Below are 56143 nucleotides of genomic sequence, written 5' to 3' on the forward strand. Positions count from 1 at the left end.
CGCAGAACAGATTGGCAGTTCCATCCGTCCCTTCCGCGTGGAGTTCGCGGAGGAGGCGCTCACCGACCTGCGCCGCCGGCTCGCCGCGACGCGCTGGCCCTCCCGGGAGCTGGTCGACGACCGGTCGCAGGGCGTGCAGCTGGCGACGGCGCAGGAGCTCTGCCGCTACTGGGCGAACGACTACGACCTGCGCCGGGTCGAGGCGCGGCTGAACGCGCTGCCGCAGTTCACGACCGTGATCGACGGGGTGGACGTCCACTTCGTCCACGTGCGGTCGCCGCACCCGGACGCGCTGCCGCTGATCATGACGCACGGCTGGCCGGGCTCGGTGATCGAGCTGCTCGACTCCATCGGCCCGCTCACCGACCCGACCGCGCACGGCGGCCGCGCCGAGGACGCCTTCGACCTCGTGCTGCCGTCCCTGCCCGGCTACGGCTTCTCCGGCGAGCCGACCGAGGTCGGCTGGGACGTCGCCCGCGTCGGGCGCGCGTGGGCGGAGCTGATGGACCGCCTCGGCTACACGCGCTACGTCGCCCAGGGCGGCGACGTGGGCGCCGGCGTCACCGACGCGATGGGGCGCCAGGCTCCCGAGGGGCTGCTCGGCATCCACACCAACCTGCTCGTGACGGTGCTGGGCGCGCCCCCGTCGGCGGACAGCGAGCAGGAGCGCGCGGCTCTCGCCGCGATCGCCACCTTCCAGGCGGAGGGCTTCGCCTACTTCCTGGAGCAGGCCACCCGCCCGCAGACAATCGGCTACGCCCTGCTGGACTCACCGGCCGCCTTGGCGGCCTGGCTCCTCGACCACGACACAGACTCCTACCACAAGATCTTCCGCGCCTTCGTCGACGGGGAGCCCGCGGGGAACCTCACCCGGGACAACCTCCTCGACAACATCACGCTGTACTGGCTGACCGGCACCGGGGCCTCGGCGGCCCGGTCGTACTGGGACAGCTACGGAGTCGCCGCTCAGGCCGGTGCAGCAGGCCGGACTCCTCCGGAGGTCACGGTCCCGGTCGGCTTCACCACGTTCCCCGGTGAGATCTGGCGCAGCCCGCGGAGTTGGGTCGAGCGGTCCTACCCCACCCTCACCTACTTCAACGAGGTCGACCGGGGCGGCCACTTCGCCGCCTGGGAGGAGCCCGAGCTGTTCGCCTCCGAGATCCGGAAGGCGTTCGGGCCGCTGCGCGCGGCGCAGATCCCCGAGCAGCGTCGCTGACCTGGTCCGCCGGGGCTCAGCCGGCGGCGAGCGCGGCGCCCATCCGCTCGACGACTTGCACCAGCACCGGCCGCGGCGTCGCGACGTTGAGCCGGACGTACTGCTCACCCGCCAGCCCGCACAGCAGCCCGTCGGTCAGCGCCACCCCGGCCCGGTCGAGGAAGAACGCGCCCGGCTCGGACAGCCCCAGCTCGCGGCAGTCCAGCCACGCCAGGTAGGTGCCCTCCGGCGGGGTGTACCGGACGCCGGGCAGGTGCTCGGCGACCAGCTCGGCCAGCAGCCGGCGGTTGCCGTCCAGGTACGCCAGGACGTCGGCCAGCCAGCCGGCGCCGTCGGTGTAGGCGGCGGTGTTCGCCACGACGCCGAGGGTCGAGGCGCCGTGCTCGGCGTGCAGCCCCACCCGCGCCCAGGTCTCGGCGTCCGCGTCGTTGGACAGCACCAGCTGGGCGCACTTCAGGCCCGGCAGGTTCCACGCCTTGGACGCCGAGGTGGCGCTGACCGCGTGCGCCGCCGGGACCTCGCCGAGCGACGCGTAGGGCACGTGCCGGTGCCCCGGGTACACCAGCGGCGCGTGGATCTCGTCGGAGAACACCCGCCCGCCGTGCCGGTCCACCACCTCCGCGACCGCGGTCATCTCCGCCGGTTCGAGCACCCGGCCGATCGGGTTGTGCGGGTCGCACAGCACCAGGAGGTGCCCGCCGGCGCGGAACGCCGCGTCGAGCGCGTCGAGGTCGTAGACGTACCGGTCGCCGTCCCGAACCATCGGCACCTCGATGACCTCGCGGCCCAGCGCAGGCGGCACCGTGAGGAAGGGCATGTAGGCCGGGGTCGGCAGGACCACCGGGCTCCCCGGCCGGGAGAAGTGCTCGATCGCGGCGGCCAGGCCGGCCAGGACGTCGGCCACCGGCCGCACCCGCTCGGGCGGCACCGCCCAGCCGTACCGGTCGGCCGACCACGCCGCGTACGCCTCCGACATGCCCCGCAGCAGCGCCGGGGGCAGATAGCCGAGCGCCGCGGCGTCCACCGCCGCGTGCAGCGCCTCGGTCACCGCCGGCGCGGTGCCGAAGTCCATCTCCGCGACGAAGGACCCGATCGCCTGCGGGTACAGCGACCACTTGAGGCCGCCGCGGCGCCGCAGCTCCTCGACGGTCAGGTCGTCGAACCCGGCGACGTCAGGCACGGGGCGCCCGGGCCAGCAGCTGCGCCAGGTGCACGCCCTCACGGCCGGCGAGCTGGTCGAGCTGGGTGCGGCAGGAGAACCCGTCGGCCAGCACGACGGCGTCCGGCCCGGCGGCGCGGACGGCGGGCAGCAGCTGGTGCTCGGCGATCGCCACCGACACGTCGTGGTGGCCGCGCTCGACGCCCCAGTTGCCGGCCAGCCCGCAGCAGCCGCCGACCCGGGTCACCGTGGCGCCGGCCTCGCGCAGCAGCCGCTCGTCGGTCGCCCACCCGAGGACGGCGTGGTGGTGGCAGTGCGGCTGGGCGACGACCTCCACCCCGGCGAGGGACGGCGGTGTCCAGCCCGGCGTCTCGCGCAACAGCTCGGCCAGCGTGCGGGTGCCCGCGGCGACCCGTTCCGCGGCCGGCCCGCCCACAAGCTCCAGGGCCTCGTGCCGCAGCACCGCGGTGCACGACGGCTCCAGGCCCACCACCGGGATGCCGTCGTCCACCAGCGGGGCGAGCAGCTCGACGGTGCGGCCCAGCGTGCGGCGGGCGGCATCGAGCTGACCGGTGGTGATCCAGGTCAGCCCGCAGCACGCCTCGGCCGGGGGCACCTGCACCCGGTAGCCGGCGTCCTCGAGCACGGCGGCCGTGGCGAGCGCGACCTCGGGGTCGAAGTGGTCGGTGAACGAGTCCACCCACAGCGCGACCGGCCGGCCCCCACCCTCCGCCACCGGGCGCTCCGCCCACGTCTCGCGGAACGTCCGGTCGGCGAACGCCGGCAGCGAGCGGCGCTGGTCGACGCCGGCGCCCCACTTGGCCAGCCGGCCGCCCAGCCGCGATCCCGTGACCGCGTTGGCCAGCCGGGGCGCGCGGGCGGCGACGTCGGCCCAGCGCGGCAGCCAGCCCAGCGTGTAGTGGGAGCGCGGGCGCAGCCGCCGGCGGTAGGACTGGTGCAGCACCTCGGCCTTGTAGGAGGCCATGTCCACGCCGGTCGGGCAGTCCCGCGAGCAGCCCTTGCACGACAGGCAGAGGTCCAGCGCGTCGTGCACCTCGGGCGAGCGCCAGTCCCGCACCGGCCCGCCCGGCGCGAGCACCTCCTGCAGCACCCGGGCCCGGCCGCGCGTGGTGTCCTTCTCCTCCCGCGTCGCCGGCCACGACGGGCACATCACCCCGCCGCCGGCCTGCAGGTCGGCCCGGCACTTGCCGACCCCGGTGCAGCGGTGCACCGCGGCGGAGAAGTCGCCGCCGTCGTGGCGGTAGGCCAGCGCCAGGCCGTGCGTGTGCCGGGGGGCGGCGGCCATGCGGATGTCGTCCTCGACCCGCGCCGGGCGGACCAGGACGCCGGGGTTGAGCACGTCGGCCGGGTCGAACAGGGCCTTGACCCGCTCGAAGAGGCCGAGCACGTGCGGGGAGTACATCGACGACAGCAGCTCGCTGCGCGCCCGGCCGTCGCCGTGCTCGCCGGACGCCGACCCGCCGTAGCGGGCGACCAGCACGGCGGCGTCGGTGACGAAGGCCCGGTAGGCCTCGCGGCCCCGGTCCTCGCCACGACCGAGCGGGAAGTCGATGCGCACGTGCACGCAGCCGTCGCCGAAGTGGCCGTACGGGACGCCCTGCAGCCCGTGCTGCCCGAGCAGCGCCTCGAAGTCGCGCAGGTAGGCGCCCAGCTGCTCGACCGGGACGGCGGCGTCCTCCCAGCCGGCGTGTGCGGGGCGCCCGTCGGAGGTGCGGGCGGCCAGGCCCGCGCCGTCCTCGCGGATCCGCCAGATCGCCGCCGCCTCGGCGACGTCGGTGACCACCATCGAGTCCAGCGCACCGGCGGCGCCCAGTACGCCCTTCGCCTTCGCCTCGACCTCGGCGACCGTGTCGCCGGTCAGCTCGACGATCAGCCAGCCGTCGCCGCGGGGCAGGTCGGGCACGACGGCCGCGGGGACGTCGCGCAGCCGCTGCACGATGCGCTGGTCGAGGCCCTCGACGGCGGTCGGCTCGTGCGGCAGCAGCCCCGGCGTGGCGTCGGCGGCGTGGGCCATCGACGGGTAGCCGAGCACGACCAGGCCGCGGAACGGGGCGTCGGTGACCAGCCGCACGGTCGCGCCGAGCACCACCGCGAGCGTGCCCTCGCTGCCGACCAGCGCGCGGGCGACGTCGAAGCCGCGCTCGGGCAGCAGGTGCTCCAGCGAGTAGCCCGACACCTGACGGCCGAAGCGGCCGAGCTCGGTGCGGATCGCCGCCAGCTCGCCGTCCACCAGGGTGCGCAGCTCGTCGAGCACCCCGCCGCCCGCCGCGCCGTCCGTCCCGAGCCGCAGCCGCTCGCCGGCGCCGGTGACGACGTCGAGGCCGACCACGTTGTCCGACGTCCGGCCGTAACCCAGGGCGCGCGAGCCGCAGGCGTTGTTGCCGATCATCCCGCCGATCGTGCAGCGGTTGTGCGTGCTCGGGTCGGGGCCGAAGCGCAGCCCGTGCGGCCGGGCCGCGGCCTGCAGCGCCGCCTGCACCACGCCGGGGTCGACGGTCGCCGTCCGGGCCTCGGGGTCGACGCCGTGCACCCGGGACAGGTACCGGCTGGTGTCGAGGACGACGCCGGGGCCGACCGCGTTGCCGGCGATCGAGGTGCCCGCGCCGCGCGCGGTGAACGGCACGCCGAGCCCCCGGCAGACGGCGAGGGTGGCCTCGATCTCGTCGGGGTGCCGCGGCCGCACCACCGCGCGGGGCAGCACCCGGTACAGCGAGCCGTCGGAGGAGTACAGCGCCCGGGCCAGGCCGGAGTCGTCGACGTCGCCGACCCCCGCCCGGCGCAGCGCCCCCGCCAGGTCGGTCGCCACGTCCGGTGCCAGCGTCATCCGTGCTCCCTCGTCGTCCTCGGTACCCGCGCGACCGGTCCCGGACGGCGCAGAGTCTCCCTTCTACACCTGGCCGGCCCCCGACCGGCGCGTCGGCCGTCGGCGGGACGTCGGGCCCTGTCCGGACCGGAGCGCGGTCGCCAGCCTGGGTGGGTGGCCTTCGACGTCGAGCGGCTGATGCGGCTGTGGTCGGAACCCCTGCCGGTGGACGACGGCGCCGCCGCCGCGGCCTTCCAGGAGGTGTACGCCGACCCGGTGACGGTCAACGGCACGCCGATGTCGCCGGCGGACCTCGTCGACCGGGCGCGGGCCGTGCAGCACGTCTTCGCGCCGGTGCGCCGCGAGGTCCTGTCGGTCGTCGAGCAGGGGGACCGGGTCGCCGTCGCGTTCCGGATGGGCGGCCGTCAGGTCGGCACCTGGACGACGTCCGCCGGCCCCGTGCCGGCCACCGGGCGGGAGCTGTGGCTGCGGGTGATCGACGTCCTCACCGTCGTCGACGGCCGGATCACCGAGATCGTCATGGTCGCCGACGAGCTGGGCGCCCTGGTCGGCCTGGACGCCGTCCGGCTGCGGACCCCGGCCGACGCGGTGACCGCCGACTGACACCCGCTGGCCGCGCTGGGTGACCTCCCCGGTCGGGAGCGTGATGCCCGGCCGCGCGTCCGCGCCGCGGCCGCCGACACGCGCGCCCGTGTCCGACCAGGGCCTTCGCACGTCCCCGATCCTCGATCGCCATGACGGGCAGGCGTGGACTCCTCGGGACCGACATCCCGGTCGTGACGGCGGTGACCCGGCTGGACTTCCTGAGCCGGCGGGACAGCGCGGCCGCGGCGGCTCCGCCACCCGCCGTCCGGCCCTCGCACACGTGGACCGACCACCTGCGCGGGCAGGTCGAGCCGCTGGACCTCGACGAGTCCCTCGAGTTGCTGGACCTCGGCGTCGGTGTCGCCCGCCAGGCCTACGACGCGCAACACCGGGGCATCCGCGCCGCCCTGCGCGCCGGGGCCTCGTGGGAGCGCATCGGCGCCGTGCTGGGCACCACCGCGCTGACCGCGTGGAACGGCCACCAGCGGTGGATCGAGGAGCAGGTCGAGCTTTTCGAGCTCACCGGCCGCGACGGGCTGGACGACGTCGGCGCGGTCGAGGCGCTGCGCCTGGCCGGTGAGCGCCCCGCGGGTCTCGGCTACGTCACGCGGGCCGCGGCGCCCGAAGGTGCGTCCGACTAGATGTAGCCGGCCATCAAGTTGGTGCCAGGCGGCTGATCGGTGGCCGACCGCCGAGCGGCCCACCGGGGGACGACCGCCTCCGGACGGACGGTGTCGTCCTGCCGTGGCGCGGCGGTACAGCCGAGGAGACGCCGGAGCGAGGGAGCGACCGCGGGATCCCGGTCCCGTGGGCGGGCGCATGCCGGAGAGGCGTGGCCACCGGGACGCGGTCCCGGCAGTCTGGCCGCCCGGACTCCACCCAGGAAGCGGGGCTGATCATGGTCGAGGACGCTGCACCGCTGGTCGGTGGGACGGACGGGGAGCTGCTCGCCGGGGGCCGGACCTCGCCCGGCGTGGTCCGCATCGGGAACGCGGTGCACCGCCCGGTCCGCCGGTGGACGACGACGGTGCACGCGGTGCTGCGGCACCTGGAACGGGCGGGGTTCACCGGGGCGCCCCGGGTGCTCGGGTTCGACGACGCGGGGCGGGAGGTGCTCACCTATCTGGAGGGGGAGACGGCCGGTGAGGCGCCCTGGCCGGCGTGGGTGTCCGCCGACGACGCCCTGACGCAGGTCGGCTCCTGGCTGCGTCGGCTGCACGACGCGACGGTCGGCTTCGTGCCACCGCCGGAGGCGGTGTGGTTCGCCGGCCGGCCCTGGCGACCGGGTCTGGTCATCGGCCACCACGACGCGGCGCCGTACAACGCGGTCTGGCGGCGGGGACGGCTGGTCGGCTTCGTGGACTGGGACGTCGCGGGGCCGTCGTCGCGGGAGTTCGACCTGGCGTACTCGGCTCTGATGTGGGTGCCGCTGCTCGCCCCGGGATCCGCGTGGCCGGTCGCGTCCCGCCCAGTGGCGGAGCGGTACCGGCGCCTGCACCTGTTGCTGGACGCCTACGGGTACGACGAGGACCGCTCCGCGCTGCGGCAGGCCGTGCCCGCGCGTGCCCGGAGGAATGCCGAGGTGACCCGTCGGCTCGCCGACAGCGGCGACCCGGTGTTCCGGGCGCTCCGTGGCCAGGCCGCCGACCTGGACCGGTCCGCGCAGCAGGTCGACGAGCTCCCGGAGTCCTTCTGGCGGCGACCCGCAGCCGACCCCGGACCTCGACCGCAGGAGTCACCTGGGGGCGAAGCCGGGGGCGGGGTGGGTAGCCTCTCGGCTCCGGATTTGATCGCGACCGCCTCCGAGACCCCGTCCCGGAACGGCCTGCTACGGGTTGGTGCCGTGCTCGCCCGGCGACCGGCTCGCCTCCTCGACAGCGAGGGCGAACTGCGTGGTGACGCCGCCCTGCCAGCCGACCAGGCCGGGTGTCCCGGAACGCCCACCACGGGACACCGCCTCAGTCGGCCGTCATGAGCGGCAGGATCACCCCCTCGAGCCGGTGCGATCACCGCTCAGGTCTCCGACAGCTGTAGGCGCCCGTCGACGTGGGTGACGAGGTACCGGTGCTCACTGGCGGACCAGGCACTGCCTCGGGACGAGCTGGCAGCCGCCCACCGACAGCCCCGTTCCAGGACGGTCTCCGCCGACTGCCGGCCGATCTCGATCCGGTGCTCGACCGGGACGGCGGTCCATCTCATGAGGCGGCTGCGGCGTGGCTCGATCGGCCCCCGTAGCCGGCCTGTGCATCGCCTGGCCACAGGACGTCGAACACCGGCTCACGGTGCGAACGGGGCGGCAGGTCGGGGCGCCCCAGGGGGAGCGGAGGACGGTGGCCGGTGCTCGGCTCGGCGTCGTCAGACTGGGCCGATGACGGGGACGACCTCGCGGGTCCAGACGCTGGGTGGGCCGGCGCTGTTCGTCCTGCTGTGGAGCACCGGCTTCGTCGGCGCCAAGTACGGGCTGCCCTACGCCGAGCCGTTCACCTTCCTGAGCCTGCGGCTGGGTGTCGCCGCCGTCCTGCTCGCCGTCCTGGCCGTCGCGCTGGGCTCGGCGGGCATGGCCTCCCGCCGGCAGTACGGCCACGCCTCGGTGGCCGGGCTGCTGCTGCACGGCGGCTACCTGGGCGGCGTCTTCTACGGCATCTCGCTGGGGGTGCCCGCGGGGGTGTCGGCGGTGGTCGTCAGCCTGCAGCCGGTGCTCACCGCCGTCCTCGCCGCGCGGGTGCTCGGCGAGCGGCCCACGGCGCCCCAGTGGCTCGGGCTCTCGCTCGGCGTCGGAGGCGTCGCACTGGTCGTCGGCCCGGGCATCGCCGACGCCGGCTCGACGGGGCCGCTGCCGGTGGCCGGTGTCGTCGCGTGCCTGGTGGCACTCGCCTCGGGGACGCTCGGCACCGTCTACCAGAAGCGGCACGGCGACCGCATCCCGCTGGTCTGGGGGACGGCGGTGCAGTACGCGGCGGCCGCGGCCGTGCTGCTGGGGGTCGCGGGAGCGAGCGAGGACCTAGCGATCCGGTGGACCGCCGAGTTCACCGCCGCCTTCGTCTGGCTGGTGCTGGTCCTGTCCATCGGCGCCGTCCTGCTGCTGCTCCTGCTTCTGCGCCGGGGCACGGCCGCGGGCGTCTCCAGCCTCTACTACCTCGTGCCGGTGGCCACCGCCGTGGAGGCGTACCTGCTCTTCGGCGAGCGGGTCAGCGGACTGTCGCTCGTGGGGATCGGGGTGACCGCTCTCGGCGTCGCGCTGGTGGTGGCGCCACCGCGGGAGCGGTGACGCGCGACCACCAGGTCGGTCCGCAGGACGGGTCCTCAGTCCTCCAGCACCCACACCGCGCTGTTCGGCGGCAGCGCCACCGTGCCGCCGGAACGCCGCACCGCCGCGGTGGAGGCGAGCAGCACCTGGCCCGGACAGCCGGCGAGCACCGTCTCGCCGCCCATGTTGACGACGCAGCGCACCACCTCACCGTCGCCGACCGAGCGGATGGTCAGCACGTCGCCGCGGGTGGTGACCGTCGCCGAGCCCGAGGCGAACGCCGGGTGCGCCCTGCGCAGCGCCAGCGCCCGGCGGTGCAGGGTCAGCGTGGACCCGCCCTGGCCGGTCTGCACCGAGACCGCGTAGCGGCTCCAGTCGGCGGGGATGGGCAGCCACGGCTCGGCCGATCCGTCGGGGGAGAAGCCGACGCCCTCGCTGGGGTTCCACGGCATCGGCACGCGGCAGCCGTCGCGGCCGGCGCGGGCGCCGCCGCTGCGGTGGAAGATCGGGTCCTGCTTGGCCTCGTCGGGTACGTGCGCCTGCGGCAGGCCCAGCTCGTCACCCGCGTAGAGGTAGGCCGAGCCCGGCAGCGCCAGCGTCAGCAGCGCCGCGGCGCGCGCCCGGGCGGCGCCGACCTCGCCGCCGCCGAAGCGGGTGACCTGCCGCTCCTTGTCGTGGTTGCCCAGCACCCACGACACCGGCGCGCCGACCTGCCCGTAGGCGTCCAGCGCGCTGGAGATGGCCTCGGCGAACGGCGCGACCGCCCACGGTGACTTCAGCAGCCGGAACGACAGCGACTGGTGCAGCTCGTCGGGCCGGGAGTAGAGCGCGACCTGCTCGAGGTCGGCCAGGCAGACCTCGCCGACCAGCATGGTGTCGGGGTACTCGTCGCAGATCGACCGCCAGCGCCGCCACACGTCGTGCACCTCGGGCTGGTTCCAGGTCATCGCCTGCTCGGGGCCGTGGCCGAACAGCGTGGGGGAGTAGGCGCCCGGGTTGTCCCGCAGGCCGGCGTCCTTGTACAGGCCGTAGGCCACGTCGACGCGGAACCCGCTCACCCCGCGGTCGAGCCAGAAGCGCAGCGTCCGCTCGAAGTCCTCGGCCACGACCGGGTCGCGCCAGTTGAGGTCGGGCTGCTCCGGGGCGAACAGGTGCAGGTACCAGCGCCCGTCCGGGGTGCGCGACCAGGCCGGCCCGCCGAACAGCGACTGCCAGTTGTTCGGCGGCTCCTCCGACGGCGGCGCGAAGTGGTAGCGGGCGGCCTCGGGGGAGTCCGGGTCGGCCAGCGCCGCCTGGAACCACGGGTGCTGGTCCGAGGTGTGGTTGGGGACGACGTCCAGCACGACCTTCAGGCCGAGCCGGCGGGCGTCGTCCACCAGCGCCTCGAGGTCGGACACGTCGCCGTAGTCGGGGTCCACCGCCCGGTAGTCGACGACGTCGTAGCCGCCGTCCGCGCCGCCCGAGGGGTAGTGCGGGTTGATCCACACCGCGTCCACGCCGAGCCAGGAGAGGTAGGGCAGCCGCTGCCGCAGGCCGCGCAGGTCGCCGATGCCGTCGCCGTCGCTGTCGGCGAACGAGCGCAGGTACACCTGGTAGACGACCGCGTCGCGCCACCAGGGGGCGGGCGCGGCCGCGGGGGCGACCCGGCGCTGGATCTGGGTCCTCGCGAGGGAGAGGCGGCGTGCCATGCCGCCACCATCGGCGGAACCGGGGCCGAGGTTGTGCAGCGGATCCCACGAAGTGGTGAGGGGGTGCTGGCAGATCCCGCCAACCACCCAGCTCGCCTGTGACGCCCGGGACGGGGGTGGCCGGTGGTCTGCGACCGCGATGGCCCGGGTACCACGGGACGGCGCAGGACACGCACGTCGATGGGAGACCGACGATGGACACCGACCCTCGCCCCGGTGAGGACGACGTCGACCGCGACGACGCCCAGGCCCTGAGTCGGGCGACCGGAGGCGGCGACAGCGACGAGCCCGACGCGTCCAGCACCACGGGCACCGGCGAGTCCGACACGTTCGTCGGGCGGGTGGCCGGCCAGGACGTCGGCTACGCGGGGGAGACCGGGGCCGAGCGCCGGGCCGCCGCCCAGCAGGACGAGTAGCCCCCGGGCCGGGCCCCGTCCCGGGTCCCGCCCGGAGCCTGGTGACGTACTGGAACGGCCCCCTCCAGGGCACCGCCCCGAGCGTGCGAGGGGTGGGGAGGAGGGGGTCCTCTTTCAGTCCCGGGGGCGCCGCCGGATCCTCGACCCGAGCCAGGTGAGCGGGTCGAACCGGCGGTCCACGACCCGCTCCTTGAGCGGGATGATCCCGTTGTCGGTGAGGTGGATGCCCTCGGGGCACACCTCGGAGCAGCACTTCGTGATGTTGCAGTAGCCGAGGCCGAACTCGTCCTGGGCGGCGTCCCGCCGGTCGACGACGTCGAGCGGGTGCATGTCGAGCTCGGCCAGCCGGATGAGGAACCGCGGCCCGGCGAAGGCGCGCTTGTTGTCCTCGTGGTCGCGGATCACGTGGCAGGTGTCCTGGCACAGCCAGCACTCGATGCACTTGCGGAACTCCTGCGGCCGCTCCACGTCGACCTGCTGCATCCGGTGGTTGCCGTCGGGGTCCCGGGGCCTGGGGGTGAACGCCGGGACCTGCGCGGCCTTCTCGTAGTTGTACGAGACGTCGGTGACCAGGTCGCGGATGACCGGGAAGGTCCGCAGCGGGGTGACCGTCACGGTCTCGTCCTCGGCGAAGGTGCTCATCCGGGTCAGGCACATCAGCCGCGGCCGCCCGTTGACCTCCGCGCTGCAGGACCCGCACTTGCCGGCCTTGCAGTTCCACCGGACGGCGAGGTCGCCGGCCTGGGTGGCCTGGAGGCGGTGGATCACGTCGAGGACGACCTCGCCCTCGTTCACCCGGACGGTGAAGGTCTGCAGCTCCCCGCCGGAGGCATCGCCGCGCCAGACGCGGAACGCGGCGTCGTAGCCGCTCCCGCCCCCGCCACCGGCTCCACCGCCGCGGCCCTCGTCGGTGCCGCCGATGCTCGGTTCCCCCGGCTCGGTCACGGCTGCTCCTCGAAGACCTCGGCCAGCTCCGGCGGCATCTGCGGGAGCGGCTGGCGGGTCAGCGTCACCGTGCCGTCCGGTCCCCGGGTGCAGACGAGGTTGGTGCGCCCCCAGTCCGGGTCGGTGGCGGGGAAGTCGTCGCGGGTGTGCCCGCCACGGCTCTCCTCACGGGCGAGCGCAGCCCGGGCGATGCACTCGCTGACCGCCAGCAGGTGCGGCAGGTCCAGCGCCAGGTGCCAGCCGGGGTTGTACTGCCGGTGGCCCTCCACCGACAGCGCCGCCACCCGCTCCCGGAGGACGGCGATCCGCTCCAGCGCGCGCTCCATCTCCGGTGCGGTGCGGATGATGCCCACCAGGTCGTGCATCGTCTGCTGCAACTCGGACTGCACCGCGTACGGGTTCTCCCCGCCCTCCCGCTCGAAGGGAGCCAGGGCCGCCCGCGCCGCCTCGGCGAGCATCTCCTCGCGCAGCGCGACCACGCCGGTCCGCTTGCTGGCGTGCTCGGCGGCGGCCGCACCCGCGCGCCGGCCGAAGACCAGCAGGTCCGACAGCGAGTTGCCGCCCAGCCGGTTGGACCCGTGCATGCCGCCGGCGACCTCGCCGGCCGCGAAGAGCCCGGGGACCGACGCCGCGGCGGTGTCCGGGTCGACCTCGACGCCGCCCATCACGTAGTGGCAGGTGGGGCCGACCTCCATCGCCTCGGCGGTGATGTCGACGTCGGCCAGCTCCTTGAACTGGTGGTACATCGACGGCAGCCGCCGGCGGACGTACTCGGCGGGGCGCCGGCTGGCGATGTCGAGGAAGACCCCGCCGTGCGGCGAGCCGCGGCCGGCCTTGACCTCGCTGTTGATGGCGCGGGCGACCTCGTCGCGGGGCAGCAGCTCGGGCGGGCGTCGATTGTTCTTCTTGTCGTCGTACCAGCGGTCGGCCTCGTCCTCGGTCTCCGCCGTCTCCTTGCGGAAGAAGTCCGGGATGTAGTCGAACATGAACCGGTTGCCGCTGGAGTTCTTCAGCACGCCGCCGTCGCCCCGGACGCTCTCGGTGACCAGGATTCCGCGGACCGACGGCGGCCACACCATCCCGGTGGGGTGGAACTGGACGAACTCCATGTTCACCAGCCCGGCGCCGGCCGCCAGCGCCAGGGAGTGCCCGTCGCCGGTGTACTCCCACGAGTTCGAGGTGACCTTGTAGGCCTTGCCGATCCCGCCGGTGGCCAGCACGACCGACGGGGCCTCCCAGGCGACGAATCGGCCCGACTCGCGCCAGTAGCCGAACGCCCCGGTGATGCCGTCGGCGTCGGTGAGCAGGCGGGTGACCGTGCACTCCATGTAGACGTCCACGCCGAGCGCGACGGTGCGTTGCTGCAGGGTGCGGATCAGCTCCAGGCCGGTGCGGTCGCCGACGTGCGCGAGGCGGGCGTAGCGGTGGCCGCCGAAGTCGCGTTGGCTGATCAGCCCGTCGGGGGTGCGGTCGAACAGCGCGCCCCAGTCCTCCAGCTCGCGCACCCGGTCGGGCGCCTCCTGCGCGTGCAGCTGGGCCATCCGCCAGTGGTTGAGCATCTTCCCGCCGCGCATGGTGTCCCGGAAGTGCACCCGCCAGTCGTCCTCGGGGTAGGCGTTGCCCATCGCCGCGGCGATCCCGCCCTCGGCCATGACGGTGTGCGCCTTGCCGAGCAGGGACTTGCAGACGACGGCCGTGCGGGCGCCTGCCTCGTGCGCGGCGATCGCGGCCCGCAGGCCGGCGCCGCCGGCTCCCACGACCACGACGTCGTACGCGTGCTTCTCGAACTCCATCAGAAGAACCTCAAGTCGGAGATCGTGCCGGTGGCCAGCAGGAACACGTAGAGGTCGGCGAGCGCCACGCTGGCCAGCGAGGCCCACGCGTACTGCATGTGGCGGGCGTTGAGCCGGGAGACGACGGTCCAGAAGCGGTAGCGCACCGGGTGCCGGGAGAAGGAGTTGAGCCGGCCGCCGACGATGTGCCGGCACGAGTGGCACGACAGCGAGTAGAGGAACAGCAGGACCGCGTTGACCAGCAGGATCGCCGTGCCCAGCCCCATGTGCCCCCACTCGCCGGTCTCGTCGCGGAACGCGAGGACGGCGTCGTAGAAGAGGATCGCGTTGATGACCAGCGCCGCGTAGAGGAAGTAGCGGTGCACGTTCTGCCCGATGAGGGGGAAGCGCGTCTCACCGGTGTAGCGCCGGTGCGGCTCCGCGACCGCGCAGGCCGGCGGGGAGAGCCAGAAGGACCGATAGTAGGCCTTCCGGTAGTAGTAGCAGGTCAGCCGGATGCCCAGCGGGAAGACCAGGATGTAGATCGCCGGGGAGATCCAGTCCGGGCCGGTGAACAGCTTCGGGAAGGTGTCGCCCTCGCAGGCCGTGGTGAGGCACGGTGAGTAGAACGGCGAGATGTAGGGCTCGGAGAAGTAGTACGCGTTCTGGAACGCCCGGAAGCTCGAATAGACGACGAAGGCCACCAGCGCCAGCACGGTCAGCAGCGGCTGCAGCCACCACCGGTCCGTGCGCAGGGTCCGCGCCGCGATGGCCGCCCGGCCCGGGGTCGGCCCTCCGCCGCCGTGGCCCGGGGAGGTCGCCCCCGTCCCGCGCGAGGCGGTCGTCACCGGACGGCGCGGCGGTGCTCGCCGGGTCCCGGGTCGTAGCCGTCGTCCCACACGACGGCCGACGAGCCGGGGACGTCGGGGGCCATGCGTGCCCCGCCGCACAGGAGGGCGAGGTCGTCGCGCAGCCGCGAGACGTCGACCCTGAGCCGGCGAGCGTCCACGGTGTCCCCGAAGTGCCGGGTGAGCGGGGTGCACGCCGCCTCGAGCTCGTCGACGGCACGGCGGGCCGCCGCCACGTCCTGCTCCAGGGACATCGCTGCCTCCAGGTGCTGGTCACACCGCCGCCGGGGACGGTGCAGCGAAGTCGACCACGGACGCACGGTCGGGCGGAAGGAGTTCGGCAGCGGGCGTTCCGCGCGGCCTAGCATCGGCGCTCGTGCGGCCCTTCCTCCTGCTGGCCTCGCGGCCCGAGGACGAGGCCGCCGACGACGAGTACGCCGCGTTCCTCCGCGCCACCGGGCTGGACGAGCGCCGGCTGCGGCGGATCCGGCTGGAGGCCGCGCCGCTGCCGGAGCTGGACCTCGACGACTACGCCGGGGTCCTCCTCGGCGGCGGGCCGTTCAACTCCAGCGACCCGGCCGAGGACAAGTCCGCCGTCCAGCACCGGATCGAGGCGGAGCTCTCGCACCTGCTCGACGAGGTCGTCGCCCGGGACCTGCCGTTCCTCGGCGCCTGCTACGGCATCGGCACGCTCGGTGTCCACCAGGGCGGGGTGGTCGACCGCACCCACGGCGAGCCGGTCTCCTGCGTGCCCGTGACGCTGACCGACGCCGGCCGGGCCGACCCGCTGCTCGCCGGCGTGCCCGACGTGTTCGACGCGCTGGTCGGGCACAAGGAGGCCTGCCGGGTGCTGCCGCGCTCGGCGGTGCTGCTGGCCACGTCGGCCGACTGCCCGGTGCAGATGTTCCGGGTCGGCCGCAACGTCTACGCCACCCAGTTCCACCCTGAGCTCGACGTCGCCGGCGTCGTGACCCGGGTGCGCGTCTACCAGCACGCCGGCTACTTCCCGCCCGCGGAGATGGAGGAGCTCATCGCCCGCGTCAGCCAGGCCGTGGTCACCGAGCCCAGCCGGCTGCTGGCCACCTTCGTCGCGCGGTACGGCTGAGCCGGTGGCGGGGGGACCGGTCGTGCCGGACGGCGGCCTGCGGATGGGCACCCCGCAGGGCCGCTGGGTGCTGCTGGCCACCGTGCTCGGGTCGAGCCTGGCGATGCTGGACGCCACCGTCGTGAACGTGGCGCTGGAGCGGATCGGCGCCGAGCTCGACGCCGACTTCACCGGCCTGCAGTGGACCGTGAACGCCTACACCCTCACCCTCGCCTCGCTCATCCTCATGGGCGGCTCGCTGGGCGACCGGTTCGGCCGGCGGCGGGTGTTCGTCGTCGGCACCGTCTGGTTCGCCGCGGCGTCGCTGCTGTGCGGCCTGGCGCCGGACGTGAACACGCTGGTCGCCGCGCGGGCGCTGCAGGGCGTCGGGGGCGCGCTCCTGACCCCGGGCAGCCTGGCGCTGATCTCGGCGTCCTTCGCCGGCACCGACCGGGCCGCGGCCGTCGGCGCGTGGTCCGGCCTGGGCGGGGTGGCCGGCGCGATCGGGCCGTTCCTCGGCGGCTGGCTGGTCGGCGTCGAGTGGCGGCTGGTCTTCCTGCTCAACCTGCCGCTGGCCGCGGTGATCGTCGCCGTGGCGGTGCGGCACGTGCCGGAGTCGCGCGACCCGGAGGCGGCGCACCACCTCGACTGGCCGGGGACGGCGCTCGTCGTCGCCGGCCTTGGTGCCCTGACGTACGGCCTCACCGCGGCCGGCGCGCCCGACAGTGGCCCCGGCGTCTGGGGCTGGGTCGCCGCGGGGCTGGTCGCGCTGGCCGCCTTCGTCGCCGTCCAGCGCCGCTCGCCCGCACCGCTGGTGCCCCCGGGGCTGTTCGCCTCCCGCCAGTTCACCGCCGCCAACGCGGTCACCCTCCTCGTCTACGCCCCCCTGGGCGTGGTCTTCGTGCTGCTGGTGATCCAGCTGCAGGTGGTCGCCGGGTACGACCCGCTGCCGGCCGGCACCGCGCTGCTGCCGGTGACCGCGCTGATGCTGGTGTTCTCCGCGCGCGTCGGCGCGCTGGCCCAGCGGGTCGGCCCGCGGCCGCTGCTCACCGCCGGACCGCTCGTGGCCGCCGCGGGGGTGCTGCTGGTGGCGCGGATCGGCCCGGACGCCGGCTACCTGACCGACGTGCTGCCCGCGACGGCGGTGTTCGGTGCCGGGCTGACGCTGCTCGTCGCGCCGCTGACCGCGACGGTGCTGGACTCTGCGCCCGACCGGCTGGCCGGCGTCGCCTCCGGGGTCAACAACGCGGTGGCGCGTGCCGCCGGGCTGCTCGCCGTCGCCGTCGTCCCCGCCGTCGCCGGGCTGGGGGGCACCGGTGTCGGCGACCCGGCCGGCTTCGCCACCGGGTTCCGCACCGCCATGCTGGTGTGCGCCGGGCTGCTGGTCTGCGCCGCGTCGGTGGCCGCCGTGCTGGTCCGCCGGACACCCGCGGCGGCGCCGTCGGAGCAGCGGCAGCGGCTGCGGGTGGAGGAGTCTCCGCACTGCGGCATCACGGGGCCGCCGGTGCACCCGGCCACGAGCGGAGAGGGGATGCGGTGAGCACGAGCGTCGCCCAGCAGTCGACGTCCGGCGGAGCGGGCCTGCTGGCGCGGGTCGCCCCGCTGCGGCAGCGGCTGCGCACCGAGGCCGGGAGCGCCGGGCTGCTGCTCGCCGCCACCGTGGCCGCGCTGCTGTGGGCCAACTCGCCGTGGGGGGAGAGCTACGACCGCTTCTGGCACACCGAGTTCGCCGTCCGGTTCGCGGGCGCCGAGCTGGCCCTCGACCTGCAGCACTGGGTCAACGACGGCCTGATGGTGTTCTTCTTCTTCGTCGTCGGGCTGGAGATCAAGCGCGAGCTCGTGATGGGGGAGCTCACCGACCGGCGGCGGGCGGCGGTGCCCGCGCTGGCCGCGATCACCGGCCTGGCGGTGCCGGCGCTGGTCTACGTCACCTTCACCCTCGGCGGCGAGGCGGCCTCGGCGTGGGGCGTGGTGATCTCCACCGACACCGCGTTCCTGCTGGGCGTGCTCGCTCTCGTGGGTCCGGCCTGCCCGGCGCAGCTGCGACTGTTCCTGCTCACCCTGGCCATCGCCGACGACGTCGGTGCGCTCACCGTGATCGCACTCTTCTACACCGACGACCTCGCGCTCGGCCCGCTCGCCCTGGCGGTGTGCGGGCTGGCGCTCATGATCGGCCTGCGCTACCTCCACGTCTGGCGCGGCCCGGCGTACCTCGTGCTCGGCATCGCGGTGTGGGTGGCGATGTACCTCTCCGGCGTCCACCCCACGCTCGCCGGGGTGGTCATCGCGCTGTTCACCCCTGCCTACCCGGCCCGCCGGGAGGAGGTCGAGGACGCCGCCCGGCGCGCACGGGCCTACCAGCAGTCACCCAACCCGGAGTTCGCCCGCGCCGCCCGGCTGTCGATCGACCGGTCGGTGTCGGCCAGCGAGCGGCTGCAGCAGCTGTGGCAGCCGTGGACCAGCTTCGTGATCGTCCCGGTGTTCGCCCTGGCCAACGCCGGCGTGCCGCTCACCGGCGGGACGCTGGCCACCGCGGCCACCTCGCCGGTCACGCTCGGCGTCGTCGCCGGGCTGGTGCTCGGCAAGCTCGTCGGCATCCTGCTCGGCACCGGCCTGGCGGTCCGGCTGCGGCTGGGCGAGCTGGCCCCCGGACTGACCTGGCTGCAGCTGGCCGGCGGGGCCGCGCTGTCGGGCATCGGCTTCACCATCTCGCTGTTCATCGTCGACCTCGCCTTCGACGACGAGGCGCTGGCCGACCAGGCGCGGGTCGGCGTCCTCGCCGCCTCGGTGCTGGCCGCGCTGCTGGGCTGGGCACTGTTCCGGGCGGCCGACCGTCGCCGTCCGCCGGGCACCGGGGGACGGCCGGTGCTGCTCGACCCGCCCGTGGACCCCACCCGCGACCACGTCCGCGGCCCGGTCGACGCCCCGCTGACCCTCGTCGAGTACGGCGACTTCGAGTGCCCGTTCTGCGGCCGCGCCACGGGGAGCGTCGAGGAGCTGCGGGCGCGCTTCGGCGACCGGCTGCGCTATGTCTTCCGGCACGTGCCGCTGGTCGACGTCCACCCGCACGCGCGACTGGCCGCGGAGGCCGCCGAGGCCGCGGACGCGCAGGGGCGGTTCTGGGAGCTGCACGACCGGCTGTTCGCCGGCCAGGACCGGCTGACCGCGGTCGACCTGCTCGAGCACGCCGCGGCGGCCGGGCTCGACGTGCCGCGCTTCGCCCGCGACCTCGGGTCGGGCCGGTTCGCCCGCCGGGTCGAGCAGGACGTCGAGTCCGCCGAGGCCAGCGGCGTCGCCGGCACGCCGACCTTCTTCGTCAACGGCCGCCGCCACACCGGCCCCTTCGACACCGACAGCCTGGCGGAGGCACTCCTCGCCGCCGCGGAGGAGCAGGGGCTGCCGCCGGCTGGTGACGACGACCGGAAGGGGCTGGCGACCCCGGCCCTGGGCCCCCGCCGCCGCGAGCCGCGGCCGGGCGCCGACGACGTCGCTGTGGAGCTGCCGGCCGACCTGCCGGAGACCCCCGACCGGGACGACGCCTTCCCCCGGCTGACCGACGCCCAGCTGGCCCTGCTCGAGCGCGCCGGGACCCGCCGGTGGGTCGTCCCCGGCGACACGCTGTTCCGGGCGGGCGACCCGGGCTACGAGTTCCAGGTCGTGCTGTCGGGAGCGGTCGCGGTCGTCGAGGACCTCGGCCAGTCCGGACAGCGGGTGATCTCGGTGCACGGCGAGCGCCGCTTCCTCGGCGAGCTCGACCTGTTCAGCACCGCGCCGGTGTCGCTCACCGCCCTGGTGCTCCGCGCCGGTGAGGTCATCGCGGTGCCCGACGACCGGATGCGCGACGTCGTCCACGCCGACGCCGAGCTCAAGGAGCTCGTGCTGCGTGCCTTCCTCATCCGCCGCTCGATCCTGCTCGAGCTCGCCGCCGACCTGCGCATCGTCGGCCGGGCCGACTCCCTGGACAGCCGGCGGCTGCAGGACTTCGCCCGCCGCCGCCGGCTCGACGCGGTGTTCGTCGACCTCGACAGCACGGGGGACGGGGCCGTCCTGCTCGCCGAGCTGGGCGTGTCCGAGGACGACCTGCCGGTCGTGGTGTGGCGGCACGGCGGGGTGCTGCGCAACCCGACCGACGACGAGGTCCTCGCCGCCGTCGAGTCGGGGGCCTGACCGGCTCCCGGTTCCCGGCGGCCGGCGCGCCGGCACGCGCCCGCGACGGTCCCGGGGAAGGTGAGGCGACGGGTCAGTCGGTGGCCGGCGGCAGCAGCCGCGGCATGAACACCTCGTCGATGGGGCGCGGACCGACGTACTGGCGGCAGGTACACGGCACCCACTGGTGGCCTGACCAGCGGCCCCGCTTGTCGTAGGTGTCGCGCCGCAGCTCGGCGTAGCAGGTGTTGGTCTCAGTGTCGTGCTGGCTGAGCGTGTGGCCGCACCCGCACAGCGGGGCGGGCGGCGCCGGCGGGGGAGTGGGCCGACGGCGGCTCAGCCGGCCGCCGAGGAACCCGGCCGCGAGCAGCGCCGCGCCGACCAGCAGGCTGACAGGTTCCACCGACGTGCTCCTCTGCGATCGCGACCCCTCGACGGTAGCGCGCGGGAGGAGCCGGCGGTGGGGTCAGCCGGTGTGCTTGCCTCGGCCGCTGACCGCGTCGCGCAGGTGGTCGATCATGCTGGCGAGCGGGCCGGCGACCGCGCGGACGGCGCCCTCGTTCGGCGTCATCGGGTGCGCCCGGGTGGGCGCCATCGCCTTGACCCGCTCGACGTCCTGCGCCATCTCGACGAGCTGCTCGCGGGTGAAGGAGGCCCGCAGCTCGGTGAACATCCGGCTCTCCTCGTGCTCGACGTGGTGGCGGATCTCCCGGATCAACGTCGCCACCTCGGTGTCGAACTGCGGGTCCTCGGGGTCCATCCGCTCGAGCCGCTTCATCGTCTCCTCGGCCTCGGCGTGCTCGTGCTTGGAGCTCTCGGCCTCCTCCCGGTCGACCTGCTGCTCGACCTTCGGGTAGACGCGGGTCTCCTCGGCGACGGAGTGCTTGACGAGGCCGATCGTCACCTCGTCGACGAGTTCGCGCTTGCGGCGCAGGACGTCGGGGCCGCTCTGCCCGAACAGGCCCTCGAGCTCGGTGAAGATGCGGTCGAACTCGCGGTGGTCGGCGCTCAGCAGGTCCACCACGTCGCGCTGGCTGTCGGTCTGGGTCACGGCTGCCTCCTGGGGTGCGGGGAGGTCCCGAGAGTGCCCCGCCGCGGGCACGCGCACACCCCTGACCACCGCCGACACGACGGCCGGGATCGGTTTTCCACAGCGTGAGACTGGGCACGAACAGAGCGTGGAGTCGTACGCCGTCGGGTTCGCCCGCCCGGACCGCTGGTCCCGGGAGCGGCCCGCTGGACAGAGCAGGCCCTGGCACGCCGTGGAGGCCCACCGGCCGCCGTCGGAGCTGGACGGCGAGGTCGAGCTCGCCGTCTGCGGGGCGATCGTGCAGGTGTGGGGGTCGCAGGACTGGCAGCGGGTCGGCGCCGGCCGGACCGCGTGCCCGGAGTGCCGCCAGCTGACGTCGGCGGCGCGGCCGCTCAGCCAGATCGGCTGAGCAGGCCGGCGCCCGTGCCCGTCCCGGTCAGCGGCGCTCCGGACGCCGTCCGCTGATCGCCGACAGGCCGGTGATCTCCCGGCCTACGATGAGCGCCTGCACCGAGTCGGTGCCCTCGAAGGTGAAGACGGCCTCCATGTCGGCGTGGTGGCGGGCCACGTGGTGGTCGACGAGGATCCCGTCGCCGCCGAGGATGTCCCGGGCGTCGGCGACGATGGCCCGGGCCTTGGCGGCATGGTTCATCTTGGCCAGCGAGGCCATCGCCGCGGTCATCCGGCCGGCGTCGGCGAGCTTGGACAGCCGCCAGCACATCAGCTGCATCGCGGTGATCTCGGCGAGCATCCGCGCCAGCTTGTCCTGCACCAGCTGGTAGCCGGCGATCGGTGAGCCGAACTGCTCCCGGCGCAGCGCGTGCGCCAGCGCCAGCTCGTAGGAGGCAGTGGCCAGCCCGAGCGCCCGCCAGGCGACGGTGTAACGGGTGCGGTCGAGGACGAGGGAGACGTCCTTGAAGCTGCGGCAGTTGGCCAGTCGGTTCTGCGCGGGCACCCGGACGTCGTGCAGCGTGATCTCGGCCTGCCACACCGCGCGCAGCGCCGTCTTGCCGGTCATCACGCGCGCCTCGTAGCCCGGCGTCCCCTTGTCGACGACGTAGCCGCCGACCGCGCCGTCCTCACCGCGGGCCCAGATGATCACGTGATCGGCGATGGTGCCGTTGCCGATCCACTTCTTCTGACCGTTCAGCACGTACGAGTCGCCGTCGCGGCGGGCGGAGGTCTCCAGGCCGACGGCGTCCGAGCCGTGGGCGGGCTCGGTGAGGCCGAAGGCGCCGATCCGCTCCATCCGCGCCATCGCGGGCAGCCAGCGCTCGCGCTGCTCCTCGTCACCGAGCATCGCGATCGACTGCATCGCCAGGAAGCTGTGCACGCCGTTGAAGGTGCCGACGCTGCCGTCGGCCCGGGCGAACTCGGCGGCGACCAGACCGGCGGCCACGTTGCTCATGCCCGGGCAGCCGTACCCCTCGATGGTTCCGCCGGCGATGCCGAGCTCGGCCAGCTTGGGCACCAGCTCGAAGGGGAACTCGGCGCGCTCCCAGTAGTCGTTGATCCGCGGGGTGACCTCCTTCTCGCAGAAGGCCCGCACGCGGTCGCGGATCTCGATCTCCTCCGGCTCGAGGAGTTCTTCCAGGTCGTAGAAGTCCGGGCTCGACTCGCTCATGTGACCGACGCTACGACCGGCCCGGCTCATCCGCCCGGTTGCGGTGTACGCGGTGCCCTCCCTTCGGTCGCGGCAGGCGCCGGCCGGCCTCCTACCGCCGGCCGGCCTGGCCATTCGTCGTCACGGTGCCCGGGCGCGCCCTGCGTCGCGACACCCGTCCCCGAAGCCACGCACGTCGGGCCGCACGACCTCGTAGTCGTGCGGCTCGCTGTGCGTTCCCGTCCCCGTCCCGTCCGCCCGTCCGGTCAGGCGGCGGTGACCAGTGGTGGCCTGGTTCGAGGTGGTCCGGTGCGGCGGGGTCCGGTGTGGATCTCGGTGCCGTCGGGTCGCCAGGTGCGCCATCGGCCATCCGGTTGTCCTTCGACGCGGAAGCCGTGGTGGACCTGAGTGTGGTGCCGCTCGCACAGCAGTGCGGCGTTGGCCAGGTCGGTCGCCCCGCCGTCGATCCAGGCGAGCAGGTGATGGACATCGCACCACCAGGTGGGCGCGGCGCAGCCGGCGAACACGCACCCTCCGTCGCGTACCTCGGCGGCGCGGCGGACGTGCGGCGGGAACAGCCGCAGCGTGCGGCCGTGGTCCAGCGGCATCCCGTCGGGGCCCAGCACGATGCGGGTGACCGCGCCGTCGCAGGCCAGCCACCGGGCGCGGGCGGCGGAGATGGTCGCGCCGAACCCCATCTCCGCGGTTCCCCGGCCGGTGCCGGGGGCGGCCAGGTCGTCGAGGTCGATCTTGACGATCACCTGCGGCTTGTGGCCGCGCAGCGTGGGCAGCCCACCGGCGGCGAGGGCGTTGTCGGCCAGCTGCACCAGCGCGTCGGCCGGCTGCTGGGCGCGGGTGCGGTCGTCGCCGGCGCATCGGCCGGCCTGCAGCAGCGACTCCAGCGCGGTCTGCAGCTTCTCCCCACCCACCGCGTCGAGATCGAACCGGCCGGTGATGCTGCCGTCGGCGTGCCTGGCCAGCACCAGCCGGCGGCCCTCGGTGGGATCCGGCTCGGGCCAGTCCTCATCGAGCCGGTCGAGGTAGTGGTGCACCGCCTGGGCGGTGTCGCTGTGCGGACCGGACTTGGCCACGTCGGTGAGCACGGTGTCCACCACGGCCACATCGACCTCCTGCGCGGCGGCCAACGCCAGCGCCTCGGCTCGGCGATCCGGGCGATCGCCGCGGCCTGCCCGCCGGTGATCTCGCCGGCGGTGAAGGCGGCGGCCATGACCGGCAGGTGCGCCAGCGCCCGCCCGGTGCGCACCATCGCCGCGGCCTCGGTGGCCGACAGGTGGCCGTGGCCGCGCAGCCAGGAGCCCATCGTCTTCAGCCCGTCGACCTCGGCCCGCGCCGGACACCTCGGCCTCCCGCACAGTGCGGGCGACCTCGGCGGCCAACCGGTGCTGCAGCACCAGCAGCGGGCGCAGCCGATCGAGCAGGGCGGGGCCGAACAGCGGGGCGAGGTCCTCGGCGGCGAGCGCGTCGAGTGCGGCCGTCAGCTCGTCCACGACACCTCCCACCGGATCGATCAGGTGTTCGAATTCTAGCCGATCAGCAAGTCCTCGGCCATCCGAATCCCCAGGTCAGCGCCCCGTCCGCAGGTGTCAACCAGGTCTTGACACGGGGATGCGATGAGGACCCAGGTGTTCCTCGTCGTCTTCCCCCCTCGGGGTAGGAGACCTGCTGCGGGCGTGATCACGTCCGCTACGTTGCGCGGGTCGTCGTCGGGAGGTCCGAGGTGCCGTTCCTGCTCGCCCGCCTGGGACGCCTGCTGCGCGTGCGGCTGCCGGGCTGGCGGCTGCCGCTGGCCGTCGCGCTCGTCGTCTTCCTGACCAGTTGGGCGGCCATGGCCCTGCTCGAGCCGGCCTCGACCGGCATCGCTTCGCCGGGCACCTACTGGTGGTACTTCGTCGTCACCGCGGCCACCGTGGGTTACGGCGACATCTACCCGGCGTCGACCGGCGGCCGCGTCGTCGGGGCGTACGTCATCGTCGGCGGCATCGTCACGCTCACCCTGCTCTTCACGCAGTTGTCGGCCGCGCTGCAGTCGGTGAGGGGCAAGAGACTGAGGGGGCTGGTCGAGCTGGACCTCGCCGACCACGTCGTCCTGCTCGGCTACACGCCGGGGCGGACGGCGCGCATCATCGCCGAGCTGTGCGCCGAGGACCGCGGGCCCGTGGTGCTGTGCACCTCGGAGGACGTCCCCGAGGACCCGTTCCCGGAGCGGCTGGCCGTGCAGTTCGTCCGCGGCGACCTGACCGACGAGGACGTCATGGCCCGCGCCTCCGTGGGCCGCGCCCGGACGGCGGTCGTCGACGTCCGCGACGACAACGAGGCCCTGGCTGTCGCGCTCGCCGTCACCCACGCCAACCCGCGCATCCACCTGGTCGTCGCACTGCGCGACCTCGGCCGGCTGGGCACGCTGCGCTACGTGCACCCCGACGTCCAGGCGGTGCAGTGGCACATGCCGTACCTGCTCACCGAGGAGGCCAACGACCCGGGCATCGCGCAGGTCTACAGCGACCTGATGACCAGCGGCGGGCACGGCAACACCTACTCGACGCGCCTCCCGGGCGGCTTCCCCCACCGCACCTTCGGCGAGTGCCAGACCTGGTTCGGCCGCACCTTCGGCGCCACCGTGCTGGCGCTGCGCACCGACGGCGGGCCGCTGGTGGTCAGCCCCGGCTGGGACACCCCGGTGGCCGATGGGACGACGCTCTACTACGTCGCCGGGCAGCGCATCGACGCCGACGCGCTGCGCGGCGGTCGCTGATCCTCAGCCCCCCAGCAGGCCGCGCACGTAGGCCGCCTGCCCGAGATGCTGCAGGTCGTCGGAGAGCACGCTGACCAGCCGGACGCCGAGGGTGACCGGCGGGTCCCAGTTCGTGTCGACGACCCGGTCGAGGTCCTCGTCGGAGAGCCCGGCCAGGAACTGCGCCGTCCGCGAGTGGACCGCGCGGGCGTAGCCCAGCAGCAGGTCGGCCGAGGGCACCCGGACGGCGTCGACCTCCTCGTCGCTCATCCCGTAGCCGGTCGCCGCCTCGGCCACGGGCAGGCCGAAGCGGCCGGCCCAGCCCTCGGCCGTCCACACCTGCTCGGTGCCGGCGACCTCGGCGACGTGGTCGTCCTGCACCCGCAGCAGGTGCCAGGCCAGCCAGCCGATCGGGTTGGCGCCGGGCTGCACCCGGCGGGCGAGGTCGTCGGGGTCCAGCCCCTCGACGGTGCTGGTGAACGTCTCCTCGACCTGCTCGTAGGCGTACGTCAGGACGTCGCGGCTGCGCATGGCCGACCGCTACCCGCGGGCTCCCCGGTCACTCGCCGTCCGGGCGCTCCTCCGGCTCGCTCTGGGCCTCCAGGTCGGCGGCCTGCTCCGGGGTCTCGAGCTCCAGGGCGATGTCGCGGGGCTGGGGGTGTCGGCGGGCGGCGTCGTCATGGCCCGAGCCTGCACCTGGACGCCGCCGCGTCACCAGCCGAGCAGGGACCCGGCGAGGACGACGAGCCCGACCGCCGCGGCGAGCAGCACGAGCGCCACCAGGACCAGCGGGACGACGACCCAGCGCCGCCGGAACCGGCGCCGGCGCGGCCGCTGCTCCTCCCGCCGGGTCGCGGCGGGCGGCGGCGATGGTGGCGGGGCGGGTGCCGGCGGAGCCGCGGCGGTGGTCTCCGCCCGGCGCCTGCGCTCCCGCCGGCGCTCGGCCAGGTGGCGCGCCTGGTCGCGGGCGTCGCGGGCGACCGCGCCCAGCACGGTCGCCGACGCGGCTGCCAGCGCCCTGAGGTCGGCGGCGTCGATGCGCTCCACGCGGTCGCCCTCAGGCGGCTCGGCGGGTGGCTCGCTGCGGGCCGGCGGGGACCACGCGGCGGGGTCCGGCGCCGCGCCGAGGGCGGCCTCCAGCTCCTGGCGCGCCTGCTCGGCGGTCATCCGGGTGTCCGGGTCCTTGGCGAGCAGGCCGCGCAGCACCGGCTCGAGCGGTCCGGCGTTGGCCGGCTGCGGCACGTCCTCGGCGACGACGGCCATGAGCGTGGCCATCGGCTCGCCGCGTGCGAACGCGGGCCGTCCCTCCACCGCGGTCCACAGCGTCGCGCCGAGCGACCACAGGTCCGCGGCCGGGCCCGGCCGCTCGCCGTGGGCGCGCTCGGGCGCCATGTAGGCCGGCGAGCCGATGATCGCGCCGGTCGTGGTGATCGTCGGGTCGCCGGTGGCGGTCGCGATGCCGAAGTCGGTGAGACAGGCCCGCCCGTCCGAGGCGACCAGCACGTTGGCCGGCTTCACGTCGCGGTGCACCACATCGGCCTCGTGCGCGGCGGTCAGCCCGGCCAGCACGTCCAGCCCGATGCGGGCGACGGCCGGCCACGGCAGCGGACCCTGGCCGTCGACGACCTGCTGGAGGCTGCAGGACTCGACGTGCTCCATCACCAACCAGGGCCGCCCGTCCTCCTCCACCACGTCGTAGACGGAGGTGACCGAGGGGTGGTCCAGCCGGGCGGCGGTGCGGGCCTCCCGCAGCGTGCGCTCGCGCAGCACGCGCCGCTCCTCGTCGGACAGGTGCAGAGCGAAGGTGACCTCCTTGATCGCCACCGGCCGCTCGAGCCGCAGGTCGGTGGCCCGCCAGACGACACCCATGCCGCCGCGGCCGAGGACTTCCCTGAGCGCGTAGCGCCCGGCCAGCAGGCGCTCGGCGGACGCCGGTTCCGCGGTCATGCGCGGACGGTACGCCCCGGTGGGCGCCGGTGTGAGCCGGAACGCACTCCCGCGCCGGTCCGGGACCCGCCCCACGGCGCCCGGCGGCGGAGGTCCTTGTCGGCGGGCGGCCGCCCGGTTCATGATCGGGTCGCCCGCGGGAGCACCGGGCCCCACGGCGGGCGGTGCCGAGGAGGCCGTCATGACCGAGCAGGCCGAACGGGTTCAGGAACCCCAGGCACGCGGGAACCGGGTGGTGGTCGGCGTCGACGGGTCGGCCGGGGCGCGGGCCGCGTTGCGCTTCGCCGTCGAGGACGCCGTCCGCCGGGGCGTGCCCGTCGAGGCGGTCATCTCCCACCGCCCGCCGGAGGCCTGGATGGACTTCGACGCGATCGGCAACTTCCATTACGACGAGGCCGAGGCGGTGGCGCGGCAGCGGGCCGAGACGACCATCGCCGAGGTGCTCCGCGAGGTCCCGGAGCCGCACCCGGAGATCCACGTGACGGCCGTCCTCGGCTCGGCGGCGGACGCGCTGATCCGGGAGTCCGCCGGTGCGGACCTGCTCGTGGTCGGCAGCCGGGGGCACGGCGGGTTCTCCAGCATGCTGCTCGGGTCCACGAGCATGCAGTGCGCGCTGCACGCGGAGTGCCCGGTCACCGTGGTCCACTCGCCCGAGGCGCACCGGGAACGGCTGCACCTGCGCCGCCGGGCCGGCGGGGAGCGGGTGCGGGCGAAGCGGCGGCGCTTCCGGGGCGCGGCGGCCGACTTCAGCGGCCCCTGACGGGCCGGACACCGCTCGGCTGACCACCGGGCGTCACCCCGACCCTGCGAGGGCTGGCAGGACGGGCTACCTGCAGTAGAAGGACCCCCTCCCCCCCACCACTCGCAAGCTCGCGGCGGTACCCGGGAGGGGGCCGAGGGGCGGGGCAGGGAGGTCCTTTCTCAGTCGGGGGAGCCCAGCCAGCGGCGGAGCACGTCGTCCTCGCGGCGCAGCACGACCATCGCCAGCTCGCGGACGGCGGCCTCGGCCTGCCGCCCGACCACCGGAGCGTCCACCTCGGCCTCCCCGGTGACCGTCGAGCGGGTGCCTCCGGCGGTCGGCCGCAGCCGGCGCTCGCCGCGCACCGCCGCCGTCCGGCCGAGGATGCGGGACTCGACCTGCAGGACGCCGCGGTGCCCGCCGTCGCCGTCGGACGCCCAGCTGCGCCGGTCGGCCACGGCGACCTCGCGGCCGACGAAGCGGGTGAACACCCCCGGGACGCCCAGCGTCGGGACGACGAGCCGCAGCGCGGTGCGCGGGCCCTCGCCGTCCGGGGTGCTCTCCGCCGACTCGAGTCGCGCGCCGAGGGCCTGTGCGTAGTCGCGGAGGAAGGCCTCGTCGGTGAGGACGGCGAGGACGTCGTCCGGACCGGCCGGGAACGTGGCGGTGTGGTCGATGGGCACGTGCCATCCTGCGACGGCCCGGCCACCTGCGCCCGTCGAGCCGCGGCACCGGCCCGGTCCGGGGAGTGGCCCGGCGCGCGGTCAGCCCGGCGTGCCGTCGGCGAAGCCGGCCGCGCCGTACGCGCCGCTCATGAACCTCCCGCGGGTGATCGCCCGGTCGACCTCGTCGACGACCAGGTCGACCAGCCAGCGCACCGGCCCGGTGCGCGCGAGGAGCTCCTCGTGGGCGCGTGCCCGCGGCGAGTCCAGCAGGCCGAGGGTGCCGGCGACCGCGGCGAGGGCGGCGTCCTCGGGCGTCCACCCCTGCCGCTGCGGCTGCTCGAGGGCCTGCTCGTCGGCGGCCGTGCGGTCGGCGCGCGTGTCCTCGTAGCGGGTGCCCAGCAGCTGGCGGCGCACCGTCCACGAGCCGCGCCGCACGTGCTCGGCGGCCAGGTCCTGCTGGTCGACCGGGCCGCGGCGGAGCAGGTCGGTCAGCGATTCGGCGCCCTCCGCGAGCAGCCGGTCGGCGGGTGCGAAACCGGTGGGCGGGTCGTCGAACTCCACGGCGTCCTCGGTCTCCCGCACCCGGCCGCGCAGCGCGAGGTCGACCAGCAGGGTGCCGCGCACCGCCAACGCCGTCACCAGGTCGTCGGTCAGTCGGCCCCGGTCGAGGGCGAGGGCGGCCAGCCGCATCGACACCGAGTCGTCCCAGTCGTCGTCCACGGGCGCATCCTGGTGCGGTCAGGGGTGCCGAGTCGACCTCCCCGCGACCGGCGCGGGACGGCGGCCGGGGCCGGCCCGTCGTCCGGTGAGCCGGAGCAGGCCGGACGCCGCGAGGTGCGCCCCGGGGACGAGCAGCGGCCCGAGGAGTGCCACCGCCGGGGGAGTGCGTGCCGCCGGGACCCCGGCGGCACGGAGCCTCGACCGGGCCCAGAGCACGAACGGTGCGACGACCGTGGGGGCGGTCAGCCCGCCGGGCGTGTAGCCCCGGGTGAGCACGGCGGAGGCCACGTGCGGGACGGCGTGCCACCCGAAGCCGGCGAGGGTGGCCTGGAACAGCGGGTCGGCACCGTCGGTGCGCGCGCCCCGGGCCGACGCCGCGGCGATGCACGAGCCCACCAGGCCGATGGCCACGGTCGCGTGCGGACGGGAGACCGCCGTGCGGTCCCAGACCCGCGCGGGGACCCGGGGCAGCGTGCGCTCCAGGCGCGGCCGGGCCCGGTCGGCCCAGCCGGGCATGGTGACCAGTTCCTCCGCGTCGTGCAGCGCCCACGCGAGGAGGAGCCCCCACGTCACGCCGCGCGGGAGGCGCCGGGAGGGGGCCGGGACGCGAGGCACCCGGCCATCCTCGTCCCTCTGTCGGGCCGGGTCGGTGGGACCCGGCCCGACGGCCGCCGCGGCGGTGCGCCCGGGAGCCGCGGCCGTGCGTCCTCCGCGCGATCGGCCCCGGCGGCGGCCGGTCAGGTCCCCCGCAGCTCGCGGCGGAGGATCTTGCCGGTGACGGTCTTGGGCAGCTCGTCGACGAGCGCGACGCTGCGCGGGTACTTGTAGGCCGCCATGCGCTCCTTGCAGTGGGCGATCAGCTCGTCGGGCGTCGCGCTCGCGCCGGGCACCAGGCTGACGAAGGCCTTCACCGTCTCCCCGCGCCTCTCGTCGGGGACCCCCACGACCGCCGACTCGCGGACCGCCGGGTGCTCGGCGAGCACGTCCTCGACCTCGCGCGGCCACACCTTGTAGCCCGACGCGTTGATCATGTCCTTCTTGCGGTCGACGATGAAAACCCAGCCCTCGGGGGTCATGAAGCCGACGTCGCCGCTCTTCAGCGCGCCGCCGGGCAGGTTGGCGGCGGTCTCCTCGGGCTTGCCCCAGTAGCCGGCGACCACCTGCGGCCCGTCGGCGACGATCTCGCCGACCTCGCCGAGCGGGAGGTCCTTGCCGTCGTCGTCCTGGATGCGCACCACCGTGTTGGGCGTCGGGACGCCGACCGAGAGCGCGCCGGACGCCGGGTCGACCGGCGACGGCGTGCCGAACGGCGTGACCGTCATGGGCGAGGTCGTCTCGGTCAGGCCGTAGGCGTTGTGCACCTGCTTCCCGGTGGCCTCGAGGAACCGCCGCTCCGCGGCCGGCGAGATCGGGGCGCCGCCGGAGTAGATCGACGTGAACGACGCGAAGTGGTCCCGGGTGACCCCCGGCGCGTTGAGCAGGGCGCTGAACGCGGTGATCGCGCCGATGGTGAACGCCGGCCGGTGCTCGAGGAAGGCGTCCAGGACCACCTGCGGCTCGAACCGGTAGGCCAGCACCAGCGGCGCCGGGACCAGCATGCTGACCGCGATGTGCCCGATCAGCCCGGTGATGTGGAACAGCGGGGCGATGCCGAAGATCGCGCCGTCCCGCCCGGCGTGCGTCCAGTCGCGGTAGACCTGCGCGGTGAAGACGACGTTCCGGTGGGTGTTCATGGCGCCCTTGGGCACCCCCGTCGTCCCCGAGGTGTAGGTCAGGAAGGCGACGTCGTCGGGGCCCAGCTGCACCGGCGGCGGGGTCTGCCCGCGGTGCTCGGCCAGGAACTCGCCGAGGTCCGTCGTTCCCTCGTGCCGCTGCCGGGTGACCCCGGCGAACAGCCGCTCGTCGTCCCGGGTCTGGAAGTCCAGCTCGCTGGTGGTGAGCACCAGCCGGACGCCGGTGTCGGGCACGACGTCGCGGGCGACCTGGTCGTACAACGACTCCAGGGACAGCAGCACCGTGGCCCCGGAGTCCTTGAGCAGGTAGGAGAGCTCGCGGGACCGGCTCATCGGGTTGATCGACACCATGACGCCGCCGGCCTTCCAGGTGGCGACCATCGCGACGACGAACTGCGGGACGTTCTGCAGGTAGACGGCCAGCCGGTCACCGGCGGCGAACCCGTTGGCCAGCAGGCCGGCGGCCAGGGCGTCGCTGAGCTCGTCGAGCTCCCGGCGGCCGATCACGCCGTCGAAGTACCGCAGCGCGTCGCCCGAGGGGTCCCGGGCGAGCCCCGCGCGGAACATGCTCAGGGCGTCGTCGAACTCGATCTCGTAGTCGGCCGGCTGGTCGCCGTAGAGGGCGAGCCAGGGCCGTTCGTCGTAGTCGCTCACGGCAGTCCTACTTGATGACGACGGGGTTGACGGGGGAGCCGCTGCCCTGGGCGACCTTGAGCGGGGCGGCGACGTAGAGGAAGGCGTACTGCCCGTCCTCGGCGCAGTCGGCGGCCAGCTCCTCGAGGTCGGTGATCTCGGTGAAGGTGACCCCGAGGTTGCGCATGAGCGCGTTGTGCAGGACGAGGGCGACGCCGTTGTTCGGGTCGGCGGTCACCTCGTTGGCGATGGTGTCGGTGACCAGGTTGGGGATCTCCATGTCCTGGAACCACTGCACCAACTCGGGGCTGTAGACCAGGCCGGGCTCGTTGAAGCCCTCGTAGAAGGCCTCGCCCTGCTCGAAGAACAGCTGCAGGAAGTTGGTCCGGACGACCAGGATGTCCCGCTGCTGGATCTGCACGCCCTGCGCCTCCGCGCAGGCCAGCAGGTCCTCGTGCGTGAAGGTCTCGCCCTTGTCGAGGGTGTCCTTGCCGCGGAAGCGCGCCACGTCCAGCAGGACGGCCCGGCCGACGACGCCGCGCCGGGCGATCGGCTCGACGCTGGCCTTGTCCATGCCGCCGACGGTGGTGCGCGCGTCGTAGCCGTTCCAGAGCTGCCCGCCGTACCAGACGTGGCCCAGCCCGTCGTACTGCGTCGAGCCCTGCAGGAAGGCGTTGATCTTGTCGTCGGCGTAGTGCAGGCCGCCGGGGTACTGCGGCGCGTCGGGGGAGTCCCAGGTCGACTCGTCGAGGATCTGAGTCCGCTCGGCGGGGGCTCGGCCGGGCCACACCGGGTCGCCCTTCGGGTCGCCGATGAGCCGTTGCAGGGTGAACACCTTGCCCGAGCTGACCAGCCGGACGGCGGCGAGCACCTGCTCGGGGCCCAGGTAGTTCAGGGAGCCGACCTCGTCGTCCGGACCCCACTTGCCCCAGTTCGACGGCGCGCCGGCGAGCAGGTCGTCGAGGGCGGGGGCGGTGGGGGGCGCGTCGGTCACGGTATCTCCTGGGCTGGGAAGGGAACCGCCGGGAAGCGGACGGAACGGTGCCGTGGACTATCCCGTCGGTGTGGTGCGGACCACAAGCACGTGCAACATTCGGCGCAACGCCGCGCAGCCGCACCGCCCGACCGAGAGAGGGACGTCATGACCACCGTCTCGCCCGCCCATCCGGAGTCCGTCTTCACCTACGGGGCGCCGCTGCTGAAGTTCGGGCACGGGGCCTCCGACGAGATCGGGTTCGACCTGAGCCGGTACGGCGTCGAGCGGGTGCTGGTGGTCACCGACGCCGGACTGGCGGCCACCGGCATCCCGCAGCGGGTGGCCGACCAGATGGCGCAGTTCGGCATCGAGGCGCGCGTGTACGACGGCGTGCACGTCGAGCCGACCGACCTCAGCCTCACCGCCGCGATCGAGGAGGCCCGATCGACCGGGCCGTGGGACGCCTTCGTCGCGGTCGGCGGCGGCTCCAGCATCGACACCGCCAAGGCGATCGACCTGCTGACGACCAACCCCGGCGAGCTCCTGGACTACGTCAACGTGCCGGTCGGGAAGGGGCAGGCGCCGTCGCAGCCGCTCAAGCCGCTGATCGCCGTCCCGACGACGACGGGCACCGGCTCGGAGAGCACCACGATCTGCGTCATGGACGTGATCTCGGCGCGGGTCAAGACCGGCATCAGCCACGCGATGCTGCGCCCGACCCTGGCCGTGATCGACCCGGTCCTCACCATGACCCAGCCGGCCGGGGTGACGGCCGCGTCAGGCATGGACATCCTGTGTCACGCCCTGGAGAGCTACACGGCACGCTGGTACACGACCTACGAGCACAAGACGCCGGACAAGCGGGTGCCCTACTGCGGCTCGAACCCCATCTCGGACATGTGGGCGGAGAAGTCGCTCACCCTGCTGGCCGGCTCGTTCCGGCGGGCGGTCCGGCACGGGGACGACGAGCAGGCCCGCTCGGACATGGCCATGGCGGCCACCTTCGCCGGCATGGGCTTCGGGAACGCCGGCGTCCACATCCCGCACGCCAACGCCTACCCCATCGCCGGGCAGGTGAAGGACTTCCACCCCAAGGACTACCCGGCCGGCGAGCCGATGGTCCCGCACGGGATGTCGGTGGCGCTGACCGCTCCCGAGGCCTTCCGGTTCACCTTCGAGGCCTCCCCGGAGCGGCACGTGCGGGCGGCCCAGCTGCTGGCGCCGAACGCCGGGATCCCGACCGAGGCGGTCGACTTCCTGCCCATGGTCCTGACCGACCTGATGCGCGACATCGACATCCCCAACGGCGTGGGGGCGGTCGGCTTCGGCGAGGACGACGTCCCCGACCTCGTCGAGGGCACGATGAAGCAGCAGCGGCTGCTGGCGACCTGCCCCCGCGAGGTCACCGAGGACGACATCGCCGGCATCTTCCGCCGCTCGATGTCGCTGTGGTGATCACCCGAGGCGGACGACGCTCTTCGTGACCTGGGCCGTGGCGACGAGCTCGCCGTCGACCACGGCCTCGGCGCGCATGAAGGCGACCGCGCGGCCGCGGCGCAGCACGGTGGCGGTGACGTCCACCCGCGCGTCCGCGGCCACCGGCCGCAGCAGCGACACCGTCTGGTCGTGGGTGACCGCGTGCTCGGTGTCGGACAGCCGGGGGAGCAGCGCCAGGTAGCTAGCGGTGTCGAGCAGCGTCGTCACCACGCCGCCGTGCAGCACCCCCGCCTGGTTCTGCGCCGACGCGCCGACCGGGAACCACAGGCCGGCCGCGGGGTCGGCCGGGTCACGCAGCCGCACGCCCAGGAACCGGTTGAGCGGGATGTCGAGCACGGCGCCCACCCGGGCGGCGGTCTCGGTCTCGGACGGCACGCGGCCACCTCTCCTCGGGGACCCGCCGAGCCTCGCACGCGACCCGGGCGAGCCCGACCTGGCACCCGCGTGGGCGCGGAGGCGGCTGCCCGGCGAGGTCGGTCACTTTGCGGGCGGGGGGACCGGCTCCTCCAGCCAGTTCCAGCTGTGGTGGCTGAACAACGTCTTGTTGCCCCGGGCGTCGTACACGACGAGGTGACCGGTGGCGGTGAAGCTGAAGCGGGCGTCGTTGCCGAAGCGGAGCACTTCACCGTCGGCGCGGTGGAGGTCGAAGGCCATGCCGGGAGCCTGGCACGAGAGTGGAGCCGGCCCGACCCGAGCCACCGTGGTGCGCCCCGTGTCAGGGGCTGGTGAGGACGACCAGCTGCTGGGTCGCCCGCGTCATCGCGACGTAGCGGTCGACCGCCCCCTCGACGCCCTCGCCGAACGCCTCGGGGTCGACGAGCACGACGAGGTCGAACTCGAGCCCCTTCGCCAGCTCCGGGGTCAGCGACCGGACGCGGGCGGTCCCCGGAAACGTGGGGTCGCCGATGACGCAGCCGATCCCCTCGGCGTGCGCGGCGAGCCACGTGTCGAGGACGTCGTGGAGCTCCGAGACGGGTCCGTGGACGACGGGGACGCCGGTGCTGCGGATGGAGGTCGGCACGTTGGCGTCCGGGAGCACGGCCCGGATGACCGGCTCGGCCGCCGCTATGACCTCCTCCGGCGTCCGGTAGTTGGTGCTCAGCGAGGCGAGCCGGATGTCGTCGAACCCGACCCGCTCGAGCCGTTCCCGCCACGACTCCGGAAAGCCGTGCCGGGCCTGGGCCCGGTCCCCCACGACGGTGAAGCTGCGGGAGGGGCAGCGGCGCAGCAGCACCTGCCACTCCGCGTCGGTCAGCTCCTGGGCCTCGTCCACGACGACCTGTGCGAACGGGCCGGCGAGCTGGTCACGGTCGGCGCGGGGCAGGGCGGCCTCGTCGACCAGGGCGTCCCGGAGGTCGGCGTGGCGCAGGCTCGTCATCAGCAGCAGCTCGGAGTCGTCGGCCGCGATGAGCTCGTCGATGACGCCGGCCATGCGTTCGCGTTCCCGGGCGGTGACGAGCTCCTCCCGGCGCCTCCGCCGTTCCACCCGGGGGTCGCCGAGCCGCTGCCGCGCGGCGTCCAGCAGTGGCAGGTCGGACACCGTCCAGGCCTGCGGGTCGTCGCGCTGCAGCGCCCGGACCTCCTCGGCGCCGAGCCAGGGTGCGCACCGGCGCAGGTACGCGGGGACCGACCACAGGTCCCCGACGAGATCGGTCGCCTCGAGCAGCGGCCAGGCGCGGTCGAAGGTGGCGCGCAGCTCGCCGTCCCGCAGCAGCGCGGTGCGGACCAGGTCCGCCGGGACGTCGTCGTCCTGGTGTGCGTCCACCAGGATGGTGAGCAGCTGCTCCCAGACCTGGTCGCGCGCCTCGTTGTGCGGGGTGCCGGGTTCCGCGGCCTCGAACGCCTCCGCCCAGTCGTCGGTGCTCAGCTCCACGTCGGTCCAGGGGGTCTCGACCGTCGTCCCCCGGGCCGGCGGCTCCTCGTAGAACCGGACGGCCGCCTCGATCGCCTCGACCAGGCGCGCGGACGACTTCAGGCGGGCCACCTCGGGGTCGGTCTCGACCGCCGCCGCGGCGCCCTCGGGGACGAGGTCGCGCAGCGTGCAGATCTGCACGCCCTCCTCCCCGAGGCTGGGGAGGACGTCGGAGACGTAGGCCAGGTAGGGCTGGTGCGGACCGACGAACAGCACGCCGCCCCGCCGGTGGCCGAGGCGGGGGTCGGCGTAGAGCAGGTAGGCGGTGCGGTGCAGCGCGACGACGGTCTTCCCCGTCCCCGGACCGCCGTCGACGACGAGCGCGCCGCGGGACCCCGCGCGGATGATGGCGTCCTGGTCGGCCTGGATGGTGCCGAGGACGTCGCGCATCCGCGCCGACCGGTTACCGCCCAGGCTGGCGATGAACGCGGACTGGTCGTCGAGCGCGGCGGCGTGCCCGGCGAACCCGTCCGGGTCGAACACCTCGTCCCAGTAGTCGGTGAGCCGGCCGCGGGTCCAGCGGTACCTGCGCCGGCTGGCCAGACCCATCGGGTCGGCGTGGGTCGCCCCGAAGAACGGCTCAGCCGCGGGGGAGCGCCAGTCCAGCAGCAGCCGTCGACCCGCGCCGTCCGTGAGACCGAGTCGTCCGACGTACACGGGCTCGGCACCGTCGGCGCCGACCATGTGTCCGAGGCACAGGTCCAGGCCGAAGCGGCGCAGGGCGCGCAGGCGGGCGGTCAGCCGGTGGACCTCCAGGTCGCGGTCCAGCGCCTCCTGCCCGGTGCCGCCGGGCGCCCGGCGCTCGGCGTCGAGGCGGTCGGACAGGTCGGCGACGGTCTGCTGGAGGCTCTCCGCGATGGCGGCGAAGTGCTGCTCGTCGGCGGCGATCAGCGCCGGGTCGGCCTTGTGGGCGAGGGTGTCGGGGAGGTCGAACGCGCTGGTGGTCACGGGGGTCACGTCATCGGCTCCGATCTGAGGCCGTCGGCGCCCACTGCGCTGGACGGGGCGCCCGGACCGGCGTCCCCGCACGCACGCCGCGAGGGGTCGTCTCCGCAGGTCCCGGCCTCGGCCCGACGAGTCTGCGGCAAGGCCAGGGTCTTGCCGCAAGCCCCCGGGTGCGCTATACGTTGAGGTGGCAGGGAGGTGGGACTCGCTCGTCCCACGTCTCCCGTGGGATCCCGGTGCAGCGCTCGGTCCCCGCCTCCGTGCCTCTGGAGGTCAAGAGCCGGCGGCGTCGAGCAAGGCCGTGACCGCCGCGCGTTCTGCCTCGCGACCGGCCAGCACGGCGCCGACCGCACCGGCCTCGACTGCAGCGCACCCACGATGCGCACCACCACTTCCGTGGCCGCAGCGGACGCTCGGGAGGGGGCCGGCAGCTCAGGCCAGACGGTGACCCGGACCATGACCTTCGGCACGTCTGCGTGGCGTCGGCCACGCGAACCATCCGTGCCATGACCACGCACACGCACACGCACACCCTCGCCTCCGCCGCCACGTGCCGGGCACCGACCCGGGGCACATAGACGATCCGGCTGGCGACCTGGATGCGGCTCCGTGGTCACCGGTGGCGAGAGACGGCGGAGGCGTCCGCTGTGAGCCACCTGCCTTCGTCGCGCTGCTGGTGCCGTCGTGGGCCGGGGAGATCGGCGAGTACGCCGTACTCGGTCGGACCCACCTGCCGACCGTGCCGGGGATGGTGCCGGCCGTGTTGCTCCGGCCCGTCGAGGACGTGCGCTGACACGTCGACACCCGTTGCGTCCCCGACCGGGCCATCCGGTGAGCAGACCCGGCGACATCACCGATCCGAGGACGTCCGGTCCCCGACGACCTCGACCACAGACCCGAGACCGCCCACCGCCTCAGCCGGAGTTCGTCATGACCAGCACCGCCGCTCTCCGAGCCCGCTCCGATCGCCGCAGCCTGCGCACACCAGTGGCGTGGGGCGTCGTCATCGGCGTCCTCCAGGCCGCCTCCCCGTTCGCCTTCTTCTGGCTGGACTCCGGGACCGTCTACGCCCTCGGGCTCGCCCTGTTCGCCACGGTCTACATCGGCTTCGCCGTCGCCGACGGGCGCCGACACGTCCTCGCCGTCGAGACGGCCGTCGCGTCGGCCTTCGTGGTCGTCGCCGCGGCGGCGGTGACCGGATCGGCCTGGCTGATCGTCGCCGGCCTGGCCGGCCACGGCCTCAAGGACATGTGGCAGCACCGCACCGGCTTCGTCGCCGGCACCCGCTGGTGGCCGCCGTTCTGCGCCGCCGTCGACTTCGTCGCCGCCGGACTCATCGCCGTCGCGATCACGGCCGACCTCCCCCTCCTGTCCTGAGGACCGGGCGAGACCACCGGGTCGAGCGGCGCGGCCGCCACCCAGGCTCAGCCCCAGCCGTCCACCCAACCCGACGAAGGGCCGCACGATGACCACCGCATCGACCGCCGCACCCGCCGTGCCCACCACCGGCTGCCGATCCCGCCGCGGTCCCATCCGGCGGATCATCGCCGGCTCGCTGGTGACCGGGGCGGTCCTCGCCGCCGGACTCCCCCTGATCGTGTTCGCCGGTGCACCCGAGCCCGTCATCACCGGCTCGGCACTGCTCGGCTTCGCGGCCGGCTGGGCCGTGCTGGCGGCGCTGTCGGCCCGGATGACCGACCAGCCGCAGCGGTGGGCCTGGCTTCCGGCCGCCGCCCTGGCAGTGGCCGGGCTGGGGCTGCTGGTCCTGACGCCGGACGACCGGGTGCTGACCGCCGCTGGGTGGGTGTGGCCTCCGGTGCTGCTCGCGCTCGCCGTCTGGCTGGGCGTCCGCGTCCGCCGCTCCCTGGCCGTCGGCAGCGGCCGCTGGCTGCTCTACCCGGTCGTGGCGGTCATGGCCCTCGCGGCCGTCGGCGGTGCGGTGGAGACGGTCGGGCTGGCCGCCGACCAGCGCGCCCACCCCATGCCCGGGCAGTCCTACGACGTCGGCGGCTACCGGCTGCACCTGCACTGCACCGGCTCGGGCGGCCCCACTGTCGTCCTGCAGAGCGGACTCGGCGCAACGTCCGCGAACTGGGCCCGCATCGCCCCCGTCGTTGCAGGCAGCACCCGGGTGTGCGCCTACGACCGCGCCGGGCAGGGCTGGAGCGAGGACGCGCCCTCCGAGCGGGACGGGCTGCAGGCCGCCGCCGATCTGCACATCCTGCTGCGCCGCGCCGGCGAGGACGGCCCCTACGTGCTGGTCGGGCACTCGATCGGCGGCGACCACGCGATGACCTACGCCGCCCGCTACCCCGACCAGGTGGCCGGGATGGTCCTGCTCGACGCGACCGACCCCTACCGGGCCACCGCTTCCGGTGCGGTCTCCGCCGGTCCGCCCAGCGCGGTCGCGCTGGTGCCCAGCCTCGCGCGCCTCGGCATCGGGCGGCTGCTGCCGACCTCCTTCTGGTCCGCTCTCCCGGAGCCGGCCGCGGGACAGGTGCAGGCGTTCTCCTCCAGCCCCCGCGGCGCGCGCAACACCCGCGACGAGGTCGCCACCCTGCCCGCCCTGCTGACCCAGGCCCAGGCGCTGACGAGCCTCCTCGGGGACACGCCGCTGGTGGTGGTGACGGCCGCCGGACACGACTCGGATCCGCAGCGGACGGCCGCCCAGGAGCGGATGGCCGCGCTGTCCACGAACAGCAGTCATCGTTTCGCCAACGCCACGCATGCGGGCCTGCTCGACGAGCCGGGCGGTGCGCAGCTGTCGGTGCGCGCCATCGACGACGTCGTCCAGGCCGTGCGTACCGGTTCCCCGCCGGACTGACGCAGCGGGGTCCGCCGGACCCGACGCCTGAGCTGCTGCGACACCGCCTGCTGCGGGACCGGGTCGCGACTCAGCCGGCGGGGCCGTGCCGGAGGCATCTGGACGGTCCGCCCCGACGGGGCTGGACTGGCACCCCGCCCTGGAGGCGCCATGACCACCGAGCTCATGACGACGACGCCCCACCCAGGAGACCGCGGGCCCGCTGCGCCGCTGCCCCTGGGCGGGCTCTCCCTCACCGCCCCGGCCCGCTGCGGCTGAGGACCCGCACGCTCCACGTGCTGGAGGACCTCCCGTGGACACCTTCCCCACCGACACCACCGACCTGCCGGAGGCCACCCGGCCCGAGCTGCTCGTGCTGGGCCCCGGCGACGAACTGCGGCTGCGGCCCGCTCCGGTCGCCAAGCGACGGGCGACACGACGGTGCGCGGATGCTCGGCTACAACGGCTCGATCCCCGGTCCCACGCTGAAGGTCCGGCAGGGCTCGGAGATCGTCGTGCACGTCACCAACGGCACCGACCTGGACACCACCGTGCACTGGCACGGGCTCCGCCTGGAGAACCGCTACGACGGGGTGCCGCACGAGACCCGGGCGCCGATCCCGCCGGGCGGCGAGTTCACCTACCGCATCCAGTTCCCCGACCCGGGCCTGTACTGGTACCACCCGCACATCCGCGAGGACGTCACCCAGGAGTTGGGCCTCTACGGCAGCATCCTGGTCGATCCCGCCGAGCCGGACTACTGGCCACCGGCGCACCGCGACGTGGTGCTGACCCTCGACGACCTGCTGCTCGAGGACGGCGTGATCGCCCCGTTCAGCCGCACCGAGACCAACTACGCGGCGATGGGCCGCTACGGCAACCTGATGCTCACCGGCGGCGAGACCGCCCCGGCGTTCGCCGCGAGGGCCGGCGAGGTCGTCCGGCCCTGGCTGACCAACACCGCCAACAGCCGCGTCTTCCGGGTCGGCGTGCCCGGAGCCCGGATGAAGCTCGTCGGCGGGGACAGCGGCCGGGTGGAGCGCGAGGAGTTCATCGCCGACGTGGTGCTGGCCCCGTCGGAGCGAGCGGTCGTGGACGTGCTGTTCGACCGACCGGGCGAGTTCGCGCTGGAGCATCGCACCCCGAACCGGACCTACCGGCTGGCGGCGATCACCGTCACCGGTGAGCTCGCGGAGCCGCCGCTGACCGAGCAGTTCGAGGTGCTGCGCACGGCACCGGAACTGGTGGCCGAGCGCGAGCAGCTCGACGCGTGGCTGGCCGCGCCGCCGGATGAGGTGCTCGCCATCGTCGCGGAGATGGACGACCCGGGCGCGGCCCCGGCGGCGGACCGGTGACGCACGCCTGCCCGATGCACCCCGAGGTGGTGAGCGACCAGCCGGGGCGCTGCCCGAAGTGCGGCATGAAGCTGATGACGACCGCCCCGGCCGGGGGCGCCGCCGGTCACGCCATGGGCCACGGTCACGCCATGGGCCACGGTCACGACATGGGCCACGGTCACGACATGGACCACGGTCACGACATGGACCACGGCGCGGCCGCCCGTCCCCGCGGGACACCCCAGAGATCATCATGTCGCCGCAGCCGCCCCGACCTGACTGCGCGCACCGAGACGAGGCCGGGCGCCCGCGCACCGCACCCCTGAGCTTGCGATCACCGGCACGCCGCCGGACCGGGAGCCGCGCATCGACCCGCCACGCTGACCCTGCCCCGGCCGCGGTCATGGTGTGCCGGTCCTCGCCGCGGTCAAGGTCGTTCGTGCAGTGGGGCGCTCCACCTTGACCGCGCTCCGGGCCGGCACGAACCGCAGCTGCCGGGGGCAGCAGAAATGGACCAATTGACCCGGGGCCCCTCCACAGATGGGGCGCTAAGCGTCCCTTCGGGATGGGCCTGCGGCCCACCCTTCCCCCGACCCCCTGCAGCCGGAAGAGAGCCGGTTGTTGAGAGCGGCCAGGACTGTGTGGATGGGGGCGTCGGAGACCCCCGAACCGAAGGAAGCGCCGTGCGCGCTGGTCGGGTGATCACCGCAAGGGGATCCTGCTCGGGGCGCCCTTGGTGGTCGGCCTAGCAGCTCAGTAGGGGTGGCTCACATGCGCAGGCGGTGCGCGGCCAGCTGCACGCGCTGCCAGTCGAGGGCGCAGCCGGGCGGTGCGGGGTACGGCGGGCGCATCGCACAGGTCGAGCCCGCCGCACCCCGCTGCCCTTGGACAGGTTGCGGTTCGAGCGTCGTGAGTCAGCCGGTGGCGAGGCGTTCGACGGCGTCGGCCGCGGGGCCGGACCCACCGGTGGCGCGCACCTGGTCCCGCAGCGCCCGCGCCCGGCGTGCGCAGGCGCGCGCGGCGGCGACGGCCGAGCGCAGCGCGGCCGGCTCGACGGCCGCCAACTGGACGCCCGCACCGATGCGCTCGAGGGTCTTGGCGTTCAGGAACTGGTCGACCGCCTGCGGGACGGCGACCGTCGGCACGCCGTACCAGAGGGCCTCTCCCGCGCCGCCCATGCCCGCGTGAGTGACGAACAGGTCGGCGTGCGCCAGGACGTCCATCTGCGGCTGCACCCGTGCCACCACCGCTCCCCGCGGCAGCGGGCCGAGGTCGGCCGGGTCGACCTTGCCGCTGGCGAGGACCACGCGGTGGTCCTCGCCCAGGACCTGCAGGCACAGCCGGTAGAGGTCAGGGCGATCGGTGTAGGCCGTGCCCAGGCCGACGTAGACCAGCGGCCGGTCATCACCGGATGGTGGCGCCCAGCCGGTCAGCCGCGACGGGTCGGGGCACGGTCCAGCGAAGACGTAGCGGTCGGGATCGACCCGGTCCGCGTGCGGCTGCAGCACCCGCGGCACCAGGACGACGCACGCCGACGGCCGGCCCACGAACGCCTCACCGTCGTCGGTCACCCCGTGCGCGTCGAGCCACTCCCGCAGTGCCGCGGCGAACCGCCGCCCGCTGGGGCCGGCCGCCACCGCCGCCTCGTGCTCGGCCATGTCCTCCTCGTAGCCGTCCCAGGCGACGTACGCGGGGCTCAGCTGCACGGCGGGGACGTCCCAGCGGCGCGCGGCCACGCGACCGGCATAGCCGCCGATGTCGTAGAGCACCGCATTGGGCCTGGCCTGCTCCTCCAGCAGGGGCAGCACCGCCGCCTGCTCGTCGAGGAACACGTGGCGCGCCTGCGCCACGTCCTGTGGCCAGTGCTCGTCCGCAGTGGGCAGCAGCGAGCGGTGCGCAAGGACGTCGGCGCCCGTAGGCGCAACCAGCCGGGCGAGGCGCTCCCCGACGGCATAGGTGACGCGGTGACCGCGGCGGACGAGCTCGGCGATGACGGCGAGGCCGGGGTAGACGTGGCTCGGTGCGGTGGTGCCAACCATCAGGAGGTGCACGGGACAGTCCTTCCTCAAGGGGACGCGACGCCCGGACGGGCGGCGCGGGGCACGCGGGCGCACCCCCAGGACGTCGAGCGTCGGGAGGTGCGGCCTGGGCCGGCCCTAGAGGAAGAGGAGCTGCTGCACGTAGCGAGCCTGACGCGTCGGGGTCGCGCCGAGCAACAGGGTTCTCATGACCTGGCGCCGCAGAGGTGGGAAGTCACCTCGCGGCAAGCCCCGGCACCATCACCCGCACCGAAGGCGAGGCGGTCCCGCGAGGGAGGGTTCTTGGCATCTCGCGATCGACCATGCGGATTGTGATCGGTTTGTCCGCGAGGGCCGGCTTGCAGGACGATCCGATTCACTAACGTCGGCCTGACCGCGAGGAGCCGCAGCGGGTTTGCCTTGCGGACGGCACCGAGGTGCATGACGAGCGCACCGATGAGTTGTCGTACGGCGACGGGTCTGTGCTGGCAGGACTACTCCAGAGGAGCGGATCGAGGAGTTGCACATGAACTGGACGTTGGAGGTCGTGGTCGTGCCGGTGGCCGACGTCGACCGAGCCAAGGCCTTCTACGCCGACAAGCTGGGCTTCACCCTCGACCACGACATCAGCCCTCCAGGCCCGGGCAACCGGCTCGTCCAGCTGACGCCGCCGGGCTCCGGCTGCTCGATCGTGATCGGCGAGGGTGTCGTTCCGCACATGCCTCCAGGCTCCCTCCAGGGCCTCCAGCTGGTCGTCCCGGACATCGCTGAGGCACACGCGCAGCTCGTCGAGCGCGGAGTCGAGGTCAGCGAGATCCAGGTGTTGGGCGGCGACGCGGATGCGCTGCGCCGGGGCGGGACGGCACTCGACAACGTCGGGTTCGTGTTCTTCCGCGACCCGGACGGGAACGGCTGGGGCGTGCAGCAGATCTCCGCGCGAGGGTCTGTTTCACCACCGGCAGCAGCGACGGCCGAGATCGGTTGACGACCCAGGGGATGGTGTGCCGTACGCGCATCCTCCGAGAGACACCGACGGGCTGGCTGCTCCGACCCCTTGAACGTCGCCGAGGCAGCGTCATTCTGCGGGTCGACCCGCTCCGCAGCGGCTCGTTGACGGCCGTCTGCGACGGGAAGGCGATCCATCGCTGAGGTCGTGGCGCAGCCCCGTCGTTGTCGGCAGGCCGTGGCGTGGGTGATCAGATCGCAACCCGGTTGTCGGCCTTCGGCGTGTCATCGAATGCGGCGGAGCTTCACCGTTGGCCGGCCTCACCCTCGTCGTGGTGCAGGCTGCCGGGGCAACCACCCGCGCCGGGAGGACGGAGATCGTCGTGACGGGACCTGTGCACCAGCGGTCGAAGGCGGCGCTGAACGCCGACATCCGCGCCCGGCGCCGCACCGCGCTGGTCGTCAACGTCCGGTCCCGCCGGGGACGCCGGCACTTCGCGACCGTGCACCGGCGGCTGCAGGCCACCGTGGAGCTCGTCGACGTGCACCCGGTCGCCGACCCTCGGGGCCTGCCCGAGGCGCTGGCCGCCGCGGCCGACAGCGGCGCCGACCTGGTGGTGGTGGGCGGCGGCGACGGCACGCTGAGCGAGGCCGCGCACCAGCTGGCCCACCGCGACGTCTGCCTCGGCGTGGTCCCGCTCGGCACGACCAACAACTTCGCCCGCGGCCTCGGCCTGCCGCTGCGCCTGCCCGCCGCCCTGCGCGTGCTCACCGGCGGCAAGGTCGCCGACGTCGACCTCGGCCACGTGGCCGGGCAACACTTCGCCAACCTGACCAGCCTGGGGCTGTCGGTGCAGGTCGCGCAGCACGTTCCGCACCGGCTGAAGCGGGTGCTCGGCCGGGCTGCCTACCCGCTGACCGCGCTCGCACTGCTGCCCGACCACCGGCCCTTCACCGCGCGCCTGCGCATCGGCGACGAGGTCCACGAACTCGCGACCCACCAGCTCAACATCGCTAACGGCAGCCACCACGCCGGCCGGGCGATCGCCCCCGACACCGGCCTCGACGACCGCCAGCTGGTGGTGTACCGGCTCGGCGACGCCAACCGGCTCCGGCTGAGCCTGGCGACCGTCCGCCAGACGGTCATCGGGCCCCGCCGGCCGCTGGCCCGCACCCGGTTCCTCACGGCCGGCGAGGTGTGGTTGGAGACCGACCCGCCGCTCGCGCTCGACGTCGACGGCGAAATCCGCGGACGCACGCCCGTGCGGATCGCGCTCGAGGCCAACGCGCTGCGGGTGATGGTCGGCACGGACTTCCCGGACCGCTGATCACTACTGTCCTCGCGATCACGGACCTTTCCTGGGACGAGCAGCGCCGGCTCCTTCCACGACGGGGCAGGGTGATGCGTCCGCACCGCCGCCCGCGTGGGTTTCTTGTTTCTGTGGGTCAGTGACCGCGCCGTGGCGATCGCTCGCGCCCTGCAGGCGCGGACGTGAACCGAGCAGTTCTACGACCCGCCTTACGCGGTCGTCGAGGACTCCGGCGGCTACCGAGACCCTGGGCGGCAGGGCGGAGACGCTATCCCGTCAGGGGAATCTGCTACGGCGACGTTGGGACGAGCCGGGCATCAGTCGCCGGGTCCCGTAGGGCATCCCCTTGAGGTGTCGACTTGTTCATCTGCTCGGGTGGTCGGCGTCTTGACGGCACGCCGGGAACGTCCGTGGTGATCACCGTCCCCGGGTAGCGGCCGCGGCCGTCGCCGGTGAGCCGGCGCAGTGGCGCGTCGGCGTCGGCCTGCCTGTGGAGGTGCGCCATGCCGGCGCTGCTGATCGGCTACGCCCGGGTGTCCACCGACGCCCAGGACCTCACCGCCCAACGCGACGGGCTGCTTGCCCTCGGCGTCGAGCCAAGTTGGATCTACGTCGACCACGGGCTGATCGGTACCAACCGCGAGCGCCCCGGGCTGCGCGAGGCGCTGGCCGCCTGCCGGGAGGGCGACACCCTGGTGGTGACCAAGCTGGACCGGCTGGCGCGCTCCCTGCCCGACGCCCGTGCCATCGCCGAGGAGCTCACCCGCCGTCAGGTCCGGCTGAGTCTGGGCGGGTCGGTGTACGACCCGCACGACCCGGTCGGCCGGCTGCTGTTCAACGTGCTCACCATGGTCGCCGAGTTCGAGGCCGACCTGATTTCGGCTGCGCACCCGAGAAGGTATGCGCGTGGCGAAGGCCAAGGGCAAGCTGCGCGGCAAGCAGCCCAAGCTCAACCCCCGCCAAGAGGCCCACCTCGTCAACCTCTTCCGGCAGGGCGAGCACAGCACCGCCGAGCTGGCCGACCTGTTCGGCGTCGCCCGCTCCACGGTCTACCGCGCCCTGGAACGCGACCGCGACCGCGGCCACCCGAGCGGTCACACCGTTCCGGTCCTCAGCGCGAACACAACCGGTTGAGCTCTGCAGTTGGCAAGAGTCGGGTTGTCCCGCAAGCAGGACCGCTGCGGGACAAGCCGACATCCCATCGCGAGCCTGACCGCCAGTTGCCGGAAGGGGTTGGCGGCGATGACGATGCCCACGACCGAGAAGAAGCCTCTCACCATGGCGAACCCAGCCAACGGGATCGGCCGGCCATCATGGGACACCTCGAAATCGACACCGACTGCCCGAGCAGGCGTAGCGGCGAGGGGGGTGGCCGCCGTCGCCCCGAGCGTGGCGATGCCGCCGGTGCCGACCAGCCTGCGGAATCTGTGGGGGCGGGTGGTCTGGCCCGACGCCCGGCCCGCGACGACCGCGGTGTCGTTCGTCCTGTTCATGTCGTCCTCCCTGATCGGGTCACTGGCGCACAGTGCGTGCTGACTGGCACGTGACGGGTCCTGACCGCGGCGGTCCACCGGTCGGGTCGACCAGTTGACCGCCGGTGTGTTCGGCTGCGGAGCCGGGATGCGCGACGTCCCGCGGTCCACGCGAGCCTCCGCAGCCGGAGGCCCCCCTCGCCGGCGTCCGCGGTCATGGGCTGCGGAGCCGGTTCCCGCGATGAAGATCAGGCCGGGACGGAGAGCCCCCGCAACCAGGCCTGCCAGGCCGGCTCCTCGCGCCGCACGTAGTCCGCCGCGCCGGTGGAGAACAGGTACGCCCGCACGCCCGCCGTCGCCGTGCCGTCGCCGTAGCCGTAGGTGAAGGCGTTGAGCATCCCGGGCACCGGTGCGGTGAGCCGGACCAGCGCCTGCTGCTCCCCGACGCGCTCGACGGTGCCGGACGCGCCGCGCACCTCGACGGGTGCGCCCTCCTCGCCCAGCCCGAGCGCATCGCGCAGGGTCGACCAGAGCGCCTCGGGGTCGCCGGGGTGGGAGGCGGTGACCTCGAGCTGCGTGGCCTCCTGGCCGGGGAAGTGCGACAGGTAGAGGCGCAGGTTGTCGAAGAACGGCCGCCACTGGGTGCCCATGTCGGCCCACCACTCCTGCTCCCACTCGGCACCGGTGCCGAAGCCGCTGGAGGTGACGCGCACGACACAGGTGCCGCCGGAGGTCGCCTCGACGAGGAACTCCGACGTCAGCGGGCTGAGGGCGTCCGGGTCCTTGCCCATGAGGGCGGCCCAGTCCTCCTCGTACGCGATGCGGCGCGGCGGGTCCCAGCCGGTGACCTGGCCGTCCGAGCCCATCTCCGGGCCCATGCTGAAGTGCAGGGAGCCGCCCTCGCGCTCCTCCATCTCGGTCGGCAGGAACCAGGCGCTCATGCCCTTGGCGGTGGCGATGGCCTGCCAGACCTGCTCCGGGGTGCCCGGAACCTCGACGCTGAACTCCAGGCGGTACGGGACGTTCGGGGTCGTGCTCATGCGATCTCCTCAGGAAGGGGGTGGGCCGCGACGACGAGCCGATGCGGGCGCCCGTCGTCGTGGTGGTAGCGAGCGGCCAGGTCGAGCACCGCGGCGGTGAGGTCGTCGGCGAAGGCAGCGCGGTCGGCGGCCGACCGGAAGCCGATCCGGGTGTCGATGGTCAGCGTCGGCAGGCGCTTGCCGGACGTTCCGGCTCGGCGTGCCAGGGCGCCGACCTCGCGCACCAGCCGACCGGCCAGCGCGACGAGATAGCCCGCCGACAGGTGGTCGGCGTTGGCGTCCGGGTCGGCCGCGGAAGCGCTGACGGCCGCCGGCGACACGACGTAGGACGCCGCCGACGCCTGCAGCACCCGCTCGGTGATGCCCCCGTGCCGGCGCTCCTCGGAAAGCACCGCCAGGCCGTGCGCCTCGAGCGCCTTGAGGTGGTAGTTGACCTTCTGGCGGGCGATGCCGACCCGGGCCGCGAGCCCGGCGGCGGAGGACGGGACAGCCAGCTCGCCGAGCAGCCGGGCCCGGACTGGATCTAGCGCGGCGGCGGCTGCCTCCGCGCTCTCGATGACCTCGACCTCGCGCATGACGCCACCGTTCTCTTGACAAGAAAGTCTGTCAAGGGGCTCTGTCTCCCTCGCTTCGGTGGGGCGAGGAGCTGTCGGCGAGCGGGTGGCTTGAGTGCCTGATGTCCAGGGCGAACTGTGGCGGGTTGCGAGAGCGCTTCGACGACGACCCAACCGATCTCGCGTCCAGGTTGGGCGGCCCGGCCGCGCAACAGGCGATGGCCTACGTCCAGGGCTCACTGACGACCGAGATGTCCCGCGCTCGGTAGGCGATGGCTGACCGGGACGATCCGCACGGTCGGCGGGGATACTCATTGCGGGCGTGACTCTGGACCGTGTTGAGGATTGCCACGTTCCCCTTTGTGCACTGGGAGATCCGCCAGGGCCAGGCCGACAGGCTCCGCGGTCGGGGCGGCGCCGGATGTCTGCCGGTTCCGCTGTCCGACGGAGCGTCTTCTGTCACGGGCCTCGCCTCGCCCGCACCCGGGCAGACCGTGCCTTCCCGATCGGCTACTTCCGCCTCTTGACCCCGTGAGCAACCAGCGAAACCGTCTCCTGCACCCGGACGGGGCGGTCCCTGCCAGGCGGTGCCGCCTCCAAGAAGAGGAGCCCTCCACACCCCGGGCAGGACCCACGCGGTAGCACCTCACCACCAGGGCCCGAGTGCCCCGCGGGATCCACAAGGAGGTTCTGCCATGACCCTCGACGAGAACAACCTCAACGAACTGCTCGGCCGCTTCGTCACCGACGTCGGCGGCAGCTACCACGCCTCGAACGCCGTCCTCGGTGATCGGCTGGGGCTGTACCGGGCGCTGCAGACGACCATGCCCGCCACCCCCGAGCAGGTGGCGGCCGAGGCGCGCGTCGCGGAGCGCTACGTGCGCGAGTGGCTGGCCGGCCAGGCCGCCGGTGGTTACGTCGCCTACGACCCCACCACCGGCCGCTACTCGCTCACCGAGGAGCAGGCGTTCCTCCTCGCGGACACGGCGGGGATGCAGGCGGCCTCCGCGTTTCTCTGTCCGGTCGCGGTGGCCAAGAACATCGAGCGGATCACCGAGGCGGTCCGCACCGGCGGCGGCTTCGCCTGGCACGACCACGACCCTGCGCTCTTCGAGGGCATCGAGCGATTCTTCCGCCCGGGCTACGCGATGAACCTCGTCTCCGCGTGGATCCCCGCCCTCGACGGCGTCGAGGCCAAGCTGAGCGCCGGGGCTCGGGTGGCCGATGTCGGTTGCGGGCACGGGTCCTCGACCCTGCTGCTGGGCCAGGCTTTTCCCGCCTCGCAGATCATCGGCTTCGACTACCACCCCGCGTCGATCGACGTCGCGCGCAAGCGGGCCGTCGAGGCTGGACTCGCTGATCGGGTCTCCTTCGAGGTCGCATCCGCCGCGGACTTTCCCGGCCCGGACTACGACCTGGTGACGATCTTCGACGCCCTCCACGACATGCCCGACCCCCTGAGCGCGGCCAGGCACATCCGCGAGGTCCTGAAGGAGGACGGGACCCTCCTCCTCGTGGAGCCGATGGCCGGTGACCGGATCGAGGACAACCTCAACCCGGTCGGACGGCTCTACTACGGGGCCTCCACGGTCATTTGCGTGGCGCACTCCATGTCCGCGGAACCCCGGACCGCCCTCGGCGCGCAGGCAGGTGAGGCGAAGCTGACCGAGCTCCTGCACGACGCCGGATTCGGCGCGGTCCGGCGGGCCGCGGAGACGCCCTTCAACCTCGTGCTGGAGGCCCGCATCTGACCCTGCTCGCTCAACGAGCACGGCGACACGAGGTGGCCGGCCAGGAGTCGGGCGCCAGGTAGCACCGCCCGATCCCCATCGGCGCCCTGCCGGACCGCGGCCTGGCGCGCGGTCGCCCTGGTCCGGCCGTCGCGCCTGGTCTCCGCGGATGGGCGACAGGGACCTCGCCGACCTGCTGCGGCGCCGGCTGTTCGAGCTGGGCGTGACCGCGGCGGAGGTCTCACGGCGTTCGCGGGGTGAGGCGCCGGCCGAGACCGTGCGCGGCCTGGCCCGCAGTCAGCGGTCCCTGCGCGTCGGGGATCGGTTCGCTTGGCCGCTCGCGCGCACTCCTCTCGGTCTGGCCTCAGTCCCGCGTCGGTGCGGCGTCGAGGTCGTCGAAGGGCGGTGCCACGCTGGTCATCGCCGGAAGCTCGAGCCCTCCCGGGCTTGGTTCGGTCGCCCGCATCCTGGCCGCCGCGCTGCCCGACGCCCGGTTCGTCGAGCCCGACGGCAGCGGCCACGTCACCCATCTCGAGATGTCCGACGAGTTCGCCGCGACCGTCGCGACTTTCCCAGCCGAAATCCAGATCGATCGACACACCGCGAGCACCAGGGCGCAGCGGTCCCCGAGTCATCTGGTGACAGCACCCCCGAGGAGGTAATCACGATGACAGGCACACGAGAGGCGGTCCTGACCCGGGTGAGCTCGGTCGATGGCACCGAGATCGCCTGCTGGACCACCGGCGACGGGCCACCGCTGGTGCTGGTACACGGGACCACGGCCGATCACACCAGGTGGGCGCCGGTCCTGCCGCACCTGGAGCCGCACTTCACCGTGCACGCCATCGACCGGCGCGGTCGCGGCGCGAGCGGGGACGCCGCCGACTACACCGTGGAACGGGAGTACGACGACGTGGCGGCGGTGGTCGACGCGGTCGCCGCGCAAGCGGGCGCGGCGGTGGACCTGCTCGGTCACTCCTTCGGCGGAGTGTGCGCCTTCGGCGCGGCGACTCGCACCTCGCACCTGCGCCGGCTGGTGCTCTACGAGGGATGGCCGACGCCGCATCCGGAGGCGCTGGCACTGCCCGCCGACGTCAAGCAGCGGATGGACGCGCTGCTCGCCGCGGGTGATCGAGAGGGTGTCCTGGAGGTGTTCTTCCGGGAGGTCGTGCAGATGCCCGAGGCCGACTTCGCCATCTACCGTGCGCTCCCGGCGTGGCGGGCCCGCATCCGTGCGGCGCACACGATCGCCCGGGAGACACCACGGCGCTTCCAGCCGGAACTGGCGGCACGGATCACGGTGCCGGTGCTCATGCTGGTCGGCGGAGACAGTCCCGAAGAGCTCCAGGGCGACTACGAAACAGTGGCGGCGGCGCTTCCCGACGCCCGGGTCAGCATCCTGGAGGGCCAACAGCACATCGCGATCGACCTGGTCCCGGAAGAATTCGCGCAGCGAGTGACGGACTTCCTGCGTCCCGCCTGAGCTGACGCCCCGAGCTGCGTGACCTCGAGAGGCGATCGTCAACGTGCCCCACCCCACCCCGCCCCGCTGCCGCAGACGGGACGTGGACAGACCAGGTGGAGCGGCGGCTGTACCCAGCTGGTGTGCCGATCGCCGAACGGCTAGGCGGTGTGATCGTCGCCGACAACGTCGTACGTCACGCAGCCGTCGCCGACGTCAACAGTCGTGACGAGCAGGTGCAAGGGGTACGCACTTTCCGCGACATGGTCACCGACGACCCTCGCCTGGGCGCCACCGGGGTACAGACCGTCGGTTCAAAGGGCTGGGACTCTTCGCCATCGCGCTCCGCTCGTGCACCGACCCTTCAACGGTCCGCCACGGCCCGCCGCCTGAGCGCCGCCGACTGCCGTCGAGGGATCTTCCATCGTGAAGACCTGCAGTCTCGGAAGAGCCAACCGGATCTGCCGATGACACTGGTAGCGGTCGAGTGCGGCGATCAGGCCGGATCAGGTTGAGCCAATGGGGTCCGTTGAACCGAGCGCAGGAAGCGGCGCAGCTCGCGCGTGACATCGTCCGGAGCCTCCACCGGGCTGACGTGACCCGGTCCGGTGAGGACGACGAGTTCGGACTCGCGCACCGCGGCGTGCATCGCCTCGCCGACCGCGATGGGAGCGCGTACGTCGTGGTCGGCGTAGAGCAGGAGCGTCGGTACGCCAACGTCGGCCAACACGTGGCTCTGGTCCTCGACGCTCGCACGGGCCATTGCCCGAAAGCCGCCCGGACGGAATGTTCGGACGCTGTCGACGAACTTTGCCACGATTTCGCCTTTGGCTGACGGCGAGAACATCGACGGCACCATTGCGGCTACGAACTGGTCGGGCTGGAGTCTCGACGCCTGCAGGGACCGTGCCAGCCGCCGGTGCGCTTCTTCGGCGCCCAACGAGCCCAACCAACCGGCGTACCCACTCACGAGCACGACCGACGACACGAGGCCGCGGTGCCGGTGACACGTTGCCAGCACCAGCGCCCCACCGAAGGAGAGTCCGACCAGGCTGGTTCGCTCGATCCTCAGAGCCCGGAGGAACGCAGCGAAGCAGTCGACGTAGTCACCCATGCCGAAACCCTCCGGTGGGTCCGAGGACTCTCCTGCACCGGGTGCGTCCCAGGCGATCACGGTGAACTCGTCGGCGAGCGCCTCGATCTGGCTGCCCCATGTCGAGCGGGCATCGCCGACGAAGCCGTGCGCCAGCGCCACTGGCGGCCCGGTCCCGGCGCGCTCGTAGGCGATACTCAACCCGCCAACCTCGACGTGCACTTTCCGGGACTAGCGGTGCACCACTCTGGTGTAACTCGACTCGGATGTGTTGCATCCGAAGCGGTTGAGAGATCGAACTCAAGTCGTTCCGATGGGGAACCTCCTGCGACGCAGCCGAGGCCATGAACCCGGAGCCGATCGGCGTCCCGCAGGGGATCCCTGAGTGGGCACGGATTCCCATCGACAACATGCAGGATGGGTGGAGCCGGGCCTCTGGTGCGCGACCGACCGCAGGTGTGCGCGGTGCGCCTCGAACGCTCGGCCAGCAGCAGCTCTGCTCGTGCCGAGGCCTCGCTCACAGGTCACATCCTCCCGTCGCGGTCCGTCAGTGCTGTGACGGCGCCGCCCGCGGCGATGTGACAGGCAGCAGAGGAGAACCGCCGTGAATGCTCGAACGCAGATCCCCGCCACGCTCGAGGGGGTCGGCAGCGTCCGCTACCTGGTCGACGACGTCGACACCGCCGTCGCCTTCTACGCCCGCCAGCTCGGCTTCGCCCTGCGAGCCGACGCCCGGCCGGCCTTCGCCGAGCTTGTGCGCGGCCCGCTGCGGCTCCTCCTCAGCGGCCCGGCCAGCACGGCTGGGCGGCCCATGCCCGACGGCCGCACGCCCGTGCCGGGCGGCTGGAACCGCATGCACCTCGTCGTAGACGACCTCGACGCCGAGGTGAGCCGGCTGCGCGCCGCCAGTGTCACCTTCCGCAACGACGTCGTCAGCGGCCCCGGAGGGCGGCAGGTCCTCATCGAGGACCCCTGCGGCAACCCCGTCGAGCTCTTCCAACCCGCCGGCGCCTGACCGCGCCCCAGTCGACACCGAGAGGGAAGCCATGCCCCCCGATCTACGCAGCACTGTCCTGCTGCGCAGCGAGGACAGCAGTGGCCACGTGTCCGTGGTGGAGAACATCGTCCCGGCGCGCAGCGCGGGACCTCCGCTGCACAGGCACGACTTCGACGAAGCCTTCTACATACTCGAAGGCGAGCTCGTCTTCCGCATCGGCGACGCGCTCCTCGCCTGCACTGGCGGACAGCTGGCCTTCGCCCCGCGCGGTGCCGCGCACGCGCTCGTCAACCGCCGCGATGCCCCGGCGCGGTACCTGCTCGTGTGCACCCCTGCTGGCTTCGAGCGCCAGTTCGCCCGGATGGCCGCGCAGGCGCACGGCACCGAGCCGCCACCCTGGGCGCTGCAGCCGATTCCCGAGGTCGTGCTACTCGGCGCCTCCATCCTGCGGGAGATTCTCGACCGCGTGGAGTGACGTGCCCGGGCGCGATCCGTCGGTGAAGGGCCGGAGCTGGGACACGGCGTGCCGTGGACCTACAGAGTGCTGTACCGGCGAGTACGGCGATGCGGCAGCAGCCCGACGACGCCGAGGGACTGAACGCGGGGCGGCGCCGAGCGCTGACCAGCGTGACGACGGTGCCGACACCGTGAGTCAGCCCCTGGCCACTACCGCGTGATTCAGTGGAGTACCCACTACGCCCCGTCGGGGCCGCACACGGGTGCCACGAATCAGTCCTCGAGGAGCACCACGTCGAGCGCGTCGAGGACGAGGGGGTCGAAGACGACGTCCACGGCGGTGATCCGGCCGCCGGAAACGACAAACTCCAGCGCCCCGCGCAGCCGTCCACCGAGCAGAAACACCGCCCCGGGGGCTCCGTCGAGCAGCGCTGCTCGTGTGGCCCGCGCCTTGCCCAGGAAGGCGCGGGCGATCGCCTGGTCGCCGCTGAGCCGCTGCAGCCCACCAAGATCGGGAACGGCGGCGTCTGCGCGCAGCACGACATCCGGGTCCAGCACGGCCAGTAGCCCCGCGAAGTCGCCCCCGCGTGCGGCGGCCAAGAACGCCTGCACCACCTCCTGGCGGCGCCGGGCGTCCGTGGGGTCGGCGGCGCCCGCCGGCACACCCTGCACCCGGCGCCGGGCGCGGCTTGCCAGTTGTCGCGCCGCGGCCGGACTGCGGTCGAGGACGGCCGCGACCTCGTCGAAGGGGACGGCGAACAGGTCGTGCAACACGAAGGCGAGCCGCTCCGGCGGCGTCAGGGTGTCCAGCACGACGAGCAGTGCCAGGCCGACAGAGTCGGCCAGCTCCGCCTCGTGCTCCGGCTCGGGCCCACCCTCGAGGTTCGGCGCGTGCAGGTCCAGTGGCTCCTCGCGGCGAGCCCTCCGGCGGCGCAGCACGTCCAGGCACACCCGACCGACGACCGTGGTCAACCACCCACCAAGGTTGGCCACGTCGGTGGACCCGTGGCGCTGCAGGCGCAGCCACGCCTCCTGCACGGCGTCGTCGGCCTCCTCCGCCGAGCCGAGCATCCGGTGCGCGACCGCCCGCAGGTGCGCGCGATGCGCCTCGAACTGCTCGGCCAGCGGCTGCGGTCCTGCCGCTTCCTCGTCCATCGGTCACATCCTCCCGTCGACGCCCGTCACTGCAGTGACGGCGCCGACCCCGGCGACGTGACGAGCAGCAGAGGAGATGCACCATGTCCGTCACTCACCTGATCGCCTCAGCAATCTCCGCCACGCTCGCACTCCTGGGGTCTGCCGCGCCGGCAGCCGCGCATGTCGTGGTCCAGTCGACCGGCGCTGGTGTCGGCGCCTTCACCCCTGGGCGTTCCTGGTCCGTGGTGGCCGTGTTGCTGGGGCTGACCGGCGCGATCGTCGGAGGGCTGGCCCTGGCCCGTTCCCCTGGTCGTCCCGGCACCCGCAGCGGGAGGGGCGGCGTGGTGGCCCTGGTGACGGGGCTGGCCGGGGCGGGCGTCGGCGGACTGGTCGTGGCCGCCGCCGACGGAGGCCCTGGCACTGGCTCCGGGATCGTCGGAGGCCTCCTGGCCCTGGCGGTCGGGCTCACCGCCGCCGTCCTCGGCGGACTGGTCCTCACCCGGTCCCGCCGCGCTGGCCGCATCGGCTGACCGGCTGACCACTCGCCAGCAGTGAGGAGCAACACGTCGGGTCTGCGTGAGGACCACCTCCCGGCTGGGCGGCGCGGCCGGCTCGGCTCGTTCGTCCCACTCCTGAGCCCGTCCCACAGAGGGAACGGTGAGCGGGACGGTCGAACACGTCGCAGC

The 56143-nt window shown here is 73.9% G+C and carries 55 protein-coding genes and 1 pseudogene (1 of these 56 running past the window's edge); 28 read left to right on the forward strand and 28 right to left on the reverse strand.

All coding sequences use genetic code 11. From position 1 onward, the window contains the following. On the forward strand, window positions 1–1216 hold the 3' portion of the coding sequence (locus tag BLW63_RS18425; protein WP_091159463.1) for an epoxide hydrolase family protein. The gene continues 11 nt to the left of window position 1, outside the view; 1216 of the gene's 1227 nt are visible here — the last part of the coding sequence; the start codon falls outside the window, past its left edge; it ends in the stop codon at window positions 1214–1216. Between the two features lie 16 nt (window positions 1217–1232). On the opposite strand, the gene BLW63_RS18430 is transcribed toward BLW63_RS18425, so the two are convergent. Both BLW63_RS18430 and BLW63_RS18435 read right to left on the reverse strand, forming a co-directional pair. Beyond that, window positions 1233–2396 (reverse strand): MalY/PatB family protein, encoded by a 1164-nt coding sequence (locus BLW63_RS18430; RefSeq protein ID WP_091159602.1) that lies wholly within the window; start codon window positions 2394–2396, stop codon window positions 1233–1235. After that, the gene (locus tag BLW63_RS18435; RefSeq protein ID WP_091159466.1) at window positions 2389–5220 is read right to left on the reverse strand and encodes an FAD-binding and (Fe-S)-binding domain-containing protein; all 2832 of its coding nucleotides are present in this window, start codon (window positions 5218–5220) and stop codon (window positions 2389–2391) included. Before BLW63_RS18435 ends, BLW63_RS18430 begins: the two co-directional genes overlap by 8 nt. Before the next feature lie 153 nt (window positions 5221–5373). Between BLW63_RS18435 and BLW63_RS18440 the strand changes: the two genes are divergently transcribed. The 4 genes from BLW63_RS18440 (at window position 5374) to BLW63_RS18460 (ending at window position 9073) form a co-directional block, all read left to right on the forward strand. After that, window positions 5374–5823, forward strand: a complete 450-nt coding sequence (locus BLW63_RS18440; protein ID WP_091159469.1) for an ester cyclase — start codon at window positions 5374–5376, stop codon at window positions 5821–5823. A 131-nt stretch (window positions 5824–5954) separates the two neighbouring features. Next, a complete protein-coding gene (locus BLW63_RS27440; RefSeq protein ID WP_211517174.1) occupies window positions 5955–6446 on the forward strand; it encodes a hypothetical protein in 492 nt (163 codons plus the stop codon). A 191-nt stretch (window positions 6447–6637) separates the two neighbouring features. Continuing rightward, window positions 6638–7780, forward strand: coding sequence for a phosphotransferase (locus tag BLW63_RS18450; protein WP_244522658.1), 1143 nt, complete (start codon window positions 6638–6640; stop codon window positions 7778–7780). Window positions 7781–8173: 393 nt separating this feature from the next. Further along, entirely contained in the window at window positions 8174–9073 is a 900-nt protein-coding gene (locus BLW63_RS18460; RefSeq protein ID WP_091159474.1) for a DMT family transporter, read from the forward strand. Window positions 9074–9108: 35 nt separating this feature from the next. Here the strand turns inward: BLW63_RS18460 and BLW63_RS18465 are convergent, their stop codons facing one another. Continuing rightward, window positions 9109–10740, reverse strand: coding sequence for a glycoside hydrolase family 13 protein (locus BLW63_RS18465; protein WP_091159477.1), 1632 nt, complete (start codon window positions 10738–10740; stop codon window positions 9109–9111). Window positions 10741–10934: 194 nt separating this feature from the next. On the opposite strand from BLW63_RS18465, the gene BLW63_RS18470 reads away from it, so the two are divergent. Then, window positions 10935–11156 (forward strand): hypothetical protein, encoded by a 222-nt coding sequence (locus BLW63_RS18470; RefSeq protein ID WP_091159480.1) that lies wholly within the window; start codon window positions 10935–10937, stop codon window positions 11154–11156. 114 nt (window positions 11157–11270) lie between these two features. On the opposite strand, the gene BLW63_RS18475 is transcribed toward BLW63_RS18470, so the two are convergent. Genes BLW63_RS18475 through BLW63_RS18490 form a run of 4 tightly spaced genes read right to left on the reverse strand, consistent with a single transcriptional unit; the run spans window position 11271 to window position 14975 of the window. After that, window positions 11271–12101, reverse strand: a complete 831-nt coding sequence (locus tag BLW63_RS18475; RefSeq protein WP_244522659.1) for a succinate dehydrogenase/fumarate reductase iron-sulfur subunit — start codon at window positions 12099–12101, stop codon at window positions 11271–11273. After that, window positions 12098–13894, reverse strand: coding sequence for a fumarate reductase/succinate dehydrogenase flavoprotein subunit (locus BLW63_RS18480; protein ID WP_170856845.1), 1797 nt, complete (start codon window positions 13892–13894; stop codon window positions 12098–12100). Before BLW63_RS18480 ends, BLW63_RS18475 begins: the two co-directional genes overlap by 4 nt. Next, window positions 13894–14721, reverse strand: a complete 828-nt coding sequence (locus BLW63_RS18485; protein WP_091159483.1) for a hypothetical protein — start codon at window positions 14719–14721, stop codon at window positions 13894–13896. Before BLW63_RS18485 ends, BLW63_RS18480 begins: the two co-directional genes overlap by 1 nt. After that, window positions 14718–14975, reverse strand: coding sequence for a hypothetical protein (locus tag BLW63_RS18490; protein WP_091159486.1), 258 nt, complete (start codon window positions 14973–14975; stop codon window positions 14718–14720). Before BLW63_RS18490 ends, BLW63_RS18485 begins: the two co-directional genes overlap by 4 nt. A 122-nt stretch (window positions 14976–15097) precedes the next feature. Between BLW63_RS18490 and BLW63_RS18495 the strand changes: the two genes are divergently transcribed. The 3 genes from BLW63_RS18495 to nhaA are packed head-to-tail and all read left to right on the forward strand — an operon-like array spanning window position 15098 to window position 19972. Beyond that, on the forward strand, window positions 15098–15826 hold the full coding sequence (locus tag BLW63_RS18495; protein WP_091159488.1) for a glutamine amidotransferase: 729 nt from the start codon (window positions 15098–15100) through the stop codon (window positions 15824–15826). A 4-nt stretch (window positions 15827–15830) separates the two neighbouring features. Beyond that, window positions 15831–17345 carry an MFS transporter gene (locus BLW63_RS18500; RefSeq protein ID WP_244522660.1) on the forward strand — a complete coding sequence of 505 codons (1515 nt, stop codon included), beginning with the start codon at window positions 15831–15833 and terminating at the stop codon, window positions 17343–17345. Next, the gene (gene nhaA / locus BLW63_RS18505; RefSeq protein WP_170856846.1) at window positions 17342–19972 is read left to right on the forward strand and encodes a Na+/H+ antiporter NhaA; all 2631 of its coding nucleotides are present in this window, start codon (window positions 17342–17344) and stop codon (window positions 19970–19972) included. The genes BLW63_RS18500 and nhaA overlap by 4 nt, the downstream gene beginning before the upstream one ends. Window positions 19973–20045: 73 nt before the next feature. On the opposite strand, the gene BLW63_RS18510 is transcribed toward nhaA, so the two are convergent. Both BLW63_RS18510 and BLW63_RS18515 read right to left on the reverse strand, forming a co-directional pair. Further along, complete coding sequence (locus BLW63_RS18510) at window positions 20046–20354, reverse strand: hypothetical protein (protein ID WP_091159491.1); 309 nt, start codon at window positions 20352–20354, stop codon at window positions 20046–20048. A 63-nt stretch (window positions 20355–20417) separates the two neighbouring features. Then, window positions 20418–21002: a hemerythrin domain-containing protein gene (locus tag BLW63_RS18515; protein ID WP_170856847.1), complete on the reverse strand. Its 585-nt coding sequence runs from the start codon at window positions 21000–21002 to the stop codon at window positions 20418–20420. Window positions 21003–21129: 127 nt separating this feature from the next. Between BLW63_RS18515 and BLW63_RS18520 the strand changes: the two genes are divergently transcribed. Next, a complete protein-coding gene (locus BLW63_RS18520) occupies window positions 21130–21390 on the forward strand; it encodes a hypothetical protein (protein WP_091159497.1) in 261 nt (86 codons plus the stop codon). Window positions 21391–21417: 27 nt separating this feature from the next. On the opposite strand, the gene BLW63_RS18525 is transcribed toward BLW63_RS18520, so the two are convergent. Then, on the reverse strand, window positions 21418–22605 hold the full coding sequence (locus BLW63_RS18525) for an acyl-CoA dehydrogenase family protein (protein WP_091159499.1): 1188 nt from the start codon (window positions 22603–22605) through the stop codon (window positions 21418–21420). Between the two features lie 245 nt (window positions 22606–22850). Next, on the reverse strand, window positions 22851–23705 hold the full coding sequence (locus BLW63_RS18530; RefSeq protein ID WP_244522661.1) for an HNH endonuclease signature motif containing protein: 855 nt from the start codon (window positions 23703–23705) through the stop codon (window positions 22851–22853). Window positions 23706–23810: 105 nt separating this feature from the next. Between BLW63_RS18530 and BLW63_RS28080 the strand changes: the two genes are divergently transcribed. Next, window positions 23811–24131: a hypothetical protein gene (locus BLW63_RS28080; RefSeq protein WP_244522662.1), complete on the forward strand. Its 321-nt coding sequence runs from the start codon at window positions 23811–23813 to the stop codon at window positions 24129–24131. 191 nt (window positions 24132–24322) lie between these two features. Beyond that, window positions 24323–25357 (forward strand): ion channel, encoded by a 1035-nt coding sequence (locus tag BLW63_RS18535; protein ID WP_091159502.1) that lies wholly within the window; start codon window positions 24323–24325, stop codon window positions 25355–25357. Between the two features lie 3 nt (window positions 25358–25360). Here the strand turns inward: BLW63_RS18535 and BLW63_RS18540 are convergent, their stop codons facing one another. Genes BLW63_RS18540 through BLW63_RS18545 form a run of 3 tightly spaced genes read right to left on the reverse strand, consistent with a single transcriptional unit; the run spans window position 25361 to window position 27283 of the window. Then, the gene (locus tag BLW63_RS18540) at window positions 25361–25867 is read right to left on the reverse strand and encodes a mycothiol transferase (RefSeq protein WP_091159505.1); all 507 of its coding nucleotides are present in this window, start codon (window positions 25865–25867) and stop codon (window positions 25361–25363) included. Between the two features lie 28 nt (window positions 25868–25895). Beyond that, window positions 25896–26051, reverse strand: a complete 156-nt coding sequence (locus BLW63_RS26950) for a hypothetical protein (protein ID WP_170856848.1) — start codon at window positions 26049–26051, stop codon at window positions 25896–25898. Further along, entirely contained in the window at window positions 26048–27283 is a 1236-nt protein-coding gene (locus BLW63_RS18545) for a serine/threonine-protein kinase (protein WP_091159614.1), read from the reverse strand. Before BLW63_RS18545 ends, BLW63_RS26950 begins: the two co-directional genes overlap by 4 nt. Window positions 27284–27464: 181 nt before the next feature. On the opposite strand from BLW63_RS18545, the gene BLW63_RS18550 reads away from it, so the two are divergent. Then, window positions 27465–28043, forward strand: coding sequence for a universal stress protein (locus BLW63_RS18550; RefSeq protein ID WP_091159508.1), 579 nt, complete (start codon window positions 27465–27467; stop codon window positions 28041–28043). A 161-nt stretch (window positions 28044–28204) separates the two neighbouring features. Here the strand turns inward: BLW63_RS18550 and BLW63_RS18555 are convergent, their stop codons facing one another. The 5 genes from BLW63_RS18555 to BLW63_RS18575 form a co-directional block, all read right to left on the reverse strand. Then, window positions 28205–28705: a DUF2505 domain-containing protein gene (locus BLW63_RS18555; RefSeq protein ID WP_091159510.1), complete on the reverse strand. Its 501-nt coding sequence runs from the start codon at window positions 28703–28705 to the stop codon at window positions 28205–28207. 81 nt (window positions 28706–28786) lie between these two features. Then, the gene (locus BLW63_RS18560) at window positions 28787–29407 is read right to left on the reverse strand and encodes a GPP34 family phosphoprotein (RefSeq protein WP_091159513.1); all 621 of its coding nucleotides are present in this window, start codon (window positions 29405–29407) and stop codon (window positions 28787–28789) included. An 18-nt stretch (window positions 29408–29425) separates the two neighbouring features. Continuing rightward, window positions 29426–30022: an HXXEE domain-containing protein gene (locus BLW63_RS18565; protein WP_091159516.1), complete on the reverse strand. Its 597-nt coding sequence runs from the start codon at window positions 30020–30022 to the stop codon at window positions 29426–29428. A 122-nt stretch (window positions 30023–30144) separates the two neighbouring features. Next, on the reverse strand, window positions 30145–31794 hold the full coding sequence (locus tag BLW63_RS18570; RefSeq protein ID WP_091159518.1) for an AMP-binding protein: 1650 nt from the start codon (window positions 31792–31794) through the stop codon (window positions 30145–30147). Window positions 31795–31801: 7 nt separating this feature from the next. Next, complete coding sequence (locus tag BLW63_RS18575) at window positions 31802–32767, reverse strand: cyclase family protein (protein ID WP_091159521.1); 966 nt, start codon at window positions 32765–32767, stop codon at window positions 31802–31804. Window positions 32768–32914: 147 nt separating this feature from the next. On the opposite strand from BLW63_RS18575, the gene BLW63_RS18580 reads away from it, so the two are divergent. Further along, entirely contained in the window at window positions 32915–34204 is a 1290-nt protein-coding gene (locus BLW63_RS18580; RefSeq protein WP_091159523.1) for a hydroxyacid-oxoacid transhydrogenase, read from the forward strand. On the opposite strand, the gene BLW63_RS18585 is transcribed toward BLW63_RS18580, so the two are convergent. The 3 genes from BLW63_RS18585 to helR form a co-directional block, all read right to left on the reverse strand. Then, window positions 34205–34621 (reverse strand): PaaI family thioesterase, encoded by a 417-nt coding sequence (locus BLW63_RS18585; RefSeq protein WP_091159526.1) that lies wholly within the window; start codon window positions 34619–34621, stop codon window positions 34205–34207. A 102-nt stretch (window positions 34622–34723) separates the two neighbouring features. Continuing rightward, entirely contained in the window at window positions 34724–34900 is a 177-nt protein-coding gene (locus tag BLW63_RS26955; RefSeq protein WP_170856849.1) for a hypothetical protein, read from the reverse strand. A gap of 61 nt (window positions 34901–34961) precedes the next feature. Beyond that, the gene (gene helR, locus BLW63_RS18590) at window positions 34962–37106 is read right to left on the reverse strand and encodes an RNA polymerase recycling motor ATPase HelR (RefSeq protein WP_244522663.1); all 2145 of its coding nucleotides are present in this window, start codon (window positions 37104–37106) and stop codon (window positions 34962–34964) included. A 927-nt stretch (window positions 37107–38033) separates the two neighbouring features. On the opposite strand from helR, the gene BLW63_RS18595 reads away from it, so the two are divergent. The 4 genes from BLW63_RS18595 to BLW63_RS29010 all read left to right on the forward strand — a co-directional run bounded on the left by BLW63_RS18595 (window position 38034) and on the right by BLW63_RS29010 (window position 41569). Beyond that, the gene (locus BLW63_RS18595; protein WP_091159531.1) at window positions 38034–38480 is read left to right on the forward strand and encodes a hypothetical protein; all 447 of its coding nucleotides are present in this window, start codon (window positions 38034–38036) and stop codon (window positions 38478–38480) included. A gap of 88 nt (window positions 38481–38568) precedes the next feature. Further along, window positions 38569–39927, forward strand: a complete 1359-nt coding sequence (locus BLW63_RS28635; protein ID WP_091159534.1) for an alpha/beta fold hydrolase — start codon at window positions 38569–38571, stop codon at window positions 39925–39927. Window positions 39928–40355: 428 nt separating this feature from the next. Next, window positions 40356–41261: a multicopper oxidase family protein gene (locus BLW63_RS18605; protein WP_091159537.1), complete on the forward strand. Its 906-nt coding sequence runs from the start codon at window positions 40356–40358 to the stop codon at window positions 41259–41261. A gap of 14 nt (window positions 41262–41275) precedes the next feature. Next, the gene (locus BLW63_RS29010) at window positions 41276–41569 is read left to right on the forward strand and encodes a heavy metal-binding domain-containing protein (protein WP_139263663.1); all 294 of its coding nucleotides are present in this window, start codon (window positions 41276–41278) and stop codon (window positions 41567–41569) included. Between the two features lie 588 nt (window positions 41570–42157). Here the strand turns inward: BLW63_RS29010 and BLW63_RS18615 are convergent. Next, window positions 42158–43294 (reverse strand): macrolide family glycosyltransferase, encoded by a 1137-nt coding sequence (locus BLW63_RS18615; protein ID WP_211517175.1) that lies wholly within the window; start codon window positions 43292–43294, stop codon window positions 42158–42160. A gap of 493 nt (window positions 43295–43787) precedes the next feature. Here BLW63_RS18615 and BLW63_RS18620 point away from each other — a divergent pair, with 493 nt between their 5' ends. The 4 genes and pseudogenes from BLW63_RS18620 to BLW63_RS28090 all read left to right on the forward strand — a co-directional run bounded on the left by BLW63_RS18620 (window position 43788) and on the right by BLW63_RS28090 (window position 46650). Then, window positions 43788–44246 carry a VOC family protein gene (locus BLW63_RS18620; protein WP_091159542.1) on the forward strand — a complete coding sequence of 153 codons (459 nt, stop codon included), beginning with the start codon at window positions 43788–43790 and terminating at the stop codon, window positions 44244–44246. A 343-nt stretch (window positions 44247–44589) separates the two neighbouring features. Beyond that, entirely contained in the window at window positions 44590–45534 is a 945-nt protein-coding gene (locus BLW63_RS18625) for a diacylglycerol/lipid kinase family protein (RefSeq protein ID WP_244522664.1), read from the forward strand. A gap of 485 nt (window positions 45535–46019) precedes the next feature. After that, window positions 46020–46370, forward strand: a pseudogene (locus tag BLW63_RS28085) (recombinase family protein); the annotation flags it as partial. A 52-nt stretch (window positions 46371–46422) separates the two neighbouring features. After that, the gene (locus BLW63_RS28090) at window positions 46423–46650 is read left to right on the forward strand and encodes a helix-turn-helix domain-containing protein (RefSeq protein ID WP_244522665.1); all 228 of its coding nucleotides are present in this window, start codon (window positions 46423–46425) and stop codon (window positions 46648–46650) included. Here the strand turns inward: BLW63_RS28090 and BLW63_RS26255 are convergent. The 3 genes from BLW63_RS26255 to BLW63_RS18640 all read right to left on the reverse strand — a co-directional run bounded on the left by BLW63_RS26255 (window position 46611) and on the right by BLW63_RS18640 (window position 48603). Further along, window positions 46611–47159, reverse strand: coding sequence for a DUF6069 family protein (locus BLW63_RS26255; RefSeq protein WP_139263665.1), 549 nt, complete (start codon window positions 47157–47159; stop codon window positions 46611–46613). The genes BLW63_RS28090 and BLW63_RS26255 overlap by 40 nt on opposite strands. Window positions 47160–47236: 77 nt before the next feature. Next, window positions 47237–48028: an SRPBCC family protein gene (locus tag BLW63_RS18635; RefSeq protein ID WP_091159548.1), complete on the reverse strand. Its 792-nt coding sequence runs from the start codon at window positions 48026–48028 to the stop codon at window positions 47237–47239. After that, on the reverse strand, window positions 48025–48603 hold the full coding sequence (locus BLW63_RS18640) for a winged helix-turn-helix domain-containing protein (RefSeq protein WP_091159551.1): 579 nt from the start codon (window positions 48601–48603) through the stop codon (window positions 48025–48027). The genes BLW63_RS18635 and BLW63_RS18640 overlap by 4 nt, the downstream gene beginning before the upstream one ends. Before the next feature lie 674 nt (window positions 48604–49277). On the opposite strand from BLW63_RS18640, the gene BLW63_RS18645 reads away from it, so the two are divergent. The 3 genes from BLW63_RS18645 to BLW63_RS27445 all read left to right on the forward strand — a co-directional run bounded on the left by BLW63_RS18645 (window position 49278) and on the right by BLW63_RS27445 (window position 52289). Beyond that, the gene (locus BLW63_RS18645) at window positions 49278–50333 is read left to right on the forward strand and encodes a class I SAM-dependent methyltransferase (RefSeq protein WP_091159553.1); all 1056 of its coding nucleotides are present in this window, start codon (window positions 49278–49280) and stop codon (window positions 50331–50333) included. A 646-nt stretch (window positions 50334–50979) separates the two neighbouring features. After that, window positions 50980–51795, forward strand: a complete 816-nt coding sequence (locus tag BLW63_RS26965) for an alpha/beta fold hydrolase (protein ID WP_170856850.1) — start codon at window positions 50980–50982, stop codon at window positions 51793–51795. A 122-nt stretch (window positions 51796–51917) separates the two neighbouring features. After that, a complete protein-coding gene (locus tag BLW63_RS27445) occupies window positions 51918–52289 on the forward strand; it encodes an O-methyltransferase (RefSeq protein ID WP_211517176.1) in 372 nt (123 codons plus the stop codon). Here the strand turns inward: BLW63_RS27445 and BLW63_RS18660 are convergent. After that, the gene (locus tag BLW63_RS18660; RefSeq protein WP_211517177.1) at window positions 52271–53068 is read right to left on the reverse strand and encodes an alpha/beta fold hydrolase; all 798 of its coding nucleotides are present in this window, start codon (window positions 53066–53068) and stop codon (window positions 52271–52273) included. The genes BLW63_RS27445 and BLW63_RS18660 overlap by 19 nt on opposite strands. Window positions 53069–53471: 403 nt before the next feature. Between BLW63_RS18660 and BLW63_RS18665 the strand changes: the two genes are divergently transcribed. Both BLW63_RS18665 and BLW63_RS18670 read left to right on the forward strand, forming a co-directional pair. Further along, window positions 53472–53882, forward strand: coding sequence for a VOC family protein (locus BLW63_RS18665; RefSeq protein ID WP_211517178.1), 411 nt, complete (start codon window positions 53472–53474; stop codon window positions 53880–53882). Between the two features lie 88 nt (window positions 53883–53970). Then, window positions 53971–54339 carry a cupin domain-containing protein gene (locus BLW63_RS18670; RefSeq protein WP_170856851.1) on the forward strand — a complete coding sequence of 123 codons (369 nt, stop codon included), beginning with the start codon at window positions 53971–53973 and terminating at the stop codon, window positions 54337–54339. Between the two features lie 254 nt (window positions 54340–54593). Here the strand turns inward: BLW63_RS18670 and BLW63_RS18675 are convergent, their stop codons facing one another. Beyond that, window positions 54594–55475 (reverse strand): sigma-70 family RNA polymerase sigma factor, encoded by an 882-nt coding sequence (locus BLW63_RS18675; protein WP_091159561.1) that lies wholly within the window; start codon window positions 55473–55475, stop codon window positions 54594–54596. An 83-nt stretch (window positions 55476–55558) separates the two neighbouring features. Between BLW63_RS18675 and BLW63_RS18680 the strand changes: the two genes are divergently transcribed. Continuing rightward, complete coding sequence (locus tag BLW63_RS18680; protein WP_170856852.1) at window positions 55559–55987, forward strand: DUF6223 family protein; 429 nt, start codon at window positions 55559–55561, stop codon at window positions 55985–55987. Window positions 55988–56143: the final 156 nt, after the last annotated feature.

The organism is Geodermatophilus africanus (assembly GCF_900107105.1).
In the GTDB taxonomy this organism is placed as follows: Bacteria; Actinomycetota; Actinomycetes; order Mycobacteriales; family Geodermatophilaceae; genus Geodermatophilus; species Geodermatophilus africanus.

What these genes read in the sequence shown, in the direction of transcription:
- BLW63_RS28635 (WP_091159534.1), top strand. Translation starts at nt 38,569, where the DNA reads ATGACCACCGCATCGACCGCCGCACCCGCCGTGCCCACCACCGGCTGC.
- BLW63_RS18545 (WP_091159614.1), bottom strand. Translation starts at nt 27,283, where the DNA reads ATGACCGCGGAACCGGCGTCCGCCGAGCGCCTGCTGGCCGGGCGCTAC.
- BLW63_RS18540 (WP_091159505.1), bottom strand. Translation starts at nt 25,867, where the DNA reads ATGCGCAGCCGCGACGTCCTGACGTACGCCTACGAGCAGGTCGAGGAG.
- BLW63_RS18645 (WP_091159553.1), top strand. Translation starts at nt 49,278, where the DNA reads ATGACCCTCGACGAGAACAACCTCAACGAACTGCTCGGCCGCTTCGTC.
- BLW63_RS18620 (WP_091159542.1), top strand. Translation starts at nt 43,788, where the DNA reads ATGAACTGGACGTTGGAGGTCGTGGTCGTGCCGGTGGCCGACGTCGAC.
- BLW63_RS18435 (WP_091159466.1), bottom strand. Translation starts at nt 5,220, where the DNA reads ATGACGCTGGCACCGGACGTGGCGACCGACCTGGCGGGGGCGCTGCGC.
- BLW63_RS18680 (WP_170856852.1), top strand. Translation starts at nt 55,559, where the DNA reads ATGTCCGTCACTCACCTGATCGCCTCAGCAATCTCCGCCACGCTCGCA.
- BLW63_RS18550 (WP_091159508.1), top strand. Translation starts at nt 27,465, where the DNA reads ATGACCGAGCAGGCCGAACGGGTTCAGGAACCCCAGGCACGCGGGAAC.
- BLW63_RS18595 (WP_091159531.1), top strand. Translation starts at nt 38,034, where the DNA reads ATGACCAGCACCGCCGCTCTCCGAGCCCGCTCCGATCGCCGCAGCCTG.
- BLW63_RS29010 (WP_139263663.1), top strand. Translation starts at nt 41,276, where the DNA reads ATGCACCCCGAGGTGGTGAGCGACCAGCCGGGGCGCTGCCCGAAGTGC.
- BLW63_RS18490 (WP_091159486.1), bottom strand. Translation starts at nt 14,975, where the DNA reads ATGTCCCTGGAGCAGGACGTGGCGGCGGCCCGCCGTGCCGTCGACGAG.
- BLW63_RS18580 (WP_091159523.1), top strand. Translation starts at nt 32,915, where the DNA reads ATGACCACCGTCTCGCCCGCCCATCCGGAGTCCGTCTTCACCTACGGG.
- BLW63_RS18640 (WP_091159551.1), bottom strand. Translation starts at nt 48,603, where the DNA reads ATGCGCGAGGTCGAGGTCATCGAGAGCGCGGAGGCAGCCGCCGCCGCG.
- BLW63_RS18480 (WP_170856845.1), bottom strand. Translation starts at nt 13,894, where the DNA reads ATGGAGTTCGAGAAGCACGCGTACGACGTCGTGGTCGTGGGAGCCGGC.
- BLW63_RS18460 (WP_091159474.1), top strand. Translation starts at nt 8,174, where the DNA reads ATGACGGGGACGACCTCGCGGGTCCAGACGCTGGGTGGGCCGGCGCTG.
- BLW63_RS18525 (WP_091159499.1), bottom strand. Translation starts at nt 22,605, where the DNA reads ATGAGCGAGTCGAGCCCGGACTTCTACGACCTGGAAGAACTCCTCGAG.
- BLW63_RS18470 (WP_091159480.1), top strand. Translation starts at nt 10,935, where the DNA reads ATGGACACCGACCCTCGCCCCGGTGAGGACGACGTCGACCGCGACGAC.
- BLW63_RS28080 (WP_244522662.1), top strand. Translation starts at nt 23,811, where the DNA reads ATGACCGGCAGGTGCGCCAGCGCCCGCCCGGTGCGCACCATCGCCGCG.
- BLW63_RS26965 (WP_170856850.1), top strand. Translation starts at nt 50,980, where the DNA reads ATGACAGGCACACGAGAGGCGGTCCTGACCCGGGTGAGCTCGGTCGAT.
- BLW63_RS18605 (WP_091159537.1), top strand. Translation starts at nt 40,356, where the DNA reads ATGCTCGGCTACAACGGCTCGATCCCCGGTCCCACGCTGAAGGTCCGG.
- BLW63_RS27440 (WP_211517174.1), top strand. Translation starts at nt 5,955, where the DNA reads ATGACGGGCAGGCGTGGACTCCTCGGGACCGACATCCCGGTCGTGACG.
- BLW63_RS18465 (WP_091159477.1), bottom strand. Translation starts at nt 10,740, where the DNA reads ATGGCACGCCGCCTCTCCCTCGCGAGGACCCAGATCCAGCGCCGGGTC.
- BLW63_RS26955 (WP_170856849.1), bottom strand. Translation starts at nt 34,900, where the DNA reads ATGGCCTTCGACCTCCACCGCGCCGACGGTGAAGTGCTCCGCTTCGGC.
- BLW63_RS18635 (WP_091159548.1), bottom strand. Translation starts at nt 48,028, where the DNA reads ATGAGCACGACCCCGAACGTCCCGTACCGCCTGGAGTTCAGCGTCGAG.
- BLW63_RS18675 (WP_091159561.1), bottom strand. Translation starts at nt 55,475, where the DNA reads ATGGACGAGGAAGCGGCAGGACCGCAGCCGCTGGCCGAGCAGTTCGAG.